The organism is Latilactobacillus fuchuensis, from assembly GCF_900258455.1.
Taxonomy (GTDB): domain Bacteria; phylum Bacillota; class Bacilli; order Lactobacillales; family Lactobacillaceae; genus Latilactobacillus; species Latilactobacillus fuchuensis.
This window is the reverse complement of sequence record NZ_LT984417.1, coordinates 351,377-399,293: the sequence shown is the minus strand read 5'-3', so window position 1 is coordinate 399,293 and position 47,917 is coordinate 351,377. Positions and strand designations below refer to the sequence as shown.

The following is a 47,917-nucleotide window of genomic DNA, read 5'->3' as shown; positions in this document are numbered from 1 at the left end:
ATTGACTTCGCAAATATGTTGTGCCCCGAAGGGCGACCCTACACATTTGATTTGTCGAAACTTTGTTCAGTTTTCAAAGATCTACGTTTGCGTTTACCGCTTTTTAATTATATCACATAATCAATTGGCTGTCAAACACTTTTTAAAATTGTTTTTGTTGTTTAGAAGCTAAAACTTATAACGCCTTAAGCAACATATAATATCTTATCACGCTTTCGATTTAATAACAAGTGTTTTTTTGAAAAACATTTATTTCATCTTCGGTGCCGTTGGATTTCAACAGCGCCTCGCGAGACAACTTTTATATCTTACCAACCTGAAAGCGCCAGGTCAAGCTTTTTTTAATAAAAGATGACTATTCTTCCAAAATACTAAAAAACGCCTAGTCCGATTGTCGGGACTAGGCGTCACTATAATGATCTGATTAAGCTTTCGTTTGGAGATACTCAGTATAGTAGCTTGCTAGCAAATCAGAAATCCGGCCACCGACTGTTTCATAATCTTTAATCGGCCGGTTGGCTAGCGAGATTCGTAAGTAGCCCACATCAGTGCCCATCCCAGCACCGTCCATCACGACCACGCCATAGTCAGCTGCTAATCGCCATTCAAATTCTAGATGATGACAATTCTGTTCTAAGTATGCCCGGAATTTTTTAGTGTACTTCTCTTCCGCTAACTTATAGATGCTGAAAACCGTATAATATTCTGCATTTTCATCAGAAGTCTGCGTCACCAATCCTAACGATTCCCAGAATGCCTTATAGCGACCACTAACAATTTTCTTAGAAGCTTGCACGTATGGATCAGCTTGTCCTTCGTAAACTAAGTTCGTCAAACTAAACAACGTCATCGCAATTTGTTGTGGTGTTGACAACCCAGCAGCGTGGTACAACCCAATATTCCGACTATCCGCCACGGTTCGATCAATAAAACTCATTTCATGTGGTTTATTGGTTACGTATGAATAGCGTTTGCGGAAAGCTTCTTTAATAACCGGATCTTCAGCGGTCATCTGCGCAATCAATTCATCAAAAAGATTATCTTCATGCATCGCAATTAACCCGATGCGTTGCCCTGTTGCGCCGTATAATTTTGAGAACGAATAAACGAGCAACGTATTATGCGGTACAACTGAATAGATAGTTTTAAAATTATCGACGAAAGTCCCGTAGACGTCATCCGTGATAATTACTAGTTTAGGATTAGCAGCCACGACTTCCTTCAACTTTTCTAAGGCGTGATCACTAAACGCCCGTGAAGTTGGATTCGTTGGATTAACGACGAAGAACGCCTTCACATTCGGATCCTTCAATTCTTCAAACTTCTGATCAACTAATTGCCAGTCATCAGATTCATCAGAACTCACATCAAATTCTTGCAACTTAAATTCATTGAGCTCAGGAATCTGGAGATACGGGGTAAAAATGGGCGTATTAATCGCAATCGTATCGCCAGCTTCTAAAATATGGCTGACTTTGAGTTCATTAAATAGATAAACCATGGCAGCCGTCCCGCCTTCAGTTGGGAAAACTTGCGTTTGGTCCGCTAAATGGCGACCACGATAGAGATTAACTTCTAAATAGCGATTCAAAATCTTTTCAACATTCACCAAACTCCGTGAAGGTTCTGGATAATGATTCCCAATCACACCGTCGACCCATTCAAAAACGAGTTCGTCTTGGTTGAGTTGCATTGTGTCTTGCGTATAGCGTAAAGCCTGTTTTAAGAAGCCATCCACCGAATCCCCGGCATCCAAAAATTGTTCAAAGCGTTCCGCAATACCAGTCTTTTCAGTATAGCCCGCTAAGTTACCGTCATCTAAGCTAATCGTCTGCAATGATTCTTGCATCCCAAATTCAACAATTCGATTAAGTGCTAATCGCGCTTGCGTATTAATCCAGTTTGGGTTGCCCCGGCCGACATTAATCGCCCGCAAGCCCCGACTATTCGTTAAGGCGTACTTATAGAACAATGCTGCTATTTCGAAGTTCGACATCTGCGTTAATTTTGTTACATCAATTTTATCCATTATTTCCCCACCATTTGGTTAATTATCAATATCTTAACACTTGTCAAACATCGATTCAGTATATATTAAAAATTAATCATCAAGCTTTAATCAAGGATTCAATATCGAGAACCTTATCAATCCAATCTCCTTGATAAAAATCCTCTTCGTGGGTCACTAGTAAGACGCCACCCTCAAATTCTTGAATCGCTTTGCGCAACGCTTGCTTGGTATCGTCATCCAAATGATTCGTTGGTTCATCTAATAGAAGGAAGTTGCTCGACGTTAATAATAATTCGGCGATTTTAACCTTCGATTGTTCGCCACCGCTCAGCTGTTTCAACGGTTTCATCGCTTCTTCAGCCGTTAAACCCGTTCGTGATAAAACTTGCCGTAGTTCCTTTTGTTTTTGTTCCGGATATTCTGCTTGTAAATATTGTAAAGGGGTCGCTAAATTATTGGGCCATTTCAAATCCTGTTTAAAATAACCAAACTTAACGGTACTGGCGATTTCAAAATCACCCGCAATCGCTGGAATTTGATTGAGAACCGTCTTCAATAACGTTGATTTACCAATCCCATTAAACCCTTTAAGTACGACTTTTTGATCGCGACCAATTGAAAAATTCAACGCTGGCAATAGTGCTTGTTCATACCCAATCTCTAAATCATTGGTCGTTAATAAAATCTGGCTAGCCGTCGCGTGATAGGGAAATCTAAAATTCGCCTTGACCCGATTGCTGGGTGGCGTCAGGATTTCCAAATGCGCCAATTGCTTCTCACGACTCTTGGCAATGGTTGAACGTGAACCCGCTTTGTATTTCCGAATATACGCTTTGGTCTTTTCAATCTTCTTTTGTTGATTTTCATAAGCCTTCATATAACTGGCCTTGTTGTCGGCTTTTTGCCGGAAAGCTTGTTGGAGCGTCCCCGTGTATTTCGTAATTTTGCCAAATTCAATGTCGGCAATACAAGTCGTGACCCGTTCCAAGAAATCATAATCATGGGAAATGACGATAAACGCCCCCTCAAAACTATTCAGATAATCACTCAACCAATCAATATGGTTGGTATCTAAATAATTAGTCGGTTCATCGAGCAATAACATATCGGGTTCTTCTAATAGTAGTTTCGCTAAAATAATCTTCGAACGCTGACCACCACTAAGCGCCGCAACATCGTGATCCATCCCTAGCGCATCAATCCCTAAGCCAGTTGCGACCTGCATCACGTGCGTCTCAATTTCATAGAAGTTCTTGGCTTCCAATAATTCTTGGATCACACCGGCTTTTGTTAGGAGTTCGTCATCATAGTTGGCCGCATAATCAGCGTAATACTGACTCATCTGGGCTTCCTTAACATATAGCTCATCAAAGGCCGTCTTCAGAAATTCAAAAATCGTTAGTCCTGGCGCTAATTTAGCGTATTGATCTAAATAACCAATCTTAAGGTGCTTTTGCCACGTCACCCGACCCTCATCCGGTAAAATCGCGCCGGTCAAGATGTTGATTAAGGTACTCTTACCGACCCCGTTTTGACCGGTAATGCCCATATGTTCCCCTTTATTAACTTGAAACCCAGCGTCATCATAAAGTTGCTTGTCCAAAAATTGTTGACTCAAGTTTTCAACTTTTAAAATACTCATTTTCATTCCTACTTTCTTTCACAAATAAAAAAACAGGGCCAGCATCTAGCTGTCCCTGTTTCGATTACAACACTGAATAAGATTATCTATAGAAGACCGTCACGAAATAAACACTAGCTTGAGCGTTTATTAAGCACAATTCTTCTATAGATGACTTTCAATATTTCGATTAGGCTCTGCACGATGCGTCATCTTCAAATGTACAGAGCGAAGTTTCATAATCAGTGGACGTTCAATCGTCATTGTAATCGACACCTTTCAATTCGTTAAAATCATCCTAACACACTTCCGATAACGGTGCAAAAAGCTTAGCGAATCCGCGATTGGAGTTTGGCGAGTAACTGTGCTCGTTTATACCGTGGAATAATTAAACGCAACTCTCCACGAATGATTGGGTATTCCTTCGCATTACCGTGCATTAAATCGGCTAAGTCACGACTTGTTAAGCCTTGGTTAGCAACTTCGATTTTAATCATTTCGGCTAAATACGTACTATAAAAAGCGTTGTAGCCCAGATATAATCCGGCAATCGTGCTCAAGAACAACGCCAACCAAAAGGTCATGTGTAACACCGTATTTAAAATTAGCATCAAACAAATGATCGACAATAGCGCCGCACCAATACCTAAAATAACTGTTTTTCTGGAAACGTCTTTCATCGCAATCACCTACATTTCATCGATTCTTAATTCATCTTAATTATACTAAGAATCGGTCTAAAGTGCATTTAACACGCCTTAAATCTTTACAATCACGCGTTCAAGGGACAATTTATCAGCACAAATTGTCAACGGCCTTTACTAGCAGTTCGCTTTCACGATTGTAAATGTTATGTATATATTGTAAATTTTTCTGTTTTTATCCGGCTAAACAGTCTAAAATTAATTTAGTGCTTTTTTAATCTTATAGATAAAAGGATAACTTAAATTACATGAAAAAAATTGCTTTGAACGTTCGAGACTTTTTCTTAGACGATAAGATTCTATTGGCTGCCACGATTTCTGCAATCGTTACTTCATTTTTCAACCGGCCGCATCTTAGTTACGTCAACTTCCACGTGATAGTCAGTGTTTTTTGTATTATGACCTTAGTTCAAGTTTATCAACGGTTACACGTGCTTGATTTCTTCGCTCGTGAGCTGATTATCAAAAGCCATTCAAAACGGGCACTGATGCAGATGCTGTTAGCCCTGACTTTTGTTGGCGCGATGTTTTTAACCAATGACATGACCGTTTTAACCTTCGTGCCATTATTTATCTTAATCGCACGTCAGTTAGAATTCTCACCAATCTTACCCGTCACTCTGATTACAATTTCGGCCAACCTCGGCTCTTCATTAACGCCGTTTGGTAGTCCACATAATATTTTCTTAGTCTCATTCTATAAATTAACGATTCGCCATTTCTTTGAATATTCAATCCCCGTTTTAATCGTCAGTATCATCTTATTAACAGCGACGACGTTCCTATTTCCGAAAGAACCGATTAAATTACACGGCCTGCACCCAGTCGAAGTCGAAAAAGGTCCACTGTGGTATTTCATTCCATTAACGGTAGTCGTTTTCCTAGCTGTCTTTTCACTAATTCCCCTATGGATCACACCTATTCTGGTGATTATTGCAATCATGGTCTTTGATCCCAAGCTGTTCAAAACAGTTGATTATGGTTTATTACTGACTTTCTTCTGTTTCTTCATCGCCGTTGGGAACTTAAGTCACATCCCACAAATTGCAACGTTCATGCGTTCGATTGTCGGCACTGCTAAACAAACGTATCTAACCGGTTTAATCAGTTGTCAATTAATTGCCAACGTGCCAACCGAAATTCTGTTATCAAGCTTCACCAACCACGCCCACGCCATGTTCTTAGCCATCAACATTGGTGGTGTCGGTACGATGTTCGCTTCACTCGCCAACCTAATTGCTTTCAAGCGATTCAAGAAAGGCTGGGGCAAGGATATTGGTAAATTCTTACTCGTCTTTACGGGGATGAACTTCTTATTCTTAATCATTCTAGGGACATTTGGTTATTTTCTCATCTAATTCTCAAAGTCGTCAACTTCATTCAACCGAAGTTGACGGCTTTTTTAGTTGTTTTTCCTAAAAATGAATGATAGCGTTCTAAATACGATAGTGGCAGTCCTAGTGGTAATGGTTATCGGCTTTAATTAACATAATTTATTTTACAGTTTGATGACTAACATGACAGAATACCCCATTTCTGTAAAGAAACTGCTATTTAATTGACATGCTAGCTTGCTATACTCATCTAGTTCCAAATATTGTCTAGGAGTGTCCACTTATTATTAAAAATCGAGTTTTATTACTTGCCGGCCTAACGACTGCGGCTATCGCATTGATTGCTATCATTCTTTTCAGTCCATTCACCTTATTCCAACCCAGTCAGGCTTCAGCACAACCGATTCAACCCGTCCAAAAATTCATCTCGACCCAAGCGATTAAAGAAGCTTGCGGGCCTCAAGAAACCCCACAACCGGTGAAAACCGTTACCCCTAAAAAGGCCGATTGTCCGATCCAACCCGACTTTAGTTCAGCAGAAGTAACTGAACCAGCACCAGTGCCGGTCGTTCAACCGACTGCACCACAGCCAGCACCGCAACCCACTTTAATCGATAAAGGGACTTTTAAGTTAACCTTTTATGATCCCGCCGTCTTAGGCGCAACCGATATGCCCGGTGGGATGTATTCTGGTGTTGCCGCTCACTTAGGCGTAATTCCCCGCGGTTCTAAAATTAAAATTACATTGTCGACCGGTGAAGTTTGGTATCGCACCGTTAATGATACCGGCTCGTTCGCCGCTTCGAATTCACAACAATTAGACGTTGCAATGGCCAGTAGCGATATTCCGTCAGCCGGTGTACTCACCGCTGACGTCCAAATCATTGCTAGCTAACATTAAATCAAATCACAAAAGGTCCGTTCAATCCCCATATTGAGGAATGAACGGACCTTTTTTGATGAATTCCGAAACGCGCTTTTGGTTGCAACAACTTCCGCTTAATCTAAAATAACCGATAATCTTAAAACCGAGATTACCGGTTATTTATAATTAATGCTCAGTTGCTGACCGCAACCAACGCGCTCTAAACGCGCTCGTCCTCACAGATTTCTGTGCTTAGCTACGTTTCGTAAACGAAGTCCAAAATCTGGACTTCATTCACAAAACTAGGCTAATGCTCAGAATTTATCGTAAGGACTCGCGCTCTGATTCTGAAACGTGTTTCTGAGCTAACTTCTTCCGTTTAGCTACGAATAGGGAATCATGACCAAAACTCGGTCATAATTTCCTACTCTAGGCTATACTCAGAAGCTAACCAGCTCAGTCAACACTCTAGAAATAGTCCCACAGCATTGGTTTTTCGTGGCTAATGGCCTGGTCCAATTGTTGAATAGCGGTTTGTTGACCTTCAATTTGACCGTATTGCGCTAAACTGGTTAATGACCGATAACCCATTAACGCCTTGGTTAGGTTTTGAATCGTTACGATGATGTCAGCCGTCCCCGTTGCTAATTTGGTAATCGTTGGTTGACCGTCGTGCAAGCTGATTTGCCATAACCCACTATTAACCGGTAAAAAGTCATCGGTCACGTCAATGGTAACAGTCGCTAATTCAGCCGTTTGATAAGGATAACGCGCCAAGAAATCAGCTAAATCAACAATTCGTGCCATCATATACGGTACGACAGTCGTCTTTAACACCGTTGGATCTGGGAGCAAGTCAGCTAATCCAGTCGTCAAACTACTTTCATAGCGAATCGTCGTGTAGGCCGATTGATGTTTAAAAATGAAATTAACCAGTTGTTGTTGACTCGCAACCGTCGACGTCATCAATTCTTCAATGACTAGTATCGAACCCTGACGATTATAGATTACGTATCCGCCAACTTGATCTTCGCTATCCGTATAAATCGCCACTTCTTGGTCTGGGTGTTTCATCACCTGATATTGACGCCACCAATCAGGTCGTTGCACGCCACCAACTTGATTCAACGGGTGCGTTTCATGAAAGTTAGCGATTAAATCACTAGCATCCGCCACTGAATATCGAGTGACTTGTCCCGGACTTTTGGGGAATTTTAAGCGTGGCAAATCTTGCGTTTGAATTTCAAAATGGGTCTGATCAAAAACTTGTTCATACCCAAAACGCCGGTAGAAACCATACGAGAATGGTGCTAAGTAGGATAAGGTCACCCCGTCTTGGTGCATTTGGTCGAACGCTAAGGTCATTAACGCTGAAATACCGCCCTGTCCTGAAAATTCAGGATAACTCGCAACATAACCAATCCCACTCATTTTAAAAGTTTGACCGTTAAAATTAACGTTAAACGGCGTTGCTAACAACATACTCTTCAAATCATCATCGGCAAAAATGCCAAAGCCGTTACTATTTTGGTACAACTGTTTAAAAAAGCCTCGGCGTTGTTGACTGTCCGGTTTATTAAAGGCGTATTGGGCCAATTCGTAAAAGGCCACTTCATCGTTGGCCGTTAAACTGCGTTTCTCAATCATCTTATTGCCTCCTGTGCAGATTCTCTTTTAACTATAAGTGAGATCTGCTTAGGTTGCAAGCGCTGTCTATCAATTCAAAAATACTGTATAAATCTTATAATGACTTTTAAGCAAAACTACACGCGAATACCGTCCGCTATCAAAATAACCCCAACAAGCATTGATAAAATGATGCTATTTATTCTTATCTTTCCTTTTAAAAAAAATAATCCAATTATAGATAGCGACAATCGCTGAAATTATTAAAGGCTGCAAGCAATACAATAAAACATTCCAACCCGAATAGCCTTTATAACCTATAAAATACATCAATAATATTATTGAAATTAGCGTTCCAGCAATTGGTACCGAATATCTATAATAGGTCGACATTTTTTGAATGTGCTTCACTTTAATTCACCTCAATTTAGTATTTAATTTTATCGTTCCCGGCAGCAGTCAGCTCTCTTATAATCTACTAATCACTTCTTCGACGTTTTTAATGGCGACTGACATCGTACCATCGGGGTTATTGATAAATTCGAAGAGGTCCGGATTTTGATAGACTTCGATTGGCACGATTAATTCGATGCCGTTTGATAATTTCAACTTCTGTTTACCGTATTTTTTAACCGCAATTTCTTGAACCGCTGGTGAGACGGGGACACTAACGGCCGGTGCTTTATCCGTCATCTCGGCTTTAAATTCAGTTTGGGCCGAAACATTGTTTTTAAAGATTTTTTCCGCAACTACTGCCGTATCTAATTCGCCATCGGCTTCAATTGTTGCGTAAATCGCTTCTTTGACGTTAGCGACGACATCGTGTTTAGCGACTTCGAATCGTTTACCAATTTTTTCAGCGGCCTTTTTAACGACCCGGACATTTTCTTCCAATGAAGGGGCGGGTTCTACTTCTAACAACTGTTGGGATAAGTAAAATTGCTTCTCACCCGAAAACAAGTATTGCTTCTCAATCAACTCAAATTGGCGACTCGCTAAATTAATCGAAAAGCCTTCATCCGCCTTTTGGGTTTTGCTAGAGAGGATTGATTGGTGAATAATTAGCTGATTGACCAACTGACCAGATTCAGCATCGACATAGTGGGTATAGGCTTGGTGGTAATTCACTTTTAAAAAGGCCAAATAAGGTTGCGCATCCTGTTCATACAAGACGACAAAAACGTCAGCACTCGGTGCATCATCGCTCATTTGATAAATCGCGTACCACTTTTCAACCAACTGTTGACTGACATTGATAAAGTCCGTTTCAAGTAGGGTAATCAATTGTAACAAACTAGCCTCTTCTTTGATGATTCCCGTTTTACTTTGAGCAGAGGATAATTTCTTAACCTTGTTCGTCAGATAATCCCGCGTGATGTCGCTGGTTAAATCCAATGTTTGTTGCGAAAACACTGGACTCCCGACATCCCGATCAACCACCTGTAAGATTGCTTGTTTTAAATAAATATCCATCACTAGAAGCCTCGCGTTCTATAAACTTTTGTTTTATTAATCCTACCACAATTTCATCAAAAAAAGTCTGCAACATCAATTCCAATGTATTGACATTAACTGGCTTTTTTTAACGCGCGCCATCACTCACAATTCTAGGCTATACTCAGAAGTTAATCGGCTGAGTCAGCACTCAGATCATAACGTGCTTCTCAAGTAGCCTTTTCCGGTTAACTACAAAATCACCAATTATCTTAAGTTCAAGATAACCGGTGATTTTCAGTTAATGCTCGGTTGCTCCCCGCAACTCAACGCACTTCAATTTTTAACGTGCTTCCTCAAGCAAACCTCTCCGCCTAACGACAGAAGGGTAATCATGTCCAGTTCACCATAATTACCCTTCTATTGTTATGCTCAAGGTTTAGACGCTTGAACCAGCACTTACATTAGTCTTGATATTTTTGATAAAGGACCTCTAAGAAGGCCATTTGAGTCACATTTTGATAAGGCAACACGTAGAAATCAGCTAACCCGTAAGTTACACCCGCCACGATTCGCCAAAAGAAGAATGAATATTGCAAAATTAGAAATTCTAACTTGTAACCGTGCATCATCTTACGACTTTGATTGATTGCTTCACTCGCAGATAATTCCGGATTTTTTTCAAGGATTAAATTAGTCATTGCGTACGAAGCTTGCTTAACGATTCCTGGAATGATAAATAGCAGTGACCAGAAAAATTGATAAAGACTGATCAAAATATTCGCTTTTAGGACGCGATTTTTTTGTGCCTTAACGAAGTAATTGAAAACCTTCAAGCCATCCGCGCGTTGGCCTTTTAGTGTAAAGATAGCGCACCATTGCATGACCGCATTCAATAAACACCCAATTAAAAATAGCGCAATGATTGCAGCAATTAGAATAATCAGCCAGAAGAAGATCAATAGACCCGTACCAAATTGACTATCCGTTCCACCGTATAACCGATACAGCGCAATTTTCACAAATCCTGCTGACATTTGGCCAGACGCAACAATAACTAGTAGCGAACTGATAATAATCCCGACAATTGCCCATAAAATACTCTTAAACCATTCACCATAACGACCCGAAAGCTTGCGTTGCGCTTCATTCTTCATTTCAGCACGGGTCATATTTAAGCCTTCAGCTTGTTCCAGAATCAATTCAACCGGTTCGCTTGCTTTGAATTCAGTCTTTTGCGATTCAGTTTGATTAGTCGTTGTTTCTTGTTTGAGCGTCACTTGACTTAAATCAGAACCACATTTAGGGCAAAATTTAGCCCCTTCCTTAACTTCTTGACCACAATTCGGACAATATTTCATTTTCTATTCCTCCGTATTTTCCATTTGAAAAGCCGCTAAACTTAACTGACCAATTGCTTGTCGTTCAGCACTCGTATTACTAACCTGATTCGTTAACACCACGATGATGTACGGATTATCCGTTCGATAGACAATCCCAATGTCGTTTTCAACATCCGCTAACTCACCCGTTTTATTCGCGACCACGGTTCCGGCCGGCAACTGACTGGGAATCTTAGTCCTCACTTGTTGCCCCTTCAAAATCGCCAACATTTGATTGGCTGGATACCGCGTTTGATCTTGATACAACTGTTTTAAAAAATTCAACGTATCCGTAACCGACGTCACGTTCTCTAGACCTTGTGCACGGGCCGCATTATCCAACATCCGGCGTTCAAGTTTGGTTTGTTGATAACCTTGTTCTTGTAAATACTGATTAATTTTGGGCATCCCAACGTAATCAATTAACTGGTTCGTGGCGTTATTATCGCTGTATTGAATCATCGCCGTTATTAACGTTGTCACGGTCGAATCCCCCACGACTTGATCCGCCGCTAACTGTTTTTGCGCCATCTGTTGATACAAATAACCCATAATAAAAATCTTAATCACGCTAGCAGCAATCAATGGCTGATTTTGGTTCGAATAGCTCGCCCGTTGATTCTTCAAATAATAAATGCCATACCCCACTTGTCCAGCATTGGCAGTGAGTTGTTGACTATCAAAGGTCAACGGTTCACTTGCCGTCTTACGTACCGGTGCTATGACGCTACTTTTTTGAGTGGCTTTTTGATGCGTGACTTTAGCGCGGCTTTTTTTAACAGTTCGTTGACTCGGCTTTTGCACCGCTGTCGGTTGGGTTCGTTGATAATAATAACCACCACCGAGCAACACGACTGCCACGCACAACAATAGCCCCACACCATATTTGCGTTGTAATGTCATTATCTAACCCCTAATCTGTTGAATCATTAACAATTTCAGCAAAACGATTTTTAAGCGTTTGATTCTCAGTTTCTTTGAATTCAATCGAATGATTATTATTACCCTGATTTTGCATCGTAATCAACACCTTCGGCTGACCATTATCAATGGCAAACAGATAAAAATGTTTAGCGCCATAGTCGGCCGTATTAGCATCTGAATAGGCTGCAACAATCTGATAACCACTCTCAGAAGTCCCGTCATCTGACCAATTGATTTGAACAATTTGACCGTCAACTTCAGTTTTGAGATCACCCGATAATAACGCGGCGGGTAATTGCGTTCCGTACATATCAACACTATCAACATCAGTGTATTCTTGATAACTTTGGTGCATCGTTGATCCCCAAGAATCCATGAAACTTGATAGTTCAGATGATTGGCTCATCCCCCATAATGGTTTTTCAGACGTCACTTGCGCTTTAGCTGTTTTATATAATTTCTGAAGGGGTTGATAAGCAACGTTGCCCTTTTTAGTCAATAACCCGCTATCCTCAATCTTATCAATAACCCCTTGATAATCTGACTGATCTGCCAAGGCTTGACTATCCTTAAGCACTTGTAACCCTGAACGTTTCGCTTTAATACTTTGCTGTTGCGTCTGAGTCCCCGTTGTCCAAGCTTGATTGTAAGCTTCTAATGCCGTATCGTAATCATCTTGTGCCAACGCCGCTTCAGCCGCATTAACCGATTGCTTAAAAGCCGAGGTTGTTTTTTTAGAACTCGTACTGGTTGGTTGCTTCACTGATTGACTAGCCGGTTGATTCAGATATAAACCAGCGCCAACCGCCACACCGATGACAGCTATACCACCAACCAGCCACCAAAGTCGCTTGTGCTGCGCAGGGGCTTGTTGTTTTAACGTTTGGCGACTAATCGGTTCCGCCGCTTGAGTGGCTTTTGCTACTTGTCCACTTGGCTGGCCGAGCGCATGCCCACAATTTTCACAAAATTGACTGCCGGGCGCATACGCAACCTGACAAACTGGACATAACTGTTTGGTCTCTTCAGCCGACTTAACCGGTTCTGGTTCAATTGGCACACTAGTCGCTTGTATCAGTTTGGCCCCACAATTAATACAAAAAGCTGAACCACTTTCATTTTTAGTCCCACACTGTTCGCAATACATAAATTTCCCCTCCACCACCTGAATTACATTTACTATCTCTAATTTTACCATTAGTTGCAGACGCTTAATAGGCTAAATTAATCAGGTGTTCTACAAAAAAGAGACTGTGACATAGGTTTTAGTATTCTGATATTAAGTGAACATTCTTCCTCGACGCGCGTCAGAACTCATCAATTTCCGGTCAAATCAAAAAATCGTCTATCCTTAGTTTCGAGATAGGCGATTTTCCAACTTGATACTCAATTGATAACCGAGTTCTGTCACAGCTTGCTTTACTATCACTATTCAATCCCAAAAGCGGGTCGATAACTGACCATCCCATGCACGGCGTTTAATCCATCCGGCACTAGCGCTTTAATGAGATACGCGTCAGCTGGCACTTCAAACGGTGCGGTAATTTGATAATCGTTTGCTGGTTCATATCCCAAACGACTGTAATACTGTGGGTCTCCTAGGATACTGATTAACCGATAACCAGCTTGTTGTGCGCGTGTTTCTAAGGCTTGAATAATTTGCCCACCAATCCCTTGACGTTGCTGGGTCGATAGAACCGCTAAGGGCGCAAGGGCTAATCCGCGATACTTGCCAATTTGAATCTCACTCAATAACCCGTGGCCCACAATCGTCTGCTGATCAACAGCGACCACTTCTAAAGTGGCTTGGTAGGTGGCATCTTTACGCAATTCATTGACTAACTCTGCCTCACCGCCATAGCCGTGTTCGCTCGCTGTGAAAGCCGTCTGAATTAAAGCCGTAACGTTCAAAGTATCTTGCGGTTCAATGGTCCGAATCAACATCGTGGTCGTCTCCTATTCGTTCAATTTATTTTTGATTTTAATCAATCCAACTAGAATGATTAAGTATCCGATTGCTAACAGGTAAGAAAACTCATGGGCAACGGCAAAAATCTGCACCGTCTTGTCGCGCACCGTCTTCTGAATCGATTGAGGTTGGCTAAATTGTTCAACAACTTCGGATTGTGGCTGAGATACCTGCTTTTTATCGGCGGCCGTTTGAGGCTTAGTTTGTGTCGTTTGTTGGGTGGCACTCACTAACCCCAACCCTTTTTTAATCGTAGTTGCCGCCTGCTTTGCGGGATATTTTTTAACAAATTCACCCTGGACGACCATTCGATTAGGCGTATTTAAGGCGCCTTCGCATCTAAATAACGTTATTTTAGCTGATTCACCCTGAACGGGTTCTTGCAACAATTCACCGTTCACTTGATTTTCGATTTTATGAATACTGACTCGGTATTCATAGACGTTAACAAAATCGGTCGCGTAAATTATATCTGCAACCTTAGCTTGATTTAACTGTGCCAGCGGACCACCGCCTTGCACCAGATTATGCGCCAACACCACATAATTATCACGACCTAATTGCTGATTCTTTCGATAAGTCCCCACGGCAACGATTAAATTATCATTAGCCATCCCCGCCAATATTTTAGTCTGAACAGCTGCGGTTGGTATATACAATGCACCGATTCCACTTTGATTAACCAAGGTTCGATAATCAAGCTGGGCCTTAGCGTATTCGGTCGTCGTCACAGGTTTAATCTGAGCAGCATCGTAGTTAGCGCTTTGCTTAGTCTCAATCTGTTGACGCGTTTGTTCTGATTCAATCGGATGTTGTAACGTCTCCATATTGTTACCGGATCTGATCAAATTCTGATAGCCGAAAAAGACTAACGTTAATCCCAATAGACCCACAATTAACCAAATCACCGGTAATCGTTTTATTATTTTTTTCATATAACGACCTTAATTTCTGTCTAAATTAAAACGACCCACAATCCTAATTGGGGATTATGGGTCGCTTTGTTGGATATTCATCTGATAACTGAATGTTCAACAGCTACCCCAAATAATGATTAACGGTTACTCGTCCGTTTCTTATCAACAAGATAGTACCATAATCCTGCTGATAACGCACCTAATAAGACGATCCAAGTCATGATTGACCCCACCGTCCCCGAAGTTTGTGGATAACTTGGCGTCTTCGGTGGATTTGGCGTATTTGGTGTGTTCGGTACGTTTGGTACATTCGGTTTTCTAACGGTGATTGTTTGCGCTGTATCATTAATATCTTCATGCACCGCAACTTCTTTGCCATTTTGCGTTAATTTTTCAAACGCTACAAGCGTTTTACCTGCTAACGCACTGGCATCAAATGTGAACATCACGTTAACCGTCCCAGCAGCTTTAGTTGGGATAAAGGTTGTTGAACCCGTCACTTCTTTACCATCGACTAACAATGGTTTGCTGGTGTCCTTGTCCATCAGAACACCGCTAACCGTATATTTTTTACCCGGTGTTAAATCCGTATATTTAACGGCATCATTGATGGTGACTTTTTGATCTGGGTTGATAACTTTGTCGCCATCGGCTTTATCAGTTGCGGTTGTGCCAATTTTTGGATTATTAATCGTGACCGTTTGGCCTTCATCATTAATATCTTCGTGAACAGTCACTTCTTTACCATTTTGCATTAATTTTTCAAATGCAACGACTGTTTTACCTTTTAATGCACTGGCGTTAAAGGTAAATGTCACATTAACCGTGCCAGTTGCTGCAGTTGGTGTGAAGGTTGTTGAACCCGTCACTTCTTTGCCATCGGCTAATAATGGTTTGTTGGTCGCCTTATCCATTAAAACACCACTAACCGTATATTCCTTACCCGGTGTTAAATCCGTGTATTTAACGGCATCGTTAATCGTTGTTTTAGCTTCTGGGTCAACTAATTTGTCGCCATCGGCTTTATCCGTTGCAGTTGTCCCAATCTTCGGATTATTAATCGTGACCGTTTGGCCTTCATCGTTAATATCTTCATGGACCGCAACTTCTTTACCAGCTTGCGTCTCCTTTTCGTAAACAACGACTGTTTTACCTTTTAGAGCACTCGCGTTGAAGGTGAATTCGACGTTAACTGTACCATCAGCTTTGGTTGGGGTAAACGTTGTTGAACCCGTTACTTCCTTACCATCGGCTAATAATGGTTTGTTGGTCGCCTTATCCATTAAAACGCCACTAACTGTATATTCTTTACCTGGTGTTAACCCAGTATATTTAACAGCGTCGTTGATCGTTGTTTTAGTGTCTGGATCAACTAATTTGTCGCCATCGGCTTTATCCGTTGCGGTTGTCCCAATCTTCGGATTATTAATCGTGACCGTTTGACCTTCATCGTTAATATCTTCATGAACCGCAACTTCTTTACCAGCTTGAGTCGCCTTTTCGTAAACAACGACTGTTTTACCTTTTAAAGCACTCGCGTTAAACGTGAATTCGACGTTAACTGTACCGTCAGCTTTGGTTGGGGTAAACGTTGTTGAACCCGTCACTTCTTTGCCATCAGCTAACAATGGTTGGTTAGTGGCTTTATCCATTAATGTCCCGTTAACGGTGTATTCTTTACCAGGAATTAAATTGGTATATTTAACAGCATCGTTGATCGTTGTTTTAGTGTCTGGATCAACTAATTTATCACCATCGGCTTTATCCGTTGCCGTTGTCCCAATGTTTGGATTATTAATCGTGACCGTTTGACCTTCATCGTTAATATCTTCGTGGACCGCAACTTCTTTACCAGCTTGAGTCGCTTTTTCATAAACAACGACTGTTTTACCTTTTAATGCACTGGCGTTAAACGTGAATTCAACGTTAACTGTGCCAGTAGCGGCCGTTGGTGTGAAGGTTGTTGAACCCATCACTTCCTTACCATCAGCTAACAATGGTTGGTTAGTGGCTTTATCCATTAATGTCCCGTTAACGGTGTATTCTTTACCAGGAATTAAATTGGTATATTTAACGGCATCGTTAATCGTCACTTGTTGGTCAGCGTCTACCGTTTTGTCACCGTCTGCTTTATCAGTGGCAGTTGTCCCAATTTCTGGGGTAACCGTTGACCACTTCATATCAGATTGAGCTGTTTCGTCATCACTGATATATTCATCCCCAACTACTAATGCTTGTTGTTGATTAGCAGCTGGCCGATCGTATTTCATAAATGAGAATGACGTTGTGCCACCTTTAGCCACGATTTCAATGGCATCGCTTGGCGTTGTGTTAGGCACAGTAATCGTAAATTGATCACCAACATTCACCTTAACACCTTGGGTTGCACTAATATCAGCAGTTCCCGTCGGTGAAATAATCTTAGCGCCTTCGATATTTTTGTTCAATGTGACTGTTGCATTACCGGCTAAATCATGAGGGGCCGTTAACGTATATTTTTGACTATAAACACCGTTAGCATCAGTCATTGAACCGACTTTGGCTAATTGAATTGATAAATCTTCCTTAACCCAATTCGTTAAATTAGCAACACCCGCTGCTAATTGTGGATTGGTAATTGTAAATTGGCTCATATCCCAAGTAGGAACAATCGTGTGCACCATCCATTGGGTCGTGGTAAAGGCATCAACATTACTTAGGGTTGTGACCCCTTGGCCCTTATACACTTGTGTGCCATTTTCAACATAACCTAATTTTAACAAATTACTTAATTCTTTTTTCTGAGTAGCTGTCAAATCATCCAACGGTTGTGAAGCACCGTTCGGACTTGCTTGATTAAAGTTTAGACAATAAGCAATTATATTATCCGTCATATTCTTAAATTTTTGACCATTCCATGGATTTCCTTGTTTATCTTCAGCAAACCCCGTAATAATCCCAGCATTATCAACATGTAGATATGAACCACCTAATTCAATACCATCATTCCATTTCCCATTGCTAGCACCAATTGGCTGAAATGTTTTGCTTCCACTCGGAACACTTTGTGCAAAAGCGGAAACTGGACTGATAAAAACTTGTAATAGTACTACTAGTACGCCTAATAGCCGACCAATTTTCTTTAACATATTAGATCTCCTCCCATACTATAAAACGCTTTCTGCGACTTGAAAAATATATAATGTTTCCCCCTAATTAATTGCATCCATTAATAAAGCATGCAATTAATTATTACACCCCTATATTAACAGAAACTGATACATAAATAAACTCTTTTACGGCATTAACTTTCTAGACAACAAAAAAAACAGTTTTAATCTGAATCAGCTACACTAATTCAAATCAAAACTGCCAATCTCTATTTAAAATACCGCGCGCCACTAATCGTATGACAATAAATCACAGTTTCAACCATCTCGTTATTAACACTACTTAAGAACGGCCATTCACCCTTCAAAACTTCCAGCGCTGTCCGCGGTTTCGATAATTCTTTCTCGAAATGAGCTTGAACCACAACTGGCGAATCATTAAAAATATGAGCATCACAGAGATAACGGGCAAAATCGTTAAAAATGGCCTTGGCTTCCGGTGTTTTAATCGCGTTATAGGCATCCCGTAACGCCTGCAACCCATACGTTAACAGTCCCGCCAACATAATCGAACCGTTACTATTTTCAACCCGTTTTAGATGGTGAATTAGATTCCCCCAGAATTGACTGTAAAACGCCAAATCTGTCGGATCTAAATACGGTGTGATGTCCGCGATGAACGGGTAATCCCAGTTTTTAGTGGTTAAATATTGCGCCGTACCAATGTAAAAAGTGTACGGAAAACCAAAGTAAATCCGGGTTAAATCCTTAACGAACCAATCATTTTGAATTTCATCAAACGGGCCAACTAACTGGCGCATCTCTTGGGCGATTGCTGGGCTTTGCGTGTCCGCTTTCGTTAATTCAAAAAGTTGCCGCCAAGTTTGTTCATCGAATAAATCGGGACGATAATGTTTAATTTGTTTCAACTGAATTGGTGCGGCATTCAACGTGTAACCTGCATCGAATGGCCGGTCCAACAGTTGTAACGTTTGAACAAAATGGCCGCCCAATGAATGGCCTAACGCATAAATTTTAGTCGCCGGATCAATCTTAGCCATCCGTCGAACCAGATACCGCGTAAAACGGCGAGCTAGTTGCAATTGTTCGTCATTATGTGGATGACCAATCAACATCGCATCAATGTTATATTTCCAATCCTGATAATTCTCACGAACATAGGTATCAAATCGTTGCCGGAATGATGGCACTTGCGGATTTTCCATACTGCCTTCAGTCCCTTTATACGAGATAAAGCATTGTCCTTGACCGTTTAAAATAAACCGATAAGCAACCGCTGAAAAACCAACCGCTTCCGCATTCGGCAATACTGTCCGCGCATTGTAAAAAATAACCCCGTCCACCGTCTGTTGTGTATAACGGTAGATTAGAAATATCACGTAACGTTTTAATTCATCTTCCGTAAAATAAATATCTAAATAATTAAGCATCATTAAATCTAATTTAAATTGACGACTCGCCATTAATTCAGTCACTGGGGCGACACGTGGCTTAAACGCATTTTTAAACGCAAGCGGTGCCTGCTGAAGTAAATAGGCCAAAATTTGATTCACCACGGCATTACTTTCATCCAATTTCTCATTTTGTAACGCCACCAATAAATCTTGTAGCTGTTCACTTTGCGTCTGTGGTGTAGCAGTTTTAGCTTGGTTCGCTGGCGTCTCTTGATTGATGATCTTTAAGCGTTGGCTTTTTGCCCGGACGTAAACATCGCCGGTGATCTGCGTTAATAATTGCGTGCGTTGTTGGCGCAATTGTTGATATTGGAATCGCAACCGATTGTTCCGTTTCAATAATGCCGATTCTTGGGTTTGGTCATTCATCAATGGCACGGCCAAATGCGCACGAAACTGTAGCTTACCGAGTTCGGCTAACGTTTCTTCATACCGCATCAACGTCTGAATCACTTGTTCAATTGCCATGCAAACACCCCCTGATTGATAGCCTTATTATAACCAAATTACTTTAAAAATAGAAAAATATCGATCGTTCAACGCTTATTTTAAGACAAATTTATGCCGGTATTGTTTGTTAGATTAGAGTAGCAAACTCATTTTTGATAATAATCACTAAATCCCACTAAATTACACCGGAGTAAACTTTGATTTTGCAAAGTTTGTCGCCATTCATCAGGAATTTCTGCCATCCCGTATAGTGCACCCGCTAACGTCCCAGCTACCATGGCAACCGTATCTGTATCCTCACCTAGATTAACGGCTGCTAACACCGTATCTCGATAAGTCGCATTCGTCAGCACACACCAAATTGCTGCCTCTAATGTATCAACGACATACCCTGAACTGTTAATTTCAGCCACACGCAACTGAATAAAATCGGGTTGAAATAACCGCTGATAATGGCCTAATTCCGATTTATATTGTTTCGCTAAATTCTGTTGCAATTGTTGTTGAATATGCACTAATCCTTTCTGACAGTCTTCGCCAAGTAAAATGGCTCTCAATAATTCGACATAAATGATTGCCCCAACAATTGCTCGGGGATGGTTGTGGGTCACTCGCGTATAAGCGGTTATTTTTTGAATTCGTTTTCCAATCTGTTGAACGTCCAAATTCTCAAAAACTAGTGGCGACAACCGCATAATTGCCCCGTTGCCATTGTCATTGACTGTTGTGCCACCACACTCTAACGGTGGTATACCGTTTAAATAACGTTGTAATGCCGTCGTTGTCCCAATCCCAATGTCAAAGTATTCCCCAAACGGTGTATATTCACCTGATTGATACCAATCAACAAACCGTTGCATTAAATCATCCAAATTACCATCAGCTTGTAAATTTGCCATTAAACAAAGCGTCATCGACGTATCATCAGACCATGATCCAGCTGGCATTAAATGTGTGCCAAGACCAATCATCCGATTAACAGGTTGTTTTTTTAACGTTGCACGTTTTAAAAACTCAACTGGGACACCTAGTGCATCACCAACAAAGCCGCCTAGTAATACTGCATAAATTCGTTCTTGGTTAATTTTCATTGATACCACCCCTACAATTCAATTGTTTCGATTATAACAAATTAGCCAAAACAAATCTTTTATTCACATTAACCGTTTTCAGAAAATTAACCCTTGCAATTACATTCAAATGCATTTAAAATAGAAACATTCACTTGAATCTATTAAATTTTTGAAGAAGAGGTTTTTATTTTTGACAAACAGTAGAAGAAACTTAATTAGCGTCATTCTCTTAACCACCGCCTTTCTCGCCTTATTGAACCAAACGGCGATGATTACCGCGCTCCCCATCATTACGGATAACTTCCACATCTCACTAAACTTGGCCCAATGGCTGACTTCCGGTTACATTCTGGTCATCGGTTTGATTACCCCACTATCGGCGAATTTAATCGATAAATATTCGAGTCGTCAAATCTTTATCGGTGTCGTGGGACTGCTCCTATTTGGTAGTTTAGTCGGACCTTTAACCAATAATTTTTACATTTTATTGGCTGCCCGCTTACTCCAAGCCGTTGCTGGTGGGATTCTGATGACCTTTGTCCAAATCAGTTTGATTTCCTTATACCCGGTTGAAAAACGGGGAGCGGTCCTTGGCATGGTAGCGCTCGTAATTTCTGCTGGCCCCGCAATTGGGCCTAGTTTCTCAGGACTCGTCATGCAATTTTTCTCATGGAAGGCGCTCTTTTACATCGTCAGCCCAATTATCGCCCTCTTATTGATTTTAGGGATTTGTTTCTTGCCTAATTTCTCTGAACCAAAGGCCGTTAAAATCGATATGCCATCCGTTATGAGTTCGATTATCGGTTTAGGCTCAATTCTCGGGAGTATTTCATTATTCTCAAGTAACGTATTAGGTGCAGCCATCCTATTAATTTTCGGCATCCTAGTCACTTTCTATTTTGTCCACCGTCAATTAACCTTAACGACACCGCTCCTTAATCTACGGCTCTTTAAAAAAGCCAGCTTCACTAAAATGACATTAATCGTGATGTTGATTTTCGGGATTCTAATCGGGACTGAAGCACTCTTGCCGATTTTCCTCGAAAACGTCAATCATTATTCTAGCCTAATCGCCGGTTTGGTCTTACTACCCGGCGCCATCGCGAACACGATTTGTGCCCCAATCGTCGGTCGTTATTATGACCAACATGGTCCCAAAGTACCGATTACAATTGGTGTCGTACTATTACTGATTTCATCAATCCCCTTAGTTTTCCTAACCAAACAAACCAACATTTGGATCGTAATTATTGCCTACATCATTCGACTCATCGGTGTTTCAACGATCATTCCAACTGCCGTTACGGAGGCCTTATCCGAATTAGCACCCGCTGAAATTAGCCACGGCACCGCCATCAGTAATACCTTGCGTCAAATTACCGGTTCCGCTTTTACAACTTTGATGATCTTAATCACAACGATTCCTGCTCAATTTGTGACTGGTTTCCATTTAGCGATTTGGCTAACTGTGATTTGTACGGTATTATTAATGTTAATCGCAATCACCTACTTGCGTTCACCTAAAAAAGCATGAGGTAAGCCAATGGTTAATCAACTGGAAAAAATGATTTCAATTTATAATCGTATGATTCGTGAATATCTCAATCGTGAATTACGCCCGTATAATCTGAGCGAAAGTAATTTCTATTACGTTTTATTCATTTGTGATCAACCCGGTATCTCCCAGAAACAACTCTTACACCAACTTTTCCGACAACAAAGCATTGTCACTAAAGCCGTCAATTATCTGATTAAAAATGATTGGATTGAAATGGTGATTGATCCCAATGATAAGCGCCAACGGTTACTCTACCCAACCGAACACGCAAAGACCGTCTACCCAGCGATTAAAAAAATCGCAATGGCCGGCAGTGACTACGCTCAAACCGGTTTAACCCCGACAGAAACCGAAACGTTAAATTATTTGGTTGAAAAAGCGGTCAAACACCTCGCACCCCCGGATCAATCTTTTGAATAATTTTCTTAAAAACAAGCTGTGACAGAACTCGGTTATCAATTGAGTGCTAACACACACGGTTTGATTCTGAGCATTAGCCTAGTTTCGCGAATAAATCCGGTTTATGGGCTTGTTTACGAAACGTCGCTAAGCACAGGAATCAGTGGGTGTTGGCACGTTATCAATTGAGTATCAAGTTGAAAAATCCGATTATCCTGAATTTAGGGATAATCGGATTTTTTGATTTTAACGGAAATTGATGAGTTCTGGCGCGCGTCAAAAAAGAATATGCGTTTATTTCTGAATAATAAGACTTATGCCACGACCTTTTTTTGTTATCAATTTAACAAGTACGCTTACTCACATTGACTTCCAGCTTAAAATTCCTTAAAATAAATGAGAATGATTCTCAATTAAAAAAGGAGTGCTTACTATGCCTCAAAAAGAAGTCGGCCACCATTTCTTAGCCCGTTTAGGTAAGAAACGATTACGACCGGGTGGTATTACCGCCACCAACTGGCTAATGGCCCAAGGTCAATTAACCTCAGAAACTCAAATTCTCGAAGTCGCCTGCAATATGGGCACCACTTCGATTGAACTCGCTACGCAATATCACGCTCAAATTACTGGCGTTGATCTTGACCCTAAGGCCCTTGCCAAAGCGCAACAGAATATCGAACGCGCCGGGGTGACGGATTACGTCCATTTACAACAGGCCAATGCGCTTAAACTGCCTTTTGCCGATAATACTTTCGACATCGTCATTAATGAAGCCATGTTGACGATGCTCAATCAAGGGGCCAAAGAAAAAGCATTGCAAGAATATTACCGGGTGCTCAAACCCGGTGGCCACTTATTAACGCACGACGTTGCTTTTCAAGATCCAGCTGTGACGGCCGTCTTAGATACCTTGCGCCACACGATTAACGTCAACGTTGAACCACTCCAAGTTGATACTTGGACGGCTTTATTTAGCGGGATTGGTTTCAAAAATGTCACCCGGACAACCGGTAAAATGACGTTGATGTCGGCCAAAGGGATGCTTAAAGATGAAGGCTTGTTCAACACCATCAAGATTATCTCGCGCGGATTGCAACCCGCCAACCGCCAAATGTTTAAACAAATGCACCACTTCTTCACCAAAACCGGTAAAGACCTTTGCTACATCGCCGTTTGCAGTACCAAATAACTCAAAGGAAATGATGAGATGTCTTACATTCAAAAATTAACGCCTGGGAAAGTCCTCAATCTCCGCGAAGAAGTCCCTTTGGAAGAAGAACAGATGCTCAGTAAAACGTTGGTCCAACGGCCAGATTTGGGCATGACCCTTTTCTCAGTCGCAACCGGGCAAGAAATCGGTCGGCACACGGCCACTGGTGACGCGATGGTCAACATCTTATCCGGTATCGCTAAAATCACGATTAACGACCAAGTTTCAATCGTCCGCGCAGGCGAAACGATTGTGATGCCGGCCAATATTCCGCACAGTTTGTACGCCGAAGACGGTTTCCAAATGTTATTAGTTGTGGTTAAACCTGAGGTCAACGCATGATGACCCAACTACATTTAAACGAGCTGGTTCACTATCACGACCAACAAATCACCAGTCGCAGCCTCAATTCACGCCTGGCAATCGAACAACCAACAACGCTCTACGCTTTTGCTCAAGCCGAAACAATCAGCAATGAAACTAGCGAGCAGACTAAACTAATTACGATTCTAGACGGCTGTCTAGTGATTACCCAAAAATCGCAACCAATCACCGCACAAACTGGGGATTTAATCACGATCCCAGCCGGTACCTTACACGGTTTCTCCGCGCAAACTGATTGTCGTTTCTTACAAATCGAACTATAAAAAAACAAGCTGTGACAGAACTTGGTTATCAATTGAGTATCAAGTTGAAAAATCCGATTATCCTGAATTTAGGGATAATCGGATTTTTTGATTTGAACGGAAATTGATGAGTTCTGGCGCGCGTCAAAAAAATATTCGTCTAATATCAGAATACGACGACTTATGTCACTGCCCTGTTTTCATTTAATTAATGACATAAAAAGCGTATCTAATGGTTCCCAAGCATTCTGTTGTAACTCGTTCATCATTTGCGCTTGCTGTTCCATTTGGCTGATATGACTGGCAATATATTCATCTAATTCTGGGACGCGCGCGACCCGTTTTAATTCTGGAACATCAACCTTTTGTGCCAATAATTTAGCAACAGCAGGTTGTAATTCCTGCGGTAACTTAGCCGCCACCAGTTCAGCGAATCGCATTGGCGGATTAGTCCCCTCTTCTAAAATCCATTGACTCGCTAAAATCGCGCGAAGGACATAGAAGTATTTTTTAATTTTGACTTGTTTTAATTCAACATTTAAAAATTCTCGTTGATTCGTATTAGCCATGTGCCAATAGTGATACAAGCTTTTCTTCTTTGAAAAATATTGTGGCAAAATTGCTTTAAACTGTTCAAACTTAGGTGATTGATAGTAAACAATTGGTGAACTTGCCCATTCAAACAGTGTTGGATTAGAACGATACAATAGTTTCAACGCTTTTTGTAAATCCCAACCACTGATATCTAGTGTTTCATCTAATTGCCATTCGATCACGTCGCGTTGTGCTTCTAATTTCAAATAATCCGTTGCAGACCGAACGTAAATAAAGCGAATATCGTAATCACTATCTGGCGATGCGAAGTCCCACGCCCGGCTACCCGATTCAACAGCCATCATAACTTCAACGTTTTCTCGAGCTTCAATTTCTTTAATCTTTTTTGAAACTAACATCTGCATATCACTAATCATCATGACAACCCCCGTTGCGTACTTAATTAGCAATAGCATATCATGCTCGCTCATTAAAAAGAACCACAAATACTATTTACTACTAACTTCCAAGCAATAATTCTTTTGCTGACAATGCGGACAGGTCAAGACCCGCGCTTTCGTATTATGGCGGGCAAAGAACATCGTTCGCAGCCGTGGCTTAAACTGGGTTTGGCATGCCGGACAGACATATTCTATCCCATCATAGTACAATTTCGACACATAGATTCCTAATCCAATCACGATTGGAATTCCTAGCCAGACCGGCCACCAGATACCTTTCGTAAATCCTAATACCAATAGACCAATTTCAATCACGTCCATTAAAAAGCCCCAAGCAAACATCTTACCGTGTAACTTCTGCAACTGCGTTTTTTTAGCCATTGCATTTTCTATGTCGATCACGTTTATTTCCCGGGAAATTTCGCCATTCTCGGTTAAGTCAGTCAATAAGAAATTAACGGACGCTTTTTGCCGTCGTAAGACTTGTTCCCGTTCCGCAATGATTTGCGTCTGTTGTTTTAACAACATCGTCAATAACGTTCGCCGTTGTTGGCTCGCCATAATTTGTTGAATATCTTTCAGTGAAAAACCTAACTGCTTATAACCGAGAATCATCCGTAATATTTGGACTTCAGTTTCAGAATAGAGACGGCGCCCGTTCTCAGACAACTGATGTGGTTTTAATAACTGGACACCATCGTAATATTGAACCGTCCGAACGGAGACACCGCACAACTTGGCTAGTTCTCCCGTGGTATAAATCGTCATAGAATATCACCTCCTTATTCAAACCATAACCCATGACGTCACGTGACGAGCAATGGTTATTTAAAACGATTAAAAAAACCTTCCAATATTAGTTAGAAGGTGTCATGATTGGACGCTAGTTTAGCGGTTAAATATCTTGGGGCCTTTACGCATATTCTTACGATCATTTTTAGCGACGTTCGTTTGTTTGGACTTGCCGCCACCCTTTTTTTGATCGATTAAAGCTTGCATTTTTTCTTTAGCATTCATTATTAGCTCTCCCTACTTATTACCCATTTAATACAATATTAACATGGATTGACCCTAGATTCGTCAATTAAATTATTTGGAAACGAAATCATTCTCTATTGCTACTCAATAAAAAACGATTTAATCCACCAATCTGCGGATTAAATCGTTCATCATTATTTAGCCATCATTACTTCTAACACCGCTGGATCAGCAGCCTTCAAGCCTTTAGTACCCAGAATACCAATCCCGTGAATCGTATCATCAATCGATTCACAAACCAAACCATTGGTGGCTGGAATCACAATACCTTGAATTGCCAGATTAACCGATCGATACATTGAACTCGTTGACGTCGCCACTTTCATCGCGCAGGAACAACCAGCCCCATCGCAAATCATACCAGGCGCATCGCCAGCCATATTCTTAATCGCCATACAAGCGGTATCGTAATCATGACCTAACAGGTAGCAAATCCCAGCAGCCGCGCCCATCCCCGCTGAATCGGTGGCACAAAAAGCGGATAAAACGGGTAAAAAGGCGTGGACGTAAATCGCCGTAAGATGTGATAACGTTTGGGCCCGAATCAATTGTTCATCCGTTGCTTCTACGTGTCGAGCAACCACACTGACCGGGACAGTCGCCGTGATGCCCTGGTTCCCAGAACCAGAATTCGACATCGCCGGTAATGGTGCCCCGCCCATGCGTGCGTCACTGGCTGCTGCGGTATACGCCATAATATTATCTTGCAAATCAGCTGGTCCTTGTCCTAAGGGATTAGCCGCATTCTTAAGTAATGATTGGCCTAGTTTCAACCCATAATCATTGGCTAAGCCTGCTTCGGCTAACGTCATATTCAATATGTCGGCTTCTTGCATGAAAGCAATTGATTCGAGCGGCGCCTGCATTGCAAAGTCCCAAACTTGCTGGAATGTAACTTGTTGCATCCCATTTTTCAAATCAGAAACAGCATGACTCGCTGGTCGTTCATGATCAATCACCCGTTGGCCATCTTTTTCAAGCCGATAAATATTCGTATGACTCCCCGCGATGTAAACCCGAACGTCACTTGTCGCGGTCTGAATCCCAACTTCGACATACAAATCATCTTCGACTGGTGCAATTTTAGCAGTCACTTTCCCCGAATACGCTAACGTTTTAATCAACGGAATTTTATCAGTTGCAATGTTGGCAATCACATCTAGCCCGGCAGTCGCATCACCCGCTAACGCGCCGGTGGCAGCCGCAATCTGCAAACCTGGTTCGCCAATGCCTGGCACCATCACGGCCATCGCATTTTTCATCACGTTTGATGAAACCAAGACTTCAATCTTTTCAATCTCGCCTTCGTCCAAATGAACCCTACAATTAGCGGCCGCAAAAGCGACTGCGATTGGTTCCGTACACCCAGTTGCCGGCTTAACACCTGCTTGTAAATTCTGAATAAATAATTTTGATGTCAACATTGTCTTTTCCTCCAGTCATTTTGAATCAAAATGGTGAAATCAATCGCATTTTATTTGCTCACTTTTTATCAATCTCTATAATGTCAGTATACGAGCTAATTAGTCGTCTGTAAAGGACACAAAAAAAGCGATTCATGCCGCATTAAACGTGGCATAAATCGCTTTTTAATTTAGGCTACTAAGCTAATTGTTTGTAAAATCAGATAGATATTTAAGAGGGTTAGCACAACCGTTACAAACCACGCGGTATATTTGACCCATGGTCGATTGACAAATGGTCCCATGATTTTTTCATCACTGGTAAACATCGTCAATGGAATCATAGATACCGGTAACGCCACACTGAGGAAAACTTGTGAATAAATCAATAGGTTTTCGACTTGGGCTTCATCACCGTGATAATAAACCGTAAAGATGATAACAGGTAGAATTGATAATCCCCGCGTAATCACTCGTCTTGCCCACAATGGAATCTTCATGCGGACGAACCCTTCCATGACAATCTGTCCTGAAAGCGTCCCGGTGATCGTCGAGTTTTGCCCAGAAGCTAATAAGGCAATCGCAAATAATAAACTCAACATCGGACTGGCAATACTGCCGACAATTTCTTTGTTTTGTAAGGCGTTGAATAAATCAACAAAGCGTCCTAACTCACTATTAGTCCCGAAGAACATTGCGGCCCCTAAGATTAATAGTAAACAGTTAACGATGAATGCAATCGATAATTGAATATTAGAATCAATGACCGTAAACTTGATTGCTTTACGTTTTTCAGCAACATCATCGCGGTCGTATTGCCGTGCTTGGGCAATTGATGAATGTAAATACAAGTTATGCGGCATAACCGTTGCCCCGACGATCCCTAATGCTAAGAATAACATCTTACGATCCGTGACAATTTTAGGATTTGGGATAAAGCCTTTTGCCACGTCGACCATATTAGGTTGTGCTAGAATCACTTCATATAAAAAGACGAATAGAATAACGGCCACTAAAGTCGCCACAATGGCTTCAATTTTACGGAAACCAAGTTTCATCAATAATAATAGCAATAATACATCAAATGCGGTAATGAGAACGCCCCATAATAGCGGGATATTGAAAATCAGTTCTAACGCGATTGCCGAACCAATGATCTCGGCAATATCGGTAGCCATGATGGCTAATTCGGTGACAATCCATAAGAAAATCCCCATTTTCTTACCGGTTTTAGCCCGCGTCATTTGGGCTAGATCCATGCCCGTCACAATTCCGAGCCGGGCTGCCATTGCTTGGAGCAACATAGCAATTAAGTTTGATACTAAAATAACACTAATCAACGTATACGCGTACTGAGCACCACCGGCAATTGACGTAATCCAATTACCAGGATCCATGTAACCAACTGCCACTAACGCCCCTGGTCCCATGAAAGCCATTAAGGTCTTCCAAAAACCCGCGTTCTTTGGAATGGCAACGGTATTGTTGATTTCTTCCAGACTACTACCATCAGCATAATGAATAAATTTCTCATGCTTTTCTTGATCGACTTCACTTTGTTGTGAATTCTCTCGCTGCTTCTTATCCATAAAAGCACCTCTTTCTCTTCGATTGAGTCGTACAACTATTAGGATTCAATGACTTTGATTTTAGGATAACCTAACTTTACTGGTCCCCACCGCTCACATAATCCTTCATTAGTTTAGCATAACTTGTTTCAATTGTCCTAGAACTCGTTTAAAAAAATTGATGACATTTTCATTATTCTTGACACCACTTGATTTGAAACCGAATCCAATTTTAGCGCACACAAAAACAGCCGTCACCGGGGGAGGTTAACGGCTGTCACTAGGGGGGAGGAATGAATTAATCTTAACAAGTCAATTTAGTTAACGAGATATTACTTAATTGCCGTCGATGCACAATAATCCGCTGCATCAATTCATGAACAACGTGTCGATCATTCGGCGCATAATGCAATATGAGCACATGCACTGAATGATCCCACTTAGCGATGACCTTACCAATGTAAGATTCCGTCATCAATTCATTGGACTGACAGCGAACTAAATCACCTACAACAATTGTCATGATTACATACCTCGTTAATTAATTTTTGACCGTGAATAAAGTATATCGTGTTCAACTTCACAAGTCAACATTTTACTTATAATTATAATTAGAAATATTTTATAATAATTGCCTATTATTTAATAGTGCACACCCTTTATTAATTCATTAATTAACTATCCCGTTTCTCAACGAATGCGCTATCGACGTTACCCCATTGAAAAGTCGATCACCATACGGCCGCTAATCGTTCCTTCAGCCATTTCAGTTAAAATTTGATTAATCGCACTCAAAGGCCGGCGCTGAACAATCGGGATCACCGCGCCTTCAGCTGCAAAGGCAAAAGCCTCTGCCAGATCAACGCGTGTGCCAACCAATGAACCAACCACCTCAATCCCATCCAACACTAATCTTGGAATTGATAAATCCATCGTTTCAACCGGTAATCCGACAGCTACGACTTTCCCAGTTGCTCGAACCGCATCAACAGCTTGGTTGAAGGCCACTTTAGAAACAGCCGTAATCACGGCAGCAGTAGCACCATCACCCGTCACGGCTTGAATCCGTTCAACGACGGCTTCTTGGCGGCCGTTAATCGTGATATCGGCTCCCAATTTTTGGGCCAACGCTAATTTTTCATCATTAATATCAACCGCAATCACTTTAGCGTTGAAGACATTTTTGGCGTATTGCAGGGCTAGATTACCTAAACCACCCATCCCAAAAATCACTAGCCATTGACCTGGGCGAACGGCAGAGACTTTAATGGCTTTATAGGTTGTCACGCCCGCACAGGTGATACTGCTCGCCGCCATTGGTTCCAAACCAGCTGGCACTTTAACCGCATAATCCGCAACGACAATACATTCTTCAGCCATCGCCCCATCAACTGTGTACCCCGCATTCTGAGCTTGCCGACAAAAAGTTTCTTGGCCGTTAACACAATAGTCACAATGGCCGCATCCTTCATAGAACCAGGCAACACTTACCCGGTCGCCAATCTTTAACGACGTCACATCTGCACCAATTTGACTGACAAGCCCAACACCTTCATGGCCTAATACGCGTCCCGGAACATCACCAAAATCGCCATTTTTAACATGTAAATCGGTATGGCAGACACCACAATATTCCATTTTCACCAAGGCTTCGTTCGCCTTAAGTGGTCTTAGTTCCTGATCAATCACATCAACCGTATGATTCTGATTCACAACTGCTGCTTTCATCATAAACACCCCTTAATGTAAACGTTTTTACAAGGTGATTATATCTTATTGCTCTATCATTCACAAGGACTTTCGGTTAACCCTTTTGACTATCAATTAACGCAACAGACTGTTGCTTTTTAATCGCGCTCTTCAAAATTAACGGCGCCACAATCGTCGTTAGTATAATGACAAAAATAATGGCTGAATAGTAGGTCTCACTAATCAACTTCGCTGCATAACCGATTTGAGCAATAATGAGCGCCATTTCACCGCGGGAAACCATCGCCGCACCAATCGTTTTAGCCCCAGCTTTTGAGACCCCAAATCTGCGGGCTCCCAAGCTACCACCAATTAATTTAGTGACAACTGCTAATATCGTCAACAATATAATGAAGACTAAATGGCGGTTTAAATCGTTAAACGTCATCGATAACCCAATACTGACAAAGAAAACCGGAATAAAGACGGTGTAGCCAATTGGTTCAATATGCCGATTGATTTCTGCCTTATAAGGTGTCTGTGAAATCGCAATTCCGGCAAAAAAGGCCCCAACGACGGTGCTCAAATCAACGGCTTCTGCTAACCAAACAAATAGGAAACAAATCGTTAACGAGACGATTGCGTTTGAATACGGCACCAACAAGCGTTGGCTGAGGTGCATAATACCGGGCACCAACCATTTAACGCTGAAATACACAACAATGAAGAATGCAAACTGTAAGGCAAAACTAATGCCTAAACTTAAATGGCCACTACTAGAAGTGGCTAATTGATTGCCAAATAAGCTCGTTAGGACACTTAAAATAATCACCGCTAATAAATCATCCACCACGGCGGCACCTAAAATAATCGTCCCTTCCTTACTTTCCAGAACGTTTAATTCCCGTAATACTTCGACTGAAATCGAAACCGAAGTCGCGGCAAAAATCACACCGATAAATAGACTTTCTAATGCGTTAATTTCAAATAATCGACAAAGGACCGTAATCGTGCCGACTGGTAATACGACCCCCAAGACCGCCACAACAACGCTCGGTTTGAGATACCGTTTTAATAATGCCAGATCACTTTCTAATCCGGCAATAAACATTAACAGCACCACACCAATTTCTGAAAAAGTATGGATAAAACTGTCTTCGTGTAAAATCCCCAATAAGGCCGGGCCCAGAATAATCCCGACTAAAAGCTGGCCAATCACCGCGGGTAAGCCCACCCGTTTACTGAAATGTCCTGCTAATAAGGTACTGATTAAAATAATTGCTAAAGTTGCCATCTAAAAATTCCTTTCATCAAAAAAAGCGCACCAAAATCCCCTTCTACCACCCTAAAGAAGGAAATCTTGAATGCGCAATGCTTCAACCGAATTAAATTTATTATACCCTTATCCTAGCATAGATCTGGGTCTCTGGCAAAATAATTTCATTAAATATTTGCTAATAATTCTCATTAGATTGACATAAATCTAATTTCTTGATATTTTAGTGTTAGTGATTAAATTTTTAGGAGGTGACTTGGTTTGACAGATAGCTCTGACGAGGCGTCGTGTTTGATTTATTTTGAAATCCCTTATTTTAGACAAGAATAAGCCGTGGGTGCAACCCCGTATTCAGCCACTATTATAAAGGAGTTTTACCATGACAAAAATATCAAACGCTCATCAGTTAACCATCGAAGAACTACAGTCTCATTATCCAGAGAATGACTTCGAACAAGGCTTAAGTCAAAAAGACGCAGCCGCTAAATTATTGGCAGACGGTCCTAACCGACTCGTCAGTCACAAGACCTCTAAATGGGTCCTTTTTCTAAGACAATTCAATAACTTGATTATCTACATTCTAATCTTGGCCGCTTTATTAACCTTGTTAATGGGCCATTATTCAGATGCGATTATTATCGGGTTAGTGGTGATTATTAACGCCGTCATTGGCTACTACCAAGAAGCCAACGCATCGAATGCCTTAGAACGCATCAAACAATTATTGGCCACTGAAGCCACGGTTTATCGAGACGGTCAACGAATCGATATTCCGACTGATCAATTGGTGGTCGGCGATGTCGTCTTCTTAGAAGCTGGCGATAGTATTCCAGCCGATTTACGGATTGTCTCTGCCGAAAATCTTCGGATTCAAGAAGCAACTTTAACCGGTGAAGCCGATTCAGTCATCAAAACGGATCAACCTTTGGCAGACGCCGCGGTGCCTTTGGCCGAACAACTGAATATGGCCTTCGCCTCAACTTCCGTGACTAACGGTAGTGGGATGGGGGTCGTTGTCGCAACGGCCGACCAAACTGAAATTGGCCAAATTTCAACGGCCGTTAATCAAACGAAAACGCGCGTCACCCCATTAATGCGTGAAATCAACGGCGTTGGTGCCGGTGTTTCTTACGTCGTAATTGGTGCCGCCGTCTTACTCTTTATTTTAGGTTTCGTTTTCGGCACTTACTCAGTCTCCGTCTTAGCCGTCGCAATCGTTGCGATGGTTGTTGGTTCGATTCCTGAAGGTTTACCAGCTACGACTTCCGTTATTTTAGCGATGGGTGTCAGCGAAATGGCTAAAAAGCAACATACCATTGTTAAAACGTTACCCGCCGTTGAAACTTTAGGCGCAGTCGATGTCATTGCGACCGATAAAACCGGGACGTTAACTAAAAATGAAATGACGATTAAAGAAATCATTACCCCCGAACAAACGTATCAAGTAACCGGTAACGGCTACGTGCCAGAAGGTGTCATTCAAATCGACGGTCAACCGGTCGAACTCAACGATCACTTGAACCTCTTTTTAGAAGCGGGCTTTGAAGCCAACGATACCACCTTAGTGAAAACGGATCAGGGTTGGGTGATCAACGGTGAACCAACCGATGGTGCCTTCTTAACGGCCTATTATAAAGTCCACCCCGACCAAACGATTCCAGCCAACGAAGAACTCGATATGTTACCATTCGATTCTGATTACCGTTACATGGCTAAACTGGTGACCTTACCGACTGGCCAACACCGGATTTATTTAAAGGGGTCACCAGATAAACTATTACCGATGGCCGAACAATTCGATGCGACTTTCGAGGCCGCTCCTTGGCAAAGTACCGTTCAACGTTTATCGGAACAAGGTAAACGGGTGATTGCGGTTGGTTATCTCGATGTTGCTGACACGATTGACAAGGTAACGCATGAACAACTCAATAACGGGATTCAATTACTCGGCTTAGCCGGGATTATTGATCCCCCACGTGACGAAGTCATTCAAGCGTTAAAAGAAATGAACCGCGCCGGCATTGACGTTAAGATGATTACCGGTGACCATCCAGCCACCGCCAAAGCAATTGGCGAACAATTAGGATTAGCCGACCAAATCAAAGCGATTACCGGTGCTGAATGGGAACAATTAAGCGCTGAAGAAAAAGAAGCCGCTGCTGTTGACCATCAAGTCTTCGCACGGACAACACCGAAGAATAAACTCGAAATCGTCCAAGCACTCCAAGCACGTCACAAAGTCACGGCGATGACCGGTGATGGCGTCAATGATGCCCCCGCTTTAAAGCAAGCTGATATTGGCGTTGCCATGGGGATTAAAGGGACCGACGTTGCCAAAGATTCAGCCGATATGATTTTGACTGATGATAACTTCGCGACCATGTCCAAAGCGATTTTTGAAGGTCGGCGGATTTACGATAATATCAAGAAGAGTATCTTATTCTTATTACCAACTTCATTTGCTGAAGGGCTGATTGTTGCGTTCACGATTTTGATGCAACAACCAATGCCGCTCCAAGCGACACAACTTTTATGGATTAACATGGTGTCAGCGATTACGATTCAGTTCGCGTTCATCTTCGAACCGGCTGAATCTGGGATTATGTACCGTAAACCCCGCAAAACCGGTCAATCTTTAATGAACAAACATGACGTGTTCCAAATGGCCTACGTTTCGATTTTAATGGCCTTGTTCGGATTAATCGCCTATCAATGGTTGATTAGCAAGGGCGTTGACCAAGCGACTGCCAGCACGATGATGGTCAATATGATTATCATCAGTAAGATTGGTTATCTCTTTAACATTCGGACCAAAGAATTAGCTTTCTCAAAAGCCTTCTTCACCAATCCGAAAGCCTTCTTGATCATCGCTTTAATGCTCGCGTTACAATTGATTTTAACTTACGTACCATTCATGCAACACGTTTTCTACACGGAACCATTAACAATGCTTGAATGGGGTGTCGCGATTGCCGCTGGTTTATTAATTTTAGTGCTTACCGAAATTGATAAGATTATCCGTTTAATCTACCACCGCGCAGCACGTCAAGCCAAAGAAGCAAAATAAAAGCTCTAAAAAAGCAGTTGAAGCGCCCATTTTTTTGGGACGCTTCAACTGCTTTTTTGATTAAACCACTAAACTCAGTAACAAGACACCGACCAGCCCGACGACGGAAATGAGTGATTCCAGTACCGTCCAAGTCGCTAATGTTTCTTTGACACTTAGATCAAAATATTCTTTAAACATCCAGAAACCGGCATCGTTGACGTGAGATGCTGCCAAACTCCCAGCGCCGATTGATAAGACCATTAGTGCCGGATTAACACCAGCCGATTGCATCAATGGTAAGACTAATCCGGCAGCGGTTAAAGAAGCAACCGTCGCTGAACCTAAGGCAATCCGTAAAACCACGGCGATTAACCAGCCTAGAATTAATGGCGACAAATTAACATTGGCGAATAGTTGCGTGACACTATCGCCGACGCCGCCATCAATCAAGATCTGTTTGAACGCGCCACCGCCACCAATAACTAAGAGTAACATTGCAATTGATTTAACGGCTTCTTCCAACGTTTTCATGATCGTCGGGGTTTTAATCCGACGCGCCCACCCCATGGTATACATCCCCACTAATAATGAAATCGTCATCGCAATTGCGGGCGTGCCAATGAACGCCACGATTGAATCCAAAAGGGTTGGATTCTTAGGCAAAGCGCCATCGTTAAAAATCATTTGATAACTAGTCGTAATCGCCATTAAAATTACGGGGAATAGTGACGTTAATACACTAATTCCGAAGCCAGGTGTTTCGGCTAATTTAAATTCTTTCTGAGGTCCTAACGCCGTTAAATTACCGTGCCGTGAAAAGGCATCTGGTACTAATTTACGAGCAATCTTGGTATACAATGGCCCGGCAATAATCACCGCTGGAATCGCGATGATGATGCCGTATAACAAAACGTGGCCGGCATTCGCACCCAACGCGGCTGAAATCGCAGTCGGTGCCGGATGCGGTGGTAAGAAACCGTGGGTCACTGACAAAGCAGCGGCCATTGGAATCCCGAGATATAAAATCGGCACACTAGCTTCAAGTGCGATTGCAAAAACGATTGGCACTAATAAGACCATCCCAACTTCAAAGAACAACGCAATCCCGATAATAAATGACGCGAGCATGATGGCGATTTGCAGCCGTTTCTTGCCAAACTTGTCAATTAACGTATGCGCGATTCGAAAGGCACCGCCGGCATCGGCGACTAACCGACCCATCATTGCGCCGAAACCGAAGACAATTGATAATTCACCTAACTGCCCGCCAATCCCGTCTTGGACACTGGTCGCAATCTTAGTCAGCGGCATCCCTAACCCAACACCGACAACCATCGCGGTCACAACCAGTGACACAAAGGTATTCATTTTAAATTTAATAATTAATAATAATAGTAACAAAATCCCGAGTAACAAGACTAATAAGGCCATTATTTTTCCTACTTTCCATTATGTTTGCGCTATCATTTAGTGGTCGAAACAATGGGTTGTCTAAAAACAACCCATTGCTTATTAATCATCGATATCTGCTTCAATTTGCATATGCCGCCGTTGGAAATCGGCAATCGCACTGTATTCAGGACTTAACGCCCGTGTTAAACGAATCCAAATTGGAATCAATTCACGGTAAACCTCAAAGTTAGCTTCCTTAGGTTGGTGGACATTGGTGACCCCAATCATATCTTTGACAGCTGATAAATCATCAATCAACCCTAATGATTGCATCCCGAGGACTGCTGCTCCGAGACATGAGCTTTCAAAGCTTTCAGGAATCGTGACATCTTGTTCAAAAACGTCGGCTAACATCTGCCGCCATAATTCAGAACGGGCAAAACCACCCGTTGCTTGAATACTCTTCGGTTTACCAGCGACCCCTTCAATCATCAACATCACCATGTAGAGATTGTAAACAATCCCTTCTAAAGCGGCCCGGACCATGTGCGCCCGTGTATGTTGCCGCGTTAAGCCAAAGAATGAACCACGTGCATCAGCGTCCCAAATCGGTGCCCGTTCACCACCCAAGTACGGATGGAATAATAAGCCATCTGAACCCGCGGGAATTTTTTCAGCAATCTGCGTTAAAATATCGTACGTCGAAACACGCATTTGTTCGGCCGTAATTTTTTCAGGGGCAAATAATTGATCACGCACCCAACGGAAAACGATTCCGCCGTTGTTGACCGGGCCGCCGACGACCCATTTGTCTTTCGTCAACGCATAACAGAACAAGTTACCATTCGGATCGACCACCGGATGATCCACGACCACGCGCACCGCACCACTCGTCCCAATTGTCACAGCGACGACTCCCGGATCAATCGCATTAACGCCTAGGTTCGATAGGACACCATCGCTGGCCCCAAAGATAAATGGCACGTCAGTACTAATCCCAGTCACTTGACTGTAAGCTGGGTCCAATCCTAATATTTGATCAGTGGGTGCCACTAATTCTGGGAGTTGCTCGCGCGTAATCCCAGCCACTTCCAACGCTTGTTGATCCCAATCGAGTTCAAAGATGTTGAATAAACCGGTCGCCGAAGCAATTGAATAATCCATTTTGTAAGTATGGAATAATCGTTGGAAGACATACGTTTTAATATCAATGTATTGCACAGCTTGTGCACATAATTCAGGTTGTTCCCGATTTAACCAGATAATTTTAGACAACGGTGCCATGGGGTGAATCGGCGTGCCCGTATGTTGATAGATGGCGTGCCCTAACCCGTTGTCTTTCAACTCATGACTATATTTAGCTGCCCGGTTGTCCGCCCACGTAATCGCGCGGGTTAAGGGTTGGTTTTGCGCATCCATTAGGATTAAGCTATGCATTGCGGCTGAGAAACTAACGCCTTGCAATTCACCAGGTTTAACTTGCCCTTTGCGCATCACTTGACCTAACACTTCAATCACGGCGTCAAAAATTTCAGCTGGATCTTCTTCGGCCATATCCGGTGTCGTTTGGTATAAAGGATAGCCGACATTTGCGTAGGCTTTGACTTGCCCTTTCAAATCATATAAAACGGCTTTCGTACTCGTTGTCCCAATATCGGCGCCAATCATATATTTCATCATGAATCCCCTCTTTTATGTGCATTTTTGCTTGATTTATTTTTTATCGACAGCGTGACCGCCAAATTCATTTCTTAAAGCAGCGACGACTTTACCCGTAAAAGTATCATCTTCCATTGAACGATAACGCATCATCAACGACATCGCGATGACCGGTGTTGGCACTTGTAATTTCAAAGCTTCATCCAAGGTCCATTTGCCTTCGCCAGAAGAATGCATGACACCTTTGAGTTGTTCCAAGTTAGGATCTTTTGAAAAGGCAGATTGGGCTAGTTCCATGAGCCAACCACGAATCACTGAACCATTACTCCAAACTTTAGCAACGGCTTCGTTATCATAATCAAACTGACCATGTTCCAAAACGTCGAACCCTTCAGCGATTGATTGCATCATCCCGTATTCAATCCCGTTGTGGACCATCTTCAAATAATGACCACTGCCGGCTTTACCCGTATAGAGATACCCATCTTCTTGGGCAATCCCTTCAAAAATCGGTTCGATAATCTTAAAGGCTTCGGCGTCATCGCCGCCAATCATGAAATTACCATCGTGATTGGCACCACTCATCCCACCGGAAGTCCCAGCATCGAAGAACTTGATGCCTTGTGCGCTTAACAACTCATTATGTTTTAGAGAATCTTCAAAAAATGAATTCCCACCATCAATTAAGATATCATTCGCGTTTAATTTCTCACTGAATGTTTGAATCGTTGCATCGGTTGGTTTGCCAGCAGGTAACATCACCCAGACAATTTTAGGTGTTGGTAATTGGGCAATCACATCGTCTAAATCAGTGGCGGCCACTGCCCCTAAATTAGTGGCTTCAGTGACTGCCGCTTGATTCAAATCATAGGCTACCACTTCATGGCCATTGCGGCGTAAGTTAGCCACCAAGTTAATCCCCATTTTGCCTAACCCAATCATCGCTAATTTCATCTGTAAAATCCCCTTGTTGTTATCAGTATTTTCATCTCTACGAACATTATATGAAAAAAGTTTTCTTAATGCAAGCCATTTTAAGAAAAAAGTTTTCACAACTTGTGATGTGCTATACTTAAGATAGTCAATTTTTAGGAGGTTTCAAGTCATGCCACAAAATATTGATTCATTAATTCATTCCTATTACGATCATTTAAGTGAAAAATATAAACAAATTGCCGACTATATTCTGAAACAAGCCAGCTTTGATCCAGAATTAACCATTCAAGAATTTGCAGCCGATTGTCAGGTTTCAACGGCCACGATTTCGCGCTTTGCCAAGGCACTTGGATTCACCAACTTCCAAGCTTTCAAACTAGCCTTACTCGCTAAGGAACCCTTACAATCCCCACTCTTTCACGAAATTAGCGAACAAGACAGTTTCGTCACAATGGCCGAAAAGATTTTTTCATCCAATAGTAATGCCTTGCAGGCCACTTGGTCGTTATTGACCGAAACCCAATTACAAAAGGCAGTCAACCTCATCAACCACGCCAAACTTCTCGGTCTCTTCGGGTTGGGGGCTTCCGGAATTGTCGCACAAGACGGCTATCATAAATTCTTACGAACCACGATTCCAACCGTCTATAACCAGGATTACCACATGCAATTGATGCAAGCAACGAAACTAACCGATGCCGATTGTGCCATTATCATTTCACACAGTGGCCAAAATAAAGATGCGCTCGAACTCGCACGGATTCTAAAAGAACGCCACGTGCCATTAATCGTGATCACTAGTTTTGGCAATTCAACTTTAGCCAATCTCGGTGATATCACGTTACTATCGATTTCTGAAGAAACCAATTACCGCGCCGAAGCACTCCACGCCCTAATTGCCCAAATCAGTTTAATTGATAGTCTGTTCATGATGGTCGCCATCAGCAACAGTGATCAAACCGAACAAACCTTCCAAGAAATCCGCACTGAAATTGATCGTACAAGACACTAAAAAAAGAAGTACCACGCTAAGCGTGATACTTCTTTTTTACTATTTTTTAGTTAAAAACCATCCCACCATCAATGATTAACGCTTGACCGGTCATGTAATTAGAATCTGGGCCAGCTAAATAAGCGACACAGGCCGCAACGTCTTCCGGTTCTGATAAACGGCCAAGCGTAATGTCTTTAGCAAATTGTTGCATGCCCCATTCATCATCTTTGCCGGCATTTTGACCAACCGTGTGGGCAATATCCATCATCATTGGGGTCTTCACAATCCCGGGACAATAAGCGTTAACTGTAATATCTTGAGCCGCTAAATCGCGCGCCGCCGTTTGCGTAATCCCGCGAATGGCAAACTTAGTACCACCATATAAAGCTAGCTCTGGATTACCCACTTGGCCCGCTTGCGATGAGGCGTTAATAATCTTACCACCGTGGCCTAACTCTCTGAAGGCCTTAACTGCGGCTTGAATGCCCCAATAAACACTACCGACATTGATGGCATACACTTTCTCGAATTGTTCCGGTGTGATGGTTTCAATTGGTGTGGTCGGACCGACACCGGCGTTATTCACGACGACGTCTAGTCCACCTAATTGTTCGACAGTCGTTGCAACTGCCGCAAAAACTTGATCACGATCAGAAACGTCAACTTTGACCGCAATCGCCTTACCCGTTTGATTGATTTCAGCGGCCACAGCTTGGGCGCCTTCTAAATTATAATCAGCAATCGCCACCGCAAAGCCATCATTCGATAAACGTTTTGCAACTGCTTCCCCAATCCCTTGGGCTGCACCAGTAATAAATGCTACTTTGTTTGTCATCATCAAGACCTCCTCATTGAATACCTTGATTATAACAATAAAGCGTTTACATTGATAGCATTATTCCGTTTTTAATAGCGCCATCTTTCATTTTTTAACGTGCTAATCGCGCACCGCCACCGTTAGCTGCAATGGCTTTGATTTCAGCTTCAGAGACCAAATTGAAATCCCCACTAATGGTCAATTTAGCGACACTAGCCGCTAATCCGAATTGTAACATTTCGTCTGGTTGATAGTCGTTTAATAAACCATGCATTAAACCCGCACCAAAAGCGTCTCCAGCGGCAACCCCTTCCATCACGTGGACATGATAGGTGTCCGTTTCATAGAATTGATCACCCTTTAATAACAAGGCCATCCAATCGCTGTCTTCAACCGAGCGGATATTGCGTAAAATGCTCGCAACCATCTGACAATTCGGAAAATCTTGACGGACTTGTTGCATGGCTTGTTTAAACGACGCCTTTTGAGCAATCCCATGGGCTTCGTCGCCATCAAACGCCTTAATCCCGAGAGTTGCTTCGAAATCCTCATCATGCGCGATACAAATCGTGACATAGGTCATTAGATGCCGCATTGTTTGAGTGGCTTGCGTTGCCGACCACATTTTGCCCCGATAGTTCAAATCGCAAATCACTGGAATTTGATGGGCTTGGCAATATTGACAAGCTTCTTCGGCTGCTTGCGCCAATTCAGCTGAAACTGCTGGCGTAATCCCTGAAAAATAGAAATAATCAACGCCTTCAAAAATACTGGCCCAATCAAATTCAGTTGACTTGGCCAATGAAAAGGCACTATAAGCGCGGTCATAAACAACGTTAGTCGAACGAACACTGGCCCCTTTTTCAAAGAAATATAAGCCTAAACGGCCGTCGGTAAATTGGATTTTGGTCGTATCGACACCGTATTGACGCAACGTTTGTTGGCCATTGCGCCCTAATAAATTCTCTGGTAAGCGGGTTAAATAAGCGACCTGATCGCCCAATAAGCCTAATGAGACGGCCACGTTGGCCTCTGCCCCACCGTAAGAGGCCTCAAATGCTTGTGCTTGCATAATCCGTTGATTATTCGGCGCTTTTAAACGCATTAACATTTCACCAAAAGTTAAAACTTTCATCCTTAATTCCTCCGTTAATCCAAGTAATATGATTAGTATACCGTTATTTGTAAGGGGTTACATCAATCTGATTAATCATCTTAATATATGATACTAATTGCTAAAATAAAAAGGCCGCCCCCAGCAATCAGTGATGATTGTTTGGGGCGGTCCTTATTAAGAAGTTATTGAATTTCTTTTAGCGTTTTAGCGAGATGTGCAAGCACTTTTTCTTTACCTAATAATTCGATTGAATCAGGCAATGAAGGGCCGTGCATTTCACGGGTCGTTGCAATCCGGATTGGCATGTACAATTGACGGCCTTTAATCTTCGTATCTTTTTGGATACTCTTGATGACGGCCATAATCCGAGGCGCCGTGAATAACGTCACGTTATTTAAACGTTCGCTGAATTCTTTTAAGACAATTGGCGCTGTTTCATTTTGGAGTTCTTCCAAAGCTTCAGCGTCTAATTGTTCTGGTTCTTCGAAGAAGACGTCCGCCATTTCAACGATTTGAGCGGTATAACTCATTTGATCTTGATATAACGCAATCAAATGACGGGCCCATTCAATCGTTTTAGTATCAGGATTTTCAGCAATCTTACCGGCTTTAATCAAGCTTGCTAAGGCTAAATCCATGATTTTATTATTATCAGTCGTTTTAACGTATTGATTATTAACCCATTCTAGTTTCTTTTGATCGAAGCTAGCAGGTGATTTACTCAACCGTTTTGGATCAAATTGTTTAATGAATTCTTGACGGTTAAAGATTTCGCTTTCGCCGACTGGTGACCAACCTAATAAAGCGATGAAGTTAAACATGGCTTCTGGTAAGTAACCTAATTCACGATATTGTTCGATAAATTGGAGCACTGATTCGTCACGTTTACTTAATTTCTTACCGGTTTCGGTATTGATGATTAAGGTCATGTGGCCAAACGTTGGTGGTGTCCAACCAAAGGCTTCGTAAACGGCCAATTGTTTAGGCGTGTTAGCGATATGATCGTCGCCTCGTAAAACGTGCGTGATTTCCATCAAATGGTCATCAACGACGACTGCGAAGTTATACGTTGGCATACCATCGCGTTTCATGATGACGAAATCGCCACCTAAACGGTCTGATTCAAAGCTGATTTCACCTTTGACGATGTCATCAAATTTATAAATATGGTCTTTAGGTAAACGTAACCGGACAACGGGTTGTAACCCTTTGGCTTTAGCAGCGTCTTGAACGGCTTTAATTTCAGCATCGTCCATGCCTTCATATTCATACAGATAACGAGGGGCTTCGCCAGCGGCTTTTTGCGCTTCACGTTGTTCAGTCAATTGATCTTCAGTCATGTAAGATTCATAAGCCAAACCTTTTTCAACTAATTCTTGAATGAGTGGTGTATAAATTTCACGACGTTCTGATTGGCGGTATGGGCCGAAGTCACCGGGTTTATCGGGACCTTCATCCCAGTCCATCCCTAACCATTTCAAGTTATCTAATTGGCTTTTTTCACCATCGGCAATGTTTCTTTTGGTATCCGTGTCTTCAATCCGAATCACGAATGTCCCTTTGTTGTGCCGTGCGAATAAGTAATTAAACAATGCTGTACGAGCATTTCCGATGTGCAAATGCCCAGTTGGACTTGGTGCATAACGCACGCGGATTTTGTTCTTTGCCATAAAAAAATACGCCTCTTTCTAAAATTATACTTATCTTCTAGTTTACCGTTATTATCCCTAAAAATAAAGCTAGATTAACCCTATTTATCAACAAAAATAGACCAGGCAGTTGCCTAGTCTATTTTAAACCACTAATTAACGGAGTGGTGTCCATTGCCATTCTTCAACTTCTGGTAAATCATCGCCTTCATCACGAATGTATTGATTGTGTTTAGCAACCATATCATCCATTGATTGAGCGAATTGACCCGCTTTGTCGCCAAGAACATCAACAGCTACTTCTTTAGACAAGTTGTAACGATCCATTTGGTTCAAGACCCGCATGTCGAATGGCGTTGTGATATCACCATTTTCACGGTAGCCATGAACGTGTAAGTTATGGTTGTGACGATCAAAGAAGATGTCACGAACTAAGCCTTCAAAGCCATGGAATGCGAAGACAACTGGTTTGTCTTTCGTAAAGTACATATCAAATTCGTCATCCGTTAAACCACGAGGGTCCACTTTTGGTGAACGTAATTTCAATAAGTCCACAACGTTGATGAAACGAATCTTCATGTCAGGATATTGTTGATGCAAGATTGAGATTGCTGCCAAACTTTCTAATGTTGGTTCAGTACCAGCTGCGGCAATCACAACGTCTGGTTCAGCATCTTGATCAGTACTTGCCCAATCAATAATCTTCAAACCGTTATTAACTAAGGTTGTTGCTTCATCAATTGTAAACCATTGTTGACGTGGGTGTTTTGATGAAACGACTAAGTTAATTTTTTCTTGGCTTTGGAAAACAGTATTCATCGTTGCTAATAACGTATTGGCATCAGCTGGTAAATATTCACGGATGAATGCTGGTTTCTTTTCAGCTAAGTGCGTCAAGATACCTGGATCTTGATGGGTGTAGCCATTATGATCTTGTTGGAAAACAGTTGAAGTTGCGATGATGTTCAATGATGGGTATTTGTTACGCCATGATTGTTCATCAGCTTTACGCAACCACTTGAAATGTTGTGTTAACATTGAATCCACAACGCGCAGGAATGATTCATAACTTGCAAAGAAGCCGTGACGACCCGTTAAGACATAACCTTCTAGCCAACCTTCAGCTTGATGTTCAGACAATTGTGAGTCTAAGACACGGCCAGCAGGTGCTTCGAATTGATCATTGGGTTCTTTAACAGATTCCATCCATTGACGGTTTGTGACTTCAAAAATGTGGTTCAAACGGTTTGACATTGTTTCATCAGGGCCGAAGATCCGGAAGTTTTTGTTGTCATCGTTAGCCGTGATAATATCACGCACATATTCGCCAAAAACAATCATGTCTTGGGCAACGATTTTACCATGTTCTTGATTATCAAGTGCATAATCGCGATAATCTGGTAAACGTAGTTCCTTAGGATTGATCCCACCATTAGTGATTGGGTTAGCGGCCATTCGTTGGTCACCCTTAGGTGCGATTTCAGCAATTTCTGGTTTCAATTGGCCGGCTTCTGTAAATAATTCTTCAGGACGGTATGATTGCATCCAGTCAACTAACGCATCAGCATGTTGCATATCAGCACTGTCGACAGGAATTGGAATTTGATGCGCACGGAATGAATTTTCGATTGGTACGCCATCCCAAGTCTTAGGACCGGTCCAGCCTTTAGGTGCGCGGAAAACGATCATTGGCCATTCAGGACGTGTCATATCGCCATTTTCACGAGCGTTCTTTTGGATTGCTTGAATTTTTTCAATGGCTTCATCCATTGCTTTCGCAGTGGCTGGATGCATCAAATCAGGATTATCACCTTCAACAAAGATTGGTGTCCAACCCATGCCTTCGAAATACTTCGATAATTCTTCATCTGTTTTACGCGATAAAATCGTGGGGTTAGAAATCTTGAAACCATTTAAGTTTAAGATTGGTAAGACCGCACCATCATTTGCAGGGTTGATGAATGTACTTGATAACCATGAAGCGGCCAAAGGACCCGTTTCAGCTTCACCATCGCCCACAACAACTGCAGCAATGACGTCTGGGTTGTCTAAGATTGCCCCAACACCGTGTGATAATGAATAACCAAGTTCGCCACCTTCGTGGATTGAACCTGGTGTTTCAGGTGCGGCATGTGACGCCACCCCGCCTGGGAATGAGAACTGTTTAAATAATTTCTTCATCCCTTCAACATCTTGCGTAATATTTGGATAGATTTCAGTATAACTACCATCGAGGTATGAATTAGAAACCATCACTTGACCACCGTGACCGGGGCCTTCAACGTAGAACATATTTAAATTGTATTTATTAATGGCCCGGTTTAAATGAGCATATAGGAAGTTTTGGCCTGAGATTGTGCCCCAATGACCGATTGGTTTTGCTTTAACATCCGTTGCTTCCAATGGCCGTTTTAATAATGGGTTATCTTTTAAATATAGTTGACCGACTGAGATATAGTTGGCAGCGCGCCAGAACGCATCTACTTTAGCGAGGTATTCTTTGCTTGAATAATCTGTCATACTAATAACACTCCTTTTATTGGGTTTTCCAAAAGTCTTTAACGACTTAACTTTAAAAATAAATTGTTCAGAAAGCAAATATTATGACTACCCTTACATCATACTAAATATTCAGAAAAAGTCAACCATTTTAATAATTGGGTCGTACCAATATATTTTTGATAAAAATAACGGTCTATTCTCGACCGCTGACAGAAACGAATGTATTGTATTTCATGTATTGATAATGGAGTCGCATCGTTGAGAATTCAAACGGGGTGCCATCATCTAAAAAGAAAATACCCTCCATAATACCAACGGGCTGAGTTGGTGTCAGCTGCAATTGGGCTTGATCATCACTGGTTGAAGGTTCCGCAAAAATCGATAAAAAGGCTTTGGTCACCTCTTGATTCTTTTCTGTTTCTAAATAATTAAAGATTGAGCCTGAGACAATTTTTTCAGATAATTCAGGCATGACTTTAATTGGAATAAAGCCCGTTTCAATCATGAAGGGTTCTTGATCAAACAACCGTAATCGTTTAATCTGATAAACAAAATCATCGGGTTTCAAAAATAAATCGCGTTGCAATTCTTCGTTCGGTTTAATCACCTGAAAATCGAGCAACTTAATCCCCGGTTTACGATTGCCCGCTTTAAAACTATCGGTAATCCCTAGATTTGAACCACTGTAATTAAAAAACGAACCACTCTTCAAATATAAAGGATTGATAAAGGTTCCCGAACCCCGTTTTTTAAAGATAATGCCTTGATTGGCCATCACGTTCAGCGCCCGCTTAACCGAACTACGACTCACCTGATAATGTTCGGTTAACGTCCGTTCATCCGGTAATTTCATACTGGGAAACTGACCGGCATTAATCGCTTTTTTTAAATCGGCCATAATATTTTGATAAACTAAATCCGCCATAAGACACTCCTTTCTTCGGCTTTGAATACATGCTCATTATACATGATTCAGGCTAACCGTCTAGCCAATTTTTAGCTGAATCCGTAAAAAAAGGGCCCGACCAATTCAAAATCGAATCGGTCGGGCCCTTTATTTTAATTTATTGGTTCTACAATATCTGTTGTTGGTGATAGAAAATTCTATCACTGGCGGCAGTTTTTTTATATGATTGTATAAAAAAAGGAACGCAACTTCCTATTAT

The 47,917-nt window shown here is 41.9% G+C and carries 37 protein-coding genes and 1 pseudogene; 9 read left to right on the top strand and 29 right to left on the bottom strand.

Translation table 11 applies throughout. From position 1 onward, the window contains the following. Positions 1-424 precede the first annotated feature (424 nt). The 3 genes from LFUMFP_RS01790 to LFUMFP_RS01780 form a co-directional block, all read right to left on the bottom strand. Complete coding sequence (locus tag LFUMFP_RS01790) at positions 425-2,029, bottom strand: bifunctional aspartate transaminase/aspartate 4-decarboxylase (RefSeq protein ID WP_056950806.1); 1,605 nt, start codon at positions 2,027-2,029, stop codon at positions 425-427. Between the two features lie 79 nt (positions 2,030-2,108). Then, entirely contained in the window at positions 2,109-3,653 is a 1,545-nt protein-coding gene (locus LFUMFP_RS01785) for an ABC-F family ATP-binding cassette domain-containing protein (protein ID WP_025084000.1), read from the bottom strand. A 308-nt stretch (positions 3,654-3,961) separates the two neighbouring features. Continuing rightward, positions 3,962-4,312 (bottom strand): hypothetical protein, encoded by a 351-nt coding sequence (locus tag LFUMFP_RS01780; RefSeq protein WP_025083999.1) that lies wholly within the window; start codon positions 4,310-4,312, stop codon positions 3,962-3,964. 272 nt (positions 4,313-4,584) lie between these two features. Between LFUMFP_RS01780 and LFUMFP_RS01775 the strand changes: the two genes are divergently transcribed. Next, positions 4,585-5,694 carry an SLC13 family permease gene (locus LFUMFP_RS01775; RefSeq protein ID WP_025083998.1) on the top strand — a complete coding sequence of 370 codons (1,110 nt, stop codon included), beginning with the start codon at positions 4,585-4,587 and terminating at the stop codon, positions 5,692-5,694. A 586-nt stretch (positions 5,695-6,280) separates the two neighbouring features. Next, positions 6,281-6,565: pseudogene (locus LFUMFP_RS09945) on the top strand (hydrolase); the annotation flags it as partial. A gap of 438 nt (positions 6,566-7,003) precedes the next feature. On the opposite strand, the gene LFUMFP_RS01765 reads toward LFUMFP_RS09945, so the two are convergent. The 10 genes from LFUMFP_RS01765 to LFUMFP_RS01720 form a co-directional block, all read right to left on the bottom strand. Next, positions 7,004-8,182, bottom strand: a complete 1,179-nt coding sequence (locus LFUMFP_RS01765; protein ID WP_106482962.1) for a GNAT family N-acetyltransferase — start codon at positions 8,180-8,182, stop codon at positions 7,004-7,006. A gap of 447 nt (positions 8,183-8,629) precedes the next feature. Further along, positions 8,630-9,634, bottom strand: coding sequence for a nucleoid-associated protein (locus tag LFUMFP_RS01760; protein WP_106482961.1), 1,005 nt, complete (start codon positions 9,632-9,634; stop codon positions 8,630-8,632). A 425-nt stretch (positions 9,635-10,059) separates the two neighbouring features. Further along, positions 10,060-10,956, bottom strand: a complete 897-nt coding sequence (locus LFUMFP_RS01755) for a DUF975 family protein (RefSeq protein WP_025082663.1) — start codon at positions 10,954-10,956, stop codon at positions 10,060-10,062. A 3-nt stretch (positions 10,957-10,959) separates the two neighbouring features. Further along, positions 10,960-11,880: a serine hydrolase gene (locus LFUMFP_RS01750; protein ID WP_025082662.1), complete on the bottom strand. Its 921-nt coding sequence runs from the start codon at positions 11,878-11,880 to the stop codon at positions 10,960-10,962. A gap of 10 nt (positions 11,881-11,890) precedes the next feature. After that, complete coding sequence (locus LFUMFP_RS01745) at positions 11,891-13,048, bottom strand: DUF4767 domain-containing protein (RefSeq protein WP_158697716.1); 1,158 nt, start codon at positions 13,046-13,048, stop codon at positions 11,891-11,893. 281 nt (positions 13,049-13,329) lie between these two features. Continuing rightward, positions 13,330-13,845 (bottom strand): GNAT family N-acetyltransferase, encoded by a 516-nt coding sequence (locus LFUMFP_RS01740; RefSeq protein WP_025082660.1) that lies wholly within the window; start codon positions 13,843-13,845, stop codon positions 13,330-13,332. A 12-nt stretch (positions 13,846-13,857) separates the two neighbouring features. Next, entirely contained in the window at positions 13,858-14,805 is a 948-nt protein-coding gene (locus LFUMFP_RS01735) for a class A sortase (protein WP_106482959.1), read from the bottom strand. Positions 14,806-14,924: 119 nt separating this feature from the next. Next, entirely contained in the window at positions 14,925-17,915 is a 2,991-nt protein-coding gene (locus LFUMFP_RS01730) for a VaFE repeat-containing surface-anchored protein (RefSeq protein WP_025082658.1), read from the bottom strand. Positions 17,916-18,145: 230 nt separating this feature from the next. Continuing rightward, entirely contained in the window at positions 18,146-19,819 is a 1,674-nt protein-coding gene (locus LFUMFP_RS01725; protein ID WP_025082657.1) for a DUF6792 domain-containing protein, read from the bottom strand. A 128-nt stretch (positions 19,820-19,947) separates the two neighbouring features. Beyond that, entirely contained in the window at positions 19,948-20,892 is a 945-nt protein-coding gene (locus LFUMFP_RS01720; RefSeq protein ID WP_106482958.1) for an ADP-ribosylglycohydrolase family protein, read from the bottom strand. Between the two features lie 172 nt (positions 20,893-21,064). On the opposite strand from LFUMFP_RS01720, the gene LFUMFP_RS01715 reads away from it, so the two are divergent. The 5 genes from LFUMFP_RS01715 to LFUMFP_RS01695 all read left to right on the top strand — a co-directional run bounded on the left by LFUMFP_RS01715 (position 21,065) and on the right by LFUMFP_RS01695 (position 24,688). Further along, entirely contained in the window at positions 21,065-22,408 is a 1,344-nt protein-coding gene (locus LFUMFP_RS01715) for an MFS transporter (RefSeq protein WP_233210613.1), read from the top strand. A gap of 9 nt (positions 22,409-22,417) precedes the next feature. After that, the gene (locus LFUMFP_RS01710) at positions 22,418-22,852 is read left to right on the top strand and encodes a MarR family winged helix-turn-helix transcriptional regulator (RefSeq protein WP_106482957.1); all 435 of its coding nucleotides are present in this window, start codon (positions 22,418-22,420) and stop codon (positions 22,850-22,852) included. A 412-nt stretch (positions 22,853-23,264) separates the two neighbouring features. Beyond that, entirely contained in the window at positions 23,265-24,020 is a 756-nt protein-coding gene (locus LFUMFP_RS01705) for a class I SAM-dependent methyltransferase (RefSeq protein ID WP_106482956.1), read from the top strand. Between the two features lie 18 nt (positions 24,021-24,038). Further along, positions 24,039-24,383: a cupin domain-containing protein gene (locus tag LFUMFP_RS01700; RefSeq protein ID WP_106482955.1), complete on the top strand. Its 345-nt coding sequence runs from the start codon at positions 24,039-24,041 to the stop codon at positions 24,381-24,383. Further along, positions 24,380-24,688: a cupin domain-containing protein gene (locus LFUMFP_RS01695; RefSeq protein ID WP_106482954.1), complete on the top strand. Its 309-nt coding sequence runs from the start codon at positions 24,380-24,382 to the stop codon at positions 24,686-24,688. The genes LFUMFP_RS01700 and LFUMFP_RS01695 overlap by 4 nt, the downstream gene beginning before the upstream one ends. A 179-nt stretch (positions 24,689-24,867) precedes the next feature. Here LFUMFP_RS01695 and LFUMFP_RS01690 read toward each other — a convergent pair whose 3' ends face one another. From LFUMFP_RS01690 to LFUMFP_RS01660, 8 genes are all read right to left on the bottom strand, one after another. Continuing rightward, positions 24,868-25,641 (bottom strand): nucleotidyltransferase domain-containing protein, encoded by a 774-nt coding sequence (locus LFUMFP_RS01690; RefSeq protein ID WP_233210612.1) that lies wholly within the window; start codon positions 25,639-25,641, stop codon positions 24,868-24,870. Between the two features lie 69 nt (positions 25,642-25,710). Beyond that, a complete protein-coding gene (locus LFUMFP_RS01685) occupies positions 25,711-26,430 on the bottom strand; it encodes a MerR family transcriptional regulator (RefSeq protein WP_056950414.1) in 720 nt (239 codons plus the stop codon). A 120-nt stretch (positions 26,431-26,550) separates the two neighbouring features. Further along, positions 26,551-26,679: a hypothetical protein gene (locus LFUMFP_RS10000; RefSeq protein WP_035438842.1), complete on the bottom strand. Its 129-nt coding sequence runs from the start codon at positions 26,677-26,679 to the stop codon at positions 26,551-26,553. Between the two features lie 155 nt (positions 26,680-26,834). Continuing rightward, the gene (locus tag LFUMFP_RS01680; RefSeq protein ID WP_106482953.1) at positions 26,835-28,124 is read right to left on the bottom strand and encodes an L-cysteine desulfidase family protein; all 1,290 of its coding nucleotides are present in this window, start codon (positions 28,122-28,124) and stop codon (positions 26,835-26,837) included. Positions 28,125-28,294: 170 nt separating this feature from the next. Next, the gene (locus LFUMFP_RS01675) at positions 28,295-29,692 is read right to left on the bottom strand and encodes an Nramp family divalent metal transporter (protein ID WP_106482952.1); all 1,398 of its coding nucleotides are present in this window, start codon (positions 29,690-29,692) and stop codon (positions 28,295-28,297) included. A 283-nt stretch (positions 29,693-29,975) separates the two neighbouring features. Beyond that, positions 29,976-30,194, bottom strand: coding sequence for a hypothetical protein (locus LFUMFP_RS01670; RefSeq protein WP_106482951.1), 219 nt, complete (start codon positions 30,192-30,194; stop codon positions 29,976-29,978). Positions 30,195-30,382: 188 nt separating this feature from the next. Next, complete coding sequence (gene adhP / locus LFUMFP_RS01665) at positions 30,383-31,399, bottom strand: alcohol dehydrogenase AdhP (RefSeq protein WP_106482950.1); 1,017 nt, start codon at positions 31,397-31,399, stop codon at positions 30,383-30,385. Positions 31,400-31,475: 76 nt separating this feature from the next. Continuing rightward, a complete protein-coding gene (locus LFUMFP_RS01660) occupies positions 31,476-32,654 on the bottom strand; it encodes a cation:proton antiporter (RefSeq protein WP_106482949.1) in 1,179 nt (392 codons plus the stop codon). A gap of 361 nt (positions 32,655-33,015) precedes the next feature. Here LFUMFP_RS01660 and LFUMFP_RS01655 point away from each other — a divergent pair, with 361 nt between their 5' ends. After that, positions 33,016-35,703 carry an HAD-IC family P-type ATPase gene (locus LFUMFP_RS01655; RefSeq protein WP_106482948.1) on the top strand — a complete coding sequence of 896 codons (2,688 nt, stop codon included), beginning with the start codon at positions 33,016-33,018 and terminating at the stop codon, positions 35,701-35,703. A gap of 60 nt (positions 35,704-35,763) precedes the next feature. On the opposite strand, the gene LFUMFP_RS01650 is transcribed toward LFUMFP_RS01655, so the two are convergent. From LFUMFP_RS01650 to gnd, 3 genes are all read right to left on the bottom strand, one after another. Next, positions 35,764-37,116, bottom strand: coding sequence for a gluconate:H+ symporter (locus LFUMFP_RS01650; RefSeq protein ID WP_106482947.1), 1,353 nt, complete (start codon positions 37,114-37,116; stop codon positions 35,764-35,766). Between the two features lie 81 nt (positions 37,117-37,197). Next, positions 37,198-38,754 carry a gluconokinase gene (gene gntK / locus LFUMFP_RS01645; protein WP_035438855.1) on the bottom strand — a complete coding sequence of 519 codons (1,557 nt, stop codon included), beginning with the start codon at positions 38,752-38,754 and terminating at the stop codon, positions 37,198-37,200. Positions 38,755-38,790: 36 nt separating this feature from the next. After that, positions 38,791-39,690 (bottom strand): phosphogluconate dehydrogenase (NAD(+)-dependent, decarboxylating), encoded by a 900-nt coding sequence (gnd, locus tag LFUMFP_RS01640; protein WP_025082643.1) that lies wholly within the window; start codon positions 39,688-39,690, stop codon positions 38,791-38,793. A 151-nt stretch (positions 39,691-39,841) separates the two neighbouring features. Between gnd and LFUMFP_RS01635 the strand changes: the two genes are divergently transcribed. Then, a complete protein-coding gene (locus tag LFUMFP_RS01635) occupies positions 39,842-40,684 on the top strand; it encodes a MurR/RpiR family transcriptional regulator (protein WP_025082642.1) in 843 nt (280 codons plus the stop codon). A gap of 46 nt (positions 40,685-40,730) precedes the next feature. Here the strand turns inward: LFUMFP_RS01635 and LFUMFP_RS01630 are convergent, their stop codons facing one another. The 5 genes from LFUMFP_RS01630 to LFUMFP_RS01610 all read right to left on the bottom strand — a co-directional run bounded on the left by LFUMFP_RS01630 (position 40,731) and on the right by LFUMFP_RS01610 (position 47,676). Beyond that, complete coding sequence (locus LFUMFP_RS01630; protein WP_035438839.1) at positions 40,731-41,501, bottom strand: (S)-acetoin forming diacetyl reductase; 771 nt, start codon at positions 41,499-41,501, stop codon at positions 40,731-40,733. Between the two features lie 94 nt (positions 41,502-41,595). Continuing rightward, a complete protein-coding gene (locus LFUMFP_RS01625) occupies positions 41,596-42,618 on the bottom strand; it encodes a sugar kinase (protein ID WP_106482946.1) in 1,023 nt (340 codons plus the stop codon). A gap of 164 nt (positions 42,619-42,782) precedes the next feature. Further along, a complete protein-coding gene (gene gltX / locus LFUMFP_RS01620; protein ID WP_025082639.1) occupies positions 42,783-44,270 on the bottom strand; it encodes a glutamate--tRNA ligase in 1,488 nt (495 codons plus the stop codon). Positions 44,271-44,405: 135 nt separating this feature from the next. Beyond that, a complete protein-coding gene (locus LFUMFP_RS01615; RefSeq protein ID WP_106482945.1) occupies positions 44,406-46,769 on the bottom strand; it encodes a phosphoketolase family protein in 2,364 nt (787 codons plus the stop codon). A gap of 175 nt (positions 46,770-46,944) precedes the next feature. Further along, positions 46,945-47,676, bottom strand: coding sequence for a GntR family transcriptional regulator (locus LFUMFP_RS01610; RefSeq protein WP_025082637.1), 732 nt, complete (start codon positions 47,674-47,676; stop codon positions 46,945-46,947). Positions 47,677-47,917: the final 241 nt, after the last annotated feature.

Coding starts and splice junctions, on each gene's coding strand:
- LFUMFP_RS01780 (WP_025083999.1), bottom strand. CDS start 4,312: ATGAAAGACGTTTCCAGAAAAACAGTTATTTTAGGTATTGGTGCGGCG.
- LFUMFP_RS01725 (WP_025082657.1), bottom strand. CDS start 19,819: ATGGCAATTGAACAAGTGATTCAGACGTTGATGCGGTATGAAGAAACG.
- LFUMFP_RS01680 (WP_106482953.1), bottom strand. CDS start 28,124: ATGTTGACATCAAAATTATTTATTCAGAATTTACAAGCAGGTGTTAAG.
- LFUMFP_RS01745 (WP_158697716.1), bottom strand. CDS start 13,048: ATGTATTGCGAACAGTGTGGGACTAAAAATGAAAGTGGTTCAGCTTTT.
- LFUMFP_RS01610 (WP_025082637.1), bottom strand. CDS start 47,676: ATGGCGGATTTAGTTTATCAAAATATTATGGCCGATTTAAAAAAAGCG.
- LFUMFP_RS01705 (WP_106482956.1), top strand. CDS start 23,265: ATGCCTCAAAAAGAAGTCGGCCACCATTTCTTAGCCCGTTTAGGTAAG.
- LFUMFP_RS01675 (WP_106482952.1), bottom strand. CDS start 29,692: ATGGATAAGAAGCAGCGAGAGAATTCACAACAAAGTGAAGTCGATCAA.
- LFUMFP_RS01625 (WP_106482946.1), bottom strand. CDS start 42,618: ATGAAAGTTTTAACTTTTGGTGAAATGTTAATGCGTTTAAAAGCGCCG.
- gntK (WP_035438855.1), bottom strand. CDS start 38,754: ATGAAATATATGATTGGCGCCGATATTGGGACAACGAGTACGAAAGCC.
- LFUMFP_RS01635 (WP_025082642.1), top strand. CDS start 39,842: ATGCCACAAAATATTGATTCATTAATTCATTCCTATTACGATCATTTA.
- LFUMFP_RS01785 (WP_025084000.1), bottom strand. CDS start 3,653: ATGAGTATTTTAAAAGTTGAAAACTTGAGTCAACAATTTTTGGACAAG.
- gltX (WP_025082639.1), bottom strand. CDS start 44,270: ATGGCAAAGAACAAAATCCGCGTGCGTTATGCACCAAGTCCAACTGGG.
- LFUMFP_RS01660 (WP_106482949.1), bottom strand. CDS start 32,654: ATGGCAACTTTAGCAATTATTTTAATCAGTACCTTATTAGCAGGACAT.
- LFUMFP_RS01730 (WP_025082658.1), bottom strand. CDS start 17,915: ATGTTAAAGAAAATTGGTCGGCTATTAGGCGTACTAGTAGTACTATTA.
- LFUMFP_RS01720 (WP_106482958.1), bottom strand. CDS start 20,892: ATGAAAATTAACCAAGAACGAATTTATGCAGTATTACTAGGCGGCTTT.
- LFUMFP_RS01670 (WP_106482951.1), bottom strand. CDS start 30,194: ATGACAATTGTTGTAGGTGATTTAGTTCGCTGTCAGTCCAATGAATTG.
- LFUMFP_RS01755 (WP_025082663.1), bottom strand. CDS start 10,956: ATGAAATATTGTCCGAATTGTGGTCAAGAAGTTAAGGAAGGGGCTAAA.
- LFUMFP_RS01790 (WP_056950806.1), bottom strand. CDS start 2,029: ATGGATAAAATTGATGTAACAAAATTAACGCAGATGTCGAACTTCGAA.
- LFUMFP_RS01735 (WP_106482959.1), bottom strand. CDS start 14,805: ATGAAAAAAATAATAAAACGATTACCGGTGATTTGGTTAATTGTGGGT.
- LFUMFP_RS01695 (WP_106482954.1), top strand. CDS start 24,380: ATGATGACCCAACTACATTTAAACGAGCTGGTTCACTATCACGACCAA.
- LFUMFP_RS01740 (WP_025082660.1), bottom strand. CDS start 13,845: ATGTTGATTCGGACCATTGAACCGCAAGATACTTTGAACGTTACGGCT.
- LFUMFP_RS10000 (WP_035438842.1), bottom strand. CDS start 26,679: ATGAATGCTAAAGAAAAAATGCAAGCTTTAATCGATCAAAAAAAGGGT.
- LFUMFP_RS01650 (WP_106482947.1), bottom strand. CDS start 37,116: ATGGCCTTATTAGTCTTGTTACTCGGGATTTTGTTACTATTATTATTA.
- LFUMFP_RS01690 (WP_233210612.1), bottom strand. CDS start 25,641: ATGATGATTAGTGATATGCAGATGTTAGTTTCAAAAAAGATTAAAGAA.
- LFUMFP_RS01765 (WP_106482962.1), bottom strand. CDS start 8,182: ATGATTGAGAAACGCAGTTTAACGGCCAACGATGAAGTGGCCTTTTAC.
- LFUMFP_RS01775 (WP_025083998.1), top strand. CDS start 4,585: ATGAAAAAAATTGCTTTGAACGTTCGAGACTTTTTCTTAGACGATAAG.
- gnd (WP_025082643.1), bottom strand. CDS start 39,690: ATGAAATTAGCGATGATTGGGTTAGGCAAAATGGGGATTAACTTGGTG.
- LFUMFP_RS01700 (WP_106482955.1), top strand. CDS start 24,039: ATGTCTTACATTCAAAAATTAACGCCTGGGAAAGTCCTCAATCTCCGC.
- LFUMFP_RS01710 (WP_106482957.1), top strand. CDS start 22,418: ATGGTTAATCAACTGGAAAAAATGATTTCAATTTATAATCGTATGATT.
- LFUMFP_RS01685 (WP_056950414.1), bottom strand. CDS start 26,430: ATGACGATTTATACCACGGGAGAACTAGCCAAGTTGTGCGGTGTCTCC.
- LFUMFP_RS01615 (WP_106482945.1), bottom strand. CDS start 46,769: ATGACAGATTATTCAAGCAAAGAATACCTCGCTAAAGTAGATGCGTTC.
- adhP (WP_106482950.1), bottom strand. CDS start 31,399: ATGAAAGCAGCAGTTGTGAATCAGAATCATACGGTTGATGTGATTGAT.
- LFUMFP_RS01760 (WP_106482961.1), bottom strand. CDS start 9,634: ATGGATATTTATTTAAAACAAGCAATCTTACAGGTGGTTGATCGGGAT.
- LFUMFP_RS01750 (WP_025082662.1), bottom strand. CDS start 11,880: ATGACATTACAACGCAAATATGGTGTGGGGCTATTGTTGTGCGTGGCA.
- LFUMFP_RS01655 (WP_106482948.1), top strand. CDS start 33,016: ATGACAAAAATATCAAACGCTCATCAGTTAACCATCGAAGAACTACAG.
- LFUMFP_RS01630 (WP_035438839.1), bottom strand. CDS start 41,501: ATGACAAACAAAGTAGCATTTATTACTGGTGCAGCCCAAGGGATTGGG.